The organism is Pedococcus sp. P2_E4 (assembly GCF_056403935.1).
In genome coordinates this window covers 1-55,997 of the sequence record NZ_JBFUEO010000010.1, presented here as the reverse complement: position 1 = coordinate 55,997, position 55,997 = coordinate 1, and the positions used below count along the sequence as shown (strand labels likewise).

At 71.5% G+C, this 55,997-nt stretch carries 53 protein-coding genes (1 of these 53 running past the window's edge); 31 read left to right on the top strand and 22 right to left on the bottom strand.

Features of this window, described 5'->3' with window-relative positions; genetic code table 11:
• Together AC1DV7_RS07265 and AC1DV7_RS07260 are read left to right on the top strand one after the other, a co-directional pair.
• On the top strand, positions 1–320 hold the 3' portion of the coding sequence (locus AC1DV7_RS07265) for an NAD(P)/FAD-dependent oxidoreductase (RefSeq protein WP_477596050.1). Its footprint begins 1,336 nt before the window's first position; the window shows 320 of its 1,656 coding nt (coding positions 1,337–1,656); its start codon lies off the left edge, out of view; it ends in the stop codon at positions 318–320.
• Complete coding sequence (locus AC1DV7_RS07260) at positions 317–1,726, top strand: ATP-binding protein (protein WP_477596048.1); 1,410 nt, start codon at positions 317–319, stop codon at positions 1,724–1,726. The genes AC1DV7_RS07265 and AC1DV7_RS07260 overlap by 4 nt, the downstream gene beginning before the upstream one ends.
• A gap of 119 nt (positions 1,727–1,845) precedes the next feature.
• On the opposite strand, the gene AC1DV7_RS07255 is transcribed toward AC1DV7_RS07260, so the two are convergent.
• Entirely contained in the window at positions 1,846–2,466 is a 621-nt protein-coding gene (locus AC1DV7_RS07255; RefSeq protein ID WP_477596046.1) for a TMEM165/GDT1 family protein, read from the bottom strand.
• A 41-nt stretch (positions 2,467–2,507) separates the two neighbouring features.
• Here AC1DV7_RS07255 and AC1DV7_RS07250 point away from each other — a divergent pair, with 41 nt between their 5' ends.
• Together AC1DV7_RS07250 and pheA are read left to right on the top strand one after the other, a co-directional pair.
• Positions 2,508–2,924 carry a DUF4446 family protein gene (locus AC1DV7_RS07250; RefSeq protein ID WP_477596044.1) on the top strand — a complete coding sequence of 139 codons (417 nt, stop codon included), beginning with the start codon at positions 2,508–2,510 and terminating at the stop codon, positions 2,922–2,924.
• Positions 2,921–3,853 (top strand): prephenate dehydratase, encoded by a 933-nt coding sequence (pheA, locus tag AC1DV7_RS07245; protein ID WP_477596042.1) that lies wholly within the window; start codon positions 2,921–2,923, stop codon positions 3,851–3,853. Before AC1DV7_RS07250 ends, pheA begins: the two co-directional genes overlap by 4 nt.
• A 6-nt stretch (positions 3,854–3,859) precedes the next feature.
• On the opposite strand, the gene zwf is transcribed toward pheA, so the two are convergent.
• Entirely contained in the window at positions 3,860–5,263 is a 1,404-nt protein-coding gene (zwf, locus tag AC1DV7_RS07240) for a glucose-6-phosphate dehydrogenase (RefSeq protein WP_477596142.1), read from the bottom strand.
• Positions 5,264–5,590: 327 nt separating this feature from the next.
• Here zwf and AC1DV7_RS07235 point away from each other — a divergent pair, with 327 nt between their 5' ends.
• The 3 genes from AC1DV7_RS07235 (at position 5,591) to AC1DV7_RS07225 (ending at position 7,472) form a co-directional block, all read left to right on the top strand.
• Positions 5,591–6,208: a TasA family protein gene (locus AC1DV7_RS07235; protein WP_477596040.1), complete on the top strand. Its 618-nt coding sequence runs from the start codon at positions 5,591–5,593 to the stop codon at positions 6,206–6,208.
• Between the two features lie 141 nt (positions 6,209–6,349).
• Positions 6,350–6,985 carry a signal peptidase I gene (locus AC1DV7_RS07230; protein ID WP_477596038.1) on the top strand — a complete coding sequence of 212 codons (636 nt, stop codon included), beginning with the start codon at positions 6,350–6,352 and terminating at the stop codon, positions 6,983–6,985.
• A complete protein-coding gene (locus AC1DV7_RS07225) occupies positions 6,978–7,472 on the top strand; it encodes a hypothetical protein (protein ID WP_477596036.1) in 495 nt (164 codons plus the stop codon). Before AC1DV7_RS07230 ends, AC1DV7_RS07225 begins: the two co-directional genes overlap by 8 nt.
• A 2-nt stretch (positions 7,473–7,474) precedes the next feature.
• Here AC1DV7_RS07225 and AC1DV7_RS07220 read toward each other — a convergent pair whose 3' ends face one another.
• Positions 7,475–8,251 carry a response regulator gene (locus tag AC1DV7_RS07220; RefSeq protein ID WP_477596034.1) on the bottom strand — a complete coding sequence of 259 codons (777 nt, stop codon included), beginning with the start codon at positions 8,249–8,251 and terminating at the stop codon, positions 7,475–7,477.
• 126 nt (positions 8,252–8,377) lie between these two features.
• On the opposite strand from AC1DV7_RS07220, the gene AC1DV7_RS07215 reads away from it, so the two are divergent.
• From AC1DV7_RS07215 to efeB, 3 genes are all read left to right on the top strand, one after another.
• Complete coding sequence (locus AC1DV7_RS07215) at positions 8,378–8,851, top strand: hypothetical protein (RefSeq protein WP_477596032.1); 474 nt, start codon at positions 8,378–8,380, stop codon at positions 8,849–8,851.
• 111 nt (positions 8,852–8,962) lie between these two features.
• The gene (gene efeO / locus AC1DV7_RS07210; protein ID WP_477596030.1) at positions 8,963–10,096 is read left to right on the top strand and encodes an iron uptake system protein EfeO; all 1,134 of its coding nucleotides are present in this window, start codon (positions 8,963–8,965) and stop codon (positions 10,094–10,096) included.
• On the top strand, positions 10,093–11,424 hold the full coding sequence (gene efeB, locus AC1DV7_RS07205; RefSeq protein WP_477596028.1) for an iron uptake transporter deferrochelatase/peroxidase subunit: 1,332 nt from the start codon (positions 10,093–10,095) through the stop codon (positions 11,422–11,424). Before efeO ends, efeB begins: the two co-directional genes overlap by 4 nt.
• Positions 11,425–11,459: 35 nt before the next feature.
• Here the strand turns inward: efeB and AC1DV7_RS07200 are convergent, their stop codons facing one another.
• From AC1DV7_RS07200 to AC1DV7_RS07185, 4 genes are all read right to left on the bottom strand, one after another.
• Complete coding sequence (locus AC1DV7_RS07200; RefSeq protein WP_477596026.1) at positions 11,460–12,080, bottom strand: phosphatase PAP2 family protein; 621 nt, start codon at positions 12,078–12,080, stop codon at positions 11,460–11,462.
• An 11-nt stretch (positions 12,081–12,091) separates the two neighbouring features.
• The gene (locus AC1DV7_RS07195; RefSeq protein ID WP_477596024.1) at positions 12,092–12,811 is read right to left on the bottom strand and encodes a phosphatase PAP2 family protein; all 720 of its coding nucleotides are present in this window, start codon (positions 12,809–12,811) and stop codon (positions 12,092–12,094) included.
• On the bottom strand, positions 12,808–13,923 hold the full coding sequence (locus AC1DV7_RS07190; protein WP_477596022.1) for a diacylglycerol/lipid kinase family protein: 1,116 nt from the start codon (positions 13,921–13,923) through the stop codon (positions 12,808–12,810). Before AC1DV7_RS07190 ends, AC1DV7_RS07195 begins: the two co-directional genes overlap by 4 nt.
• Positions 13,924–13,985: 62 nt before the next feature.
• Positions 13,986–14,480 (bottom strand): GNAT family N-acetyltransferase, encoded by a 495-nt coding sequence (locus tag AC1DV7_RS07185; protein WP_477596020.1) that lies wholly within the window; start codon positions 14,478–14,480, stop codon positions 13,986–13,988.
• 37 nt (positions 14,481–14,517) lie between these two features.
• Here AC1DV7_RS07185 and AC1DV7_RS07180 point away from each other — a divergent pair, with 37 nt between their 5' ends.
• Positions 14,518–15,072, top strand: coding sequence for a DinB family protein (locus tag AC1DV7_RS07180; protein WP_477596018.1), 555 nt, complete (start codon positions 14,518–14,520; stop codon positions 15,070–15,072).
• Positions 15,073–15,173: 101 nt separating this feature from the next.
• On the opposite strand, the gene AC1DV7_RS07175 is transcribed toward AC1DV7_RS07180, so the two are convergent.
• Positions 15,174–15,809, bottom strand: coding sequence for a LysE family translocator (locus AC1DV7_RS07175; protein WP_477596016.1), 636 nt, complete (start codon positions 15,807–15,809; stop codon positions 15,174–15,176).
• A gap of 86 nt (positions 15,810–15,895) precedes the next feature.
• Here AC1DV7_RS07175 and serS point away from each other — a divergent pair, with 86 nt between their 5' ends.
• The 3 genes from serS (at position 15,896) to AC1DV7_RS07160 (ending at position 19,275) form a co-directional block, all read left to right on the top strand.
• Positions 15,896–17,158, top strand: a complete 1,263-nt coding sequence (gene serS / locus AC1DV7_RS07170) for a serine--tRNA ligase (protein WP_477596015.1) — start codon at positions 15,896–15,898, stop codon at positions 17,156–17,158.
• A gap of 85 nt (positions 17,159–17,243) precedes the next feature.
• On the top strand, positions 17,244–18,455 hold the full coding sequence (locus AC1DV7_RS07165; RefSeq protein WP_477596013.1) for an alpha-hydroxy acid oxidase: 1,212 nt from the start codon (positions 17,244–17,246) through the stop codon (positions 18,453–18,455).
• A 10-nt stretch (positions 18,456–18,465) separates the two neighbouring features.
• The gene (locus AC1DV7_RS07160; protein WP_477596011.1) at positions 18,466–19,275 is read left to right on the top strand and encodes an HAD family hydrolase; all 810 of its coding nucleotides are present in this window, start codon (positions 18,466–18,468) and stop codon (positions 19,273–19,275) included.
• Positions 19,276–19,304: 29 nt separating this feature from the next.
• Here AC1DV7_RS07160 and AC1DV7_RS07155 read toward each other — a convergent pair whose 3' ends face one another.
• Positions 19,305–19,913 carry an LURP-one-related family protein gene (locus AC1DV7_RS07155; RefSeq protein WP_477596009.1) on the bottom strand — a complete coding sequence of 203 codons (609 nt, stop codon included), beginning with the start codon at positions 19,911–19,913 and terminating at the stop codon, positions 19,305–19,307.
• 60 nt (positions 19,914–19,973) lie between these two features.
• On the opposite strand from AC1DV7_RS07155, the gene AC1DV7_RS07150 reads away from it, so the two are divergent.
• The 4 genes from AC1DV7_RS07150 (at position 19,974) to AC1DV7_RS07135 (ending at position 24,788) form a co-directional block, all read left to right on the top strand.
• Positions 19,974–20,795 carry a TrmH family RNA methyltransferase gene (locus AC1DV7_RS07150; RefSeq protein ID WP_477596007.1) on the top strand — a complete coding sequence of 274 codons (822 nt, stop codon included), beginning with the start codon at positions 19,974–19,976 and terminating at the stop codon, positions 20,793–20,795.
• A gap of 48 nt (positions 20,796–20,843) precedes the next feature.
• A complete protein-coding gene (locus AC1DV7_RS07145; RefSeq protein ID WP_477596006.1) occupies positions 20,844–21,479 on the top strand; it encodes a VOC family protein in 636 nt (211 codons plus the stop codon).
• 211 nt (positions 21,480–21,690) lie between these two features.
• Entirely contained in the window at positions 21,691–23,412 is a 1,722-nt protein-coding gene (locus AC1DV7_RS07140; protein ID WP_477596004.1) for an NAD(P)/FAD-dependent oxidoreductase, read from the top strand.
• Positions 23,409–24,788, top strand: coding sequence for an adenylate/guanylate cyclase domain-containing protein (locus AC1DV7_RS07135; RefSeq protein ID WP_477596002.1), 1,380 nt, complete (start codon positions 23,409–23,411; stop codon positions 24,786–24,788). The genes AC1DV7_RS07140 and AC1DV7_RS07135 overlap by 4 nt, the downstream gene beginning before the upstream one ends.
• Before the next feature lie 2 nt (positions 24,789–24,790).
• Here AC1DV7_RS07135 and AC1DV7_RS07130 read toward each other — a convergent pair whose 3' ends face one another.
• From AC1DV7_RS07130 to purB, 3 genes are all read right to left on the bottom strand, one after another.
• On the bottom strand, positions 24,791–25,198 hold the full coding sequence (locus tag AC1DV7_RS07130; protein ID WP_477596000.1) for an MmcQ/YjbR family DNA-binding protein: 408 nt from the start codon (positions 25,196–25,198) through the stop codon (positions 24,791–24,793).
• Positions 25,199–25,311: 113 nt separating this feature from the next.
• Positions 25,312–25,671: a DUF2568 domain-containing protein gene (locus AC1DV7_RS07125; RefSeq protein WP_477595998.1), complete on the bottom strand. Its 360-nt coding sequence runs from the start codon at positions 25,669–25,671 to the stop codon at positions 25,312–25,314.
• A gap of 23 nt (positions 25,672–25,694) precedes the next feature.
• Entirely contained in the window at positions 25,695–27,110 is a 1,416-nt protein-coding gene (gene purB / locus AC1DV7_RS07120; protein WP_477595996.1) for an adenylosuccinate lyase, read from the bottom strand.
• Positions 27,111–27,252: 142 nt separating this feature from the next.
• Between purB and AC1DV7_RS07115 the strand changes: the two genes are divergently transcribed.
• Positions 27,253–28,281: an aldo/keto reductase gene (locus tag AC1DV7_RS07115; protein WP_477595994.1), complete on the top strand. Its 1,029-nt coding sequence runs from the start codon at positions 27,253–27,255 to the stop codon at positions 28,279–28,281.
• A 10-nt stretch (positions 28,282–28,291) separates the two neighbouring features.
• Here AC1DV7_RS07115 and AC1DV7_RS07110 read toward each other — a convergent pair whose 3' ends face one another.
• The 6 genes from AC1DV7_RS07110 to AC1DV7_RS07085 form a co-directional block, all read right to left on the bottom strand.
• Entirely contained in the window at positions 28,292–29,743 is a 1,452-nt protein-coding gene (locus AC1DV7_RS07110; RefSeq protein WP_477595992.1) for an LLM class flavin-dependent oxidoreductase, read from the bottom strand.
• Positions 29,740–30,135 carry a tetratricopeptide repeat protein gene (locus AC1DV7_RS07105; protein ID WP_477595991.1) on the bottom strand — a complete coding sequence of 132 codons (396 nt, stop codon included), beginning with the start codon at positions 30,133–30,135 and terminating at the stop codon, positions 29,740–29,742. The genes AC1DV7_RS07110 and AC1DV7_RS07105 overlap by 4 nt, the downstream gene beginning before the upstream one ends.
• Before the next feature lie 23 nt (positions 30,136–30,158).
• Positions 30,159–30,680, bottom strand: coding sequence for a low molecular weight protein-tyrosine-phosphatase (locus tag AC1DV7_RS07100; RefSeq protein WP_477595989.1), 522 nt, complete (start codon positions 30,678–30,680; stop codon positions 30,159–30,161).
• A gap of 90 nt (positions 30,681–30,770) precedes the next feature.
• Positions 30,771–31,787, bottom strand: a complete 1,017-nt coding sequence (galE, locus tag AC1DV7_RS07095; protein ID WP_477595987.1) for a UDP-glucose 4-epimerase GalE — start codon at positions 31,785–31,787, stop codon at positions 30,771–30,773.
• A 120-nt stretch (positions 31,788–31,907) separates the two neighbouring features.
• A complete protein-coding gene (gene paaI / locus AC1DV7_RS07090; RefSeq protein WP_477595985.1) occupies positions 31,908–32,393 on the bottom strand; it encodes a hydroxyphenylacetyl-CoA thioesterase PaaI in 486 nt (161 codons plus the stop codon).
• A complete protein-coding gene (locus AC1DV7_RS07085) occupies positions 32,390–33,598 on the bottom strand; it encodes a 3-hydroxyacyl-CoA dehydrogenase NAD-binding domain-containing protein (protein ID WP_477595983.1) in 1,209 nt (402 codons plus the stop codon). Before AC1DV7_RS07085 ends, paaI begins: the two co-directional genes overlap by 4 nt.
• Positions 33,599–33,702: 104 nt before the next feature.
• On the opposite strand from AC1DV7_RS07085, the gene paaN reads away from it, so the two are divergent.
• The 5 genes from paaN (at position 33,703) to AC1DV7_RS07060 (ending at position 42,077) form a co-directional block, all read left to right on the top strand.
• The gene (gene paaN, locus AC1DV7_RS07080) at positions 33,703–35,439 is read left to right on the top strand and encodes a phenylacetic acid degradation protein PaaN (RefSeq protein WP_477595981.1); all 1,737 of its coding nucleotides are present in this window, start codon (positions 33,703–33,705) and stop codon (positions 35,437–35,439) included.
• A gap of 21 nt (positions 35,440–35,460) precedes the next feature.
• Positions 35,461–35,844, top strand: a complete 384-nt coding sequence (locus tag AC1DV7_RS07075) for a phage holin family protein (RefSeq protein ID WP_477595979.1) — start codon at positions 35,461–35,463, stop codon at positions 35,842–35,844.
• A gap of 93 nt (positions 35,845–35,937) precedes the next feature.
• Positions 35,938–37,035, top strand: coding sequence for a histidinol-phosphate transaminase (hisC, locus tag AC1DV7_RS07070; RefSeq protein ID WP_477595977.1), 1,098 nt, complete (start codon positions 35,938–35,940; stop codon positions 37,033–37,035).
• A gap of 179 nt (positions 37,036–37,214) precedes the next feature.
• Entirely contained in the window at positions 37,215–38,600 is a 1,386-nt protein-coding gene (locus tag AC1DV7_RS07065; protein ID WP_477595975.1) for an FAD-binding oxidoreductase, read from the top strand.
• A gap of 186 nt (positions 38,601–38,786) precedes the next feature.
• Positions 38,787–42,077, top strand: coding sequence for a S8 family serine peptidase (locus AC1DV7_RS07060; protein WP_477595973.1), 3,291 nt, complete (start codon positions 38,787–38,789; stop codon positions 42,075–42,077).
• 103 nt (positions 42,078–42,180) lie between these two features.
• Here the strand turns inward: AC1DV7_RS07060 and AC1DV7_RS07055 are convergent, their stop codons facing one another.
• Complete coding sequence (locus tag AC1DV7_RS07055; protein WP_477595971.1) at positions 42,181–42,537, bottom strand: hypothetical protein; 357 nt, start codon at positions 42,535–42,537, stop codon at positions 42,181–42,183.
• A gap of 23 nt (positions 42,538–42,560) precedes the next feature.
• Between AC1DV7_RS07055 and mgrA the strand changes: the two genes are divergently transcribed.
• From mgrA to AC1DV7_RS07035, 4 genes are all read left to right on the top strand, one after another.
• Positions 42,561–43,607: an L-glyceraldehyde 3-phosphate reductase gene (gene mgrA, locus AC1DV7_RS07050; protein WP_477595969.1), complete on the top strand. Its 1,047-nt coding sequence runs from the start codon at positions 42,561–42,563 to the stop codon at positions 43,605–43,607.
• Positions 43,608–43,786: 179 nt separating this feature from the next.
• A complete protein-coding gene (gene pdhA, locus AC1DV7_RS07045; RefSeq protein ID WP_477595967.1) occupies positions 43,787–44,986 on the top strand; it encodes a pyruvate dehydrogenase (acetyl-transferring) E1 component subunit alpha in 1,200 nt (399 codons plus the stop codon).
• A complete protein-coding gene (locus AC1DV7_RS07040) occupies positions 44,986–45,960 on the top strand; it encodes an alpha-ketoacid dehydrogenase subunit beta (RefSeq protein WP_477595965.1) in 975 nt (324 codons plus the stop codon). Before pdhA ends, AC1DV7_RS07040 begins: the two co-directional genes overlap by 1 nt.
• 16 nt (positions 45,961–45,976) lie before the next feature.
• Positions 45,977–47,536: a dihydrolipoamide acetyltransferase family protein gene (locus AC1DV7_RS07035; protein WP_477595964.1), complete on the top strand. Its 1,560-nt coding sequence runs from the start codon at positions 45,977–45,979 to the stop codon at positions 47,534–47,536.
• 85 nt (positions 47,537–47,621) lie between these two features.
• On the opposite strand, the gene AC1DV7_RS07030 is transcribed toward AC1DV7_RS07035, so the two are convergent.
• The 3 genes from AC1DV7_RS07030 to AC1DV7_RS07020 form a co-directional block, all read right to left on the bottom strand.
• Positions 47,622–49,373 (bottom strand): MDR family MFS transporter, encoded by a 1,752-nt coding sequence (locus AC1DV7_RS07030; protein WP_477595962.1) that lies wholly within the window; start codon positions 49,371–49,373, stop codon positions 47,622–47,624.
• Position 49,374: 1 nt separating this feature from the next.
• Positions 49,375–49,965: a MarR family winged helix-turn-helix transcriptional regulator gene (locus AC1DV7_RS07025; protein ID WP_477595960.1), complete on the bottom strand. Its 591-nt coding sequence runs from the start codon at positions 49,963–49,965 to the stop codon at positions 49,375–49,377.
• Positions 49,966–50,058: 93 nt separating this feature from the next.
• On the bottom strand, positions 50,059–50,913 hold the full coding sequence (locus AC1DV7_RS07020) for a maleylpyruvate isomerase family mycothiol-dependent enzyme (RefSeq protein WP_477595958.1): 855 nt from the start codon (positions 50,911–50,913) through the stop codon (positions 50,059–50,061).
• 27 nt (positions 50,914–50,940) lie between these two features.
• Between AC1DV7_RS07020 and AC1DV7_RS07015 the strand changes: the two genes are divergently transcribed.
• The 3 genes from AC1DV7_RS07015 to AC1DV7_RS07005 are packed head-to-tail and all read left to right on the top strand — an operon-like array spanning position 50,941 to position 55,720.
• Positions 50,941–53,073: a bifunctional copper resistance protein CopD/cytochrome c oxidase assembly protein gene (locus tag AC1DV7_RS07015; protein WP_477595956.1), complete on the top strand. Its 2,133-nt coding sequence runs from the start codon at positions 50,941–50,943 to the stop codon at positions 53,071–53,073.
• A 2-nt stretch (positions 53,074–53,075) separates the two neighbouring features.
• Complete coding sequence (locus AC1DV7_RS07010) at positions 53,076–53,876, top strand: carbon-nitrogen family hydrolase (RefSeq protein WP_477595955.1); 801 nt, start codon at positions 53,076–53,078, stop codon at positions 53,874–53,876.
• Positions 53,873–55,720, top strand: a complete 1,848-nt coding sequence (locus tag AC1DV7_RS07005; protein WP_477595953.1) for an NHL domain-containing thioredoxin family protein — start codon at positions 53,873–53,875, stop codon at positions 55,718–55,720. Before AC1DV7_RS07010 ends, AC1DV7_RS07005 begins: the two co-directional genes overlap by 4 nt.
• Positions 55,721–55,997 lie beyond the last annotated feature (277 nt).

Sequence of the window (55,997 nt, the reverse complement as noted above, 5' to 3'; positions counted from 1 at the left end):
GGGACCGCGCCACCGGCGAGACCGAGGAGGTCGCGACCACCTGGCTGTTCATCTTCATCGGGGCGATGCCGCGCACCGACTGGCTCGGTGACGACATCGTCCGGGACGACCACGGCTTCGTCGTCACCGGTCAGGACCTGCTCGTGGGCCCACGCCCCGCGTGGTCCGGCGACCGGCCGCCATACGCGCTGGAGACGAGCGTCCCCGGGGTGTTCGCCGCCGGCGACGTGCGCCTGGACTCGATGAAGCGGGTCGCGTCCGCCGTGGGCGAGGGTGGGATGGCCGTCTACCTCGTCCACCGCTTCCTGGCGACGACGTGAGCGGGTATGACGTGACCGGGGTCTCGGAGCTGCGGCACCTCCCGCTGTTCGACGGGCTCACCGACCACCAGCTCGACCGGCTCTGGTCGGCCGGCACCCAGTGGCCCTTCCAGCCCGGGGACGTGCCGTTCCACGAGGGCAAGCCGGCGGACTTCTGGTGGGTGCTCCTCGACGGGTCGCTGAGCCTGGTGCGACGCGTCGGCCAGCAGGAGACCGAGCTCGGCGTGATGAAGACCCCCGGGCAGTGGGCCGGTGGTTTCCAGGCCTGGGACGAGCACGGCGTCTACCTGGCCACGGCGCGGGCGGTGACGCCGGGCCGGCTGCTGCGGGTCCCGGCCGAGTCCCTCGGCGAGGTCGCGCGCGAGTGGTTCCCCTTCGGCGTCCACCTCATCGCCGGGCTGGTCAACACCGTGCGCAGCATCGAGGCCAAGGCCAGGCAGCGCGAGGCCCTCGTCGCCCTGGGCACGCTCGCGGCGGGGCTCGCGCACGAGATCAACAACCCCGCGTCGGCCGCGACCCGCGCCGTCGACGCCCTGGGCCAAGCCACCGAGGCAGTCCTCACCACGCTGCGCCAGCTGGCCGAGAGCTCGATGACGGCTGAGCAGTTCGTCATGCTCGACACGCTCCGGCGCAGCGTCGGTGACCAGGCCCAGGAGCTCGACGCGCTGGGCGTCGCCGACCGCGAGGAGGAGCTCGCCGACTGGCTCGTGGGCCACGACGTGGACCGCGACTGGGTGATCGCCCCGCCGTTCGCGGCTGCCGGTGCTGGCGTCGACGTCTTCGACCGGGCGGCCGCGCAGCTGCACCCGGACCAGCTCGCCCCGGCGTTGGAGTGGGTCGCCAGCTCCCTGACCGTGGCAGGACTGCTCGGCGAGATCCGCGAGGCGACCCACCGCGTCTCGGAGCTGATCGGGGCGGTGCGCTCGTACTCCCAGCTGGACCGGGCCCTGGTGCAGCGGACCGACGTCACCGAGGGGTTGGAGAGCACGCTGGTCATGCTGGGCCACAAGCTGCGCGGCGGGGTGACCGTGGTGCGCGACTACGCCGAGGACCTGCCGCAGGTCGAGGCCATCCCGGGTGAGCTCAACCAGGTCTGGACCAACCTCGTCGACAACGCGGTGGACGCCATGGAGGGCACCGGCACGCTCCGGATCACCGTGCGCGGCACCGCAGAAGGAGTCGTGGTCGAGGTCGCCGACGACGGGCCGGGCGTGCCCGACGAGGTGGCCTCGCACGCGTTCGAGCCGTTCTTCACCACCAAGGAGGTCGGCAAGGGCACCGGTCTCGGGCTCGACATCTCCCGCCGGATCGTCGTCGAGCGCCACGGCGGCGACATCTCCCTCGAGTCCCGGGACGGTGGCGCGGTCGTGACGGTGCGGCTCCCCCTGCGAGCCAAAGAGGGCTGAGCGAACACCCTGCTCCCCGCCCCATTCACCTAACCCCTGCTAGCAGGAGCTGGTGAAATCCGGACAGCTTGCAGCCTGTCCACCTTCCGCTAACCCCTGCTAGCAGGGGTTAGCGGAACTCAGATGGTGATGACCTCGAAGATCTGGAGGACCGTCAGCGCGGCGAGCACCAGGCAGACGCCGCCCCCGATGCGCCGGATCGTGGCCAGCTTCACCCGCGTCAGCAGCGCCCGCCCGAGCACCGCGGCGAGTCCGGACACCGTCACCAGGGCCAGGAACGCGCCGATGAACACCGACACGGGCTCCTTGAACTGCAGCACCATCGACGCGGTCAGCAGCTGCGACAGGTCGCCCCACTCGGCGAGGAAGAGCACCCCGAACGAGACCGCGATCGCCTTGAGGCCGACGGCGGTCGCTGCACCCTTGTGGGAGAACTCCTCCTCCGTCTCGGCTTCCTCCTCGTCGGCCTTGTCGGCGCCGCGCAGGAGCAGGACCCCGCCGACGAGGAACATGACCGCCGCGAAGACCTCGACGGGTCGCTTGGGGAGCTGGGCGAGCAACCCGCCGACGGCCACTGTGACGAGGGTCTGCACGAGGAACGCGAGTGACACCCCGATCCACACGTACAGCGGCCGGAACCGGGTGGCCAGCACGAGGGTGGCGATGAAGGTCTTGTCGGGCAGCTCGACGACGAAGATCGAGCCGAAGACGATGGCGATGGTGAGGAGGTCGAAATCCATATCGCGTCGACTGTATCCGCGCCCCCCAATACGCTGACCGGGTGTCCGACCCCCAGACCCTCGCCGTCGTGGCGCTCGCCGTCTCCGGCGTCTCCCTCGTCGTGGCGGCCCTGGCCCTCGTGCGGCTGGGCCGGGCGCGCACCCAGCTGCGGCAGGCCCTGGCCCAGCGACCGGTCGGCGCCGGCGACCTGGCGGCGCTGCGGGCCGACATCGCCCAGGCGCTGCGCCACGTCGCCGTCGTGCGCTACGACGCGTTCGGCGACATGGGTGGGCGGCTGTCGTTCAGCGCAGCGGTCATCGACGACTCCGGCGACGGCCTGGTCTTCTCCTCGATCCACGCGCGCGGCGAGTCCCGCACCTACGCCAAGGGTGTCGTCGGTGGCCGGTCCGACGCGACCCTGACCCCCGAGGAGCAGCAGGCCCTCGCGTGCGCGCGCACCGGACAGGAGAAGGCATGACGACCTACGCCTACCTCGGCCCCGAGGGCACCTTCACCCAGATGGCGCTCGACGCCTGGGGGCCCGCCACGGGGGCCGAGCACCGGCCCTGCGGCTCGGTCGACGCTGCGCTGGCCCTGCTGCGCGCGGGCGAGGTCGACGGTGCGATGGTGCCCATCGAGAACTCCGTCGAGGGCGGCGTCAGCGCCACCCTCGACGCCCTGTCCAGTGGTGAACCCCTCGTCGTGGTCGCCGAGGTGCTCGTCCCGATCACGTTCGTCCTCGCCGCGAGACCGGGTATGCCGTTGCGCGGCGTCCGCGCCATCGGCACCCACAGCCACGCGTGGGCGCAGGTGCGTGGCTGGATGGACGCGAACCTTCCGGACGCCGCCTATGTCCCCACGCTCTCCACGGCCGCAGCGGCGGCCGGCCTTGCAGGACAAGGCGACTCACCGTCATACGACGCCGCGGTCTGTGCCCCGGTGGCAGCGGCCAACCACGGGCTGGAGGTGCTGGCCAGCGACATCGGTGACAACGCCTCGGCGGTGACGAGGTTCGTGCTGGTAGCGCGTCCCGGGGTGCTGCCCGAGCGGACCGGGGCCGACAAGACGACGCTGGTGCTGTTCCAGCGCGACGACCACGCGGGTGGGCTGCTCGAGCTGCTGGAGCAGTTCGCAGTGCGCGGCATCAACATGTCGCGGCTGGAGTCCCGCCCGACCAAGGAGTCGATGGGGGCGTACTGCTTCTCCATCGACATCGAGGGTCACGTCCTCGACGAGCGGGTCGGCGAGGCGCTGCTCGGGCTCAAGCGGGTGTGCGCCGACGTGCGGTTCCTCGGCAGCTACCCGGCGGCGCACGGGACCGCGGTGCGCGTCAGCCCGCAGACGACGGACGCGGCGTTCGGCGACGCCCGCGCCTGGCTGCACTCCCTGCGGGACGCCGACGCCTGACCGGGGCTACTTCTTCTCGCGCCACGCACGTTCGAAGGGCAGCCGCCAGGCGTGCGGCGCGATCAGCTGGTGGATCGCGTTGGGACCCCACGTGCCACCCGGGTACGGCTTGACCTCCGGGGGGTTGTCGAGCAGGCCCTGCGACCGCTCCCACAGGGACTCGATGCCCTCGGCGGTGGTGAACAGCGTGTGGTCGCCGCGCATCGCGTCGAGGATCAGCCGCTCGTAGGCCTCGAGGACGTCGCCGGCCCGCTCGGTCTCGCGCGTGGAGAACTGCATCGAGAGCTTCTCCAGGCGCATGCCGGGCCCGGGGCGCTTGCCGTAGAACGACAAGGACACCTTGGACTCGTCGGCCAGATCGAAGGTCAGGTGGTCCGGCCCGGCCGACCCCACGCCCGAGTTCGCCGGGAACATCGAGCGCGGCGCCTCCTTGAACGCGATCGAGATGATGCGGGCGCCCTCGGCCATCTTCTTGCCGGTGCGCAGGTAGAACGGCACGCCGGCCCAGCGCCAGTTGTCGAGGCCGACCTTGAGCGCGATGAACGTCTCGGTGTCGGAGTCGGGGGCGACGCCGTCGAGCGAGGTGTAGCCGGCGAACTGCCCTCGGACCACGTCGGACGGGTCGATCGGCAGCAGCGACCGGAAGACCTTGTTCTTCTCCTCGCTGATCGCCCGCGGCTCCAGCGCCGTGGGTGGCTCCATCGCGACGAACGCCATGACCTGAAACAGGTGCGTGACGACCATGTCCTTGTAGGCGCCGGTCGCCTCGTAGAAGTTCGCGCGCTGGTCGAGGCCGAGCGTCTCGGGGATGTCGATCTGGACGTGGTCGATGAAGTTGCGGTTCCAGATCGGCTCGAACAGGCCGTTGGCGAACCGGAAGGCGAGGATGTTCTGGGCCGCCTCCTTGCCCAGGAAGTGGTCGATCCGGAAGATCTGCGACTCGTCGAAGGTCTGGTGCACGGTGTCGTTGAGGGCGATCGCGCTCTCGAGGTCGGTGCCGAACGGCTTCTCCATGACGACCCGGGACCGCTCGACCAGCTTGGCCTCGCGCAGCATCTGGATGACGGCGACGGCGGCCTTCGGCGGCACGGACAGGTAGTGCAGCCGCTGCGCGTCGGGGCCCAGCGACGCCTCGGCCCGGGCGACGGCGGCGGCCAGCGGCTCGGGGCCGGCCGACTGTGAGACGTAGTGCAGGTTGTCGTCGAAGCGGTCCCACTGCTCGGGCGTGAGCGGGTGGTTGCCGAACTCCTGTGCGGCCGTGTGCGCGAACTCGCGGAACTCGTCGTCGGTCATCTCCTCCAGGGAGGTGCCGATGACGCGGATGTCGGGCGCCAGCTCGGACGCGGCGAGGTGGGCCAGGCCCGGGATGAGCTTGCGCCGGGACAGGTCGCCGGTGGCGCCGAACAGCACGATGACGTGCGGGTCGGCCTTCTCGGTCGCTCCTCGCGCGGACCGCGCCTCGGCGGCCGGGTAGGAGATCGTCTGGGCGCGTGGCGCAGTCTGGTCGGGCACGCTGCCGATACTTCCACCGCGGCACGGCTGGCGCACCCGGTTGTCCACGACGTATGCCGGGTCGTGCCTGCCGCGCTGCGTCGCCCTTGCGGGTTTCTTGCGGCAAGCCTGCGGACGCACGGACGGCTCCCTTGAGGTGCGGTCGCCAGAGTCTTCCTTGTCAGCAAGCGCTGACCGCAGACCTCCCCGGCCGCCCCCGCGGCCCCCACAGCAAGGAACCCAGTCATGAGCAACGCCACCAAGAAGTCGTCCGGCAAGGTTCTGGCCTCCGTCGCCCTGCTCGCCGCCGCCGCCGGCGTCGCCGGGCTGGGAACCTTCGGCTCCTTCACCTCCACCACGTCGGCCAGCGAGTCGGTCGGCACCGGCACCGTCAAGGTCGACCTCGGCGCCTCCGGCGCGGCGAACCGCCTCAGCGTGGCCGCCACCGGCCTGGTCCCCGGCGACACGGTGCAGCGCGCGGTCAACCTGACCAACAACGGCAACCAGGACCTCTCGACGGTCACCCTCACCACGGCGGCCACCACCAGCAGCAAGCTCGACACCGACGCCACCAACGGCCTGCAGGTCCTCATCGAGTCCTGCCCGAGCGCGTGGACCGAGGCCGGTACGGCTCCCGCGTACACCTACACCTGTGGTGGCGTGGTCAAGACCGTCCTCGCCAGCAAGGGCATCGTCGGCGCCAACCAGGTCCTCAGCAACCTGCAGGCCCTCACCAGCACCAAGACCGACTACCTCCGGGTCACGGTCACCCTTCCCGTTGCGGCGGACAACACCTTCCAGGGCCTGAGCAGTGTCATCGGGTTCGACTTCACCGGTACGCAGCGGACTGCGACCAACAAGTGACCCTCATGCCGGTCGCCGAGCCCCTGCTCGGCGGCCGGCATGAGCCCCTGCGCGATCCAGCCCGGATCCGCCACTGGCCACCCGGCCCGTCTGACCACCACCCGGCCGTCTGACCACCACCCGCGAGATGAGGAGCAGGACATGACCTTCGCCACCGCCATCGCAGGCGCTCGGGCCGTCGTCGGCCACCGCCCAGCTCTCGCGCCCGTCGCTGCCACCACCGCTCGGCGGGAGCCGGCCCGACGTCCCGCGGCCGTGATTCGCCGCGTCGGCTCGGCGGTCTCGACGCTGCTGCTCCTCGTCGCCGCCGTGGCCTTCCTGTTCCTCGCCGTCGGGCCGCACGTCCTCGGCTACCGCACGGCCACGATGCTGACGGGCAGCATGGCTCCGCTGATCAAGCCGGGCGACGTCGTGGTCTCCGTGCCCAAGCCGGCCTCCGAGCTCGTCGTGGGCGACATCATCAGCTACCACATCCCGGTCGAGGACCACCGCGTCGAGACCCACCGCGTCGTCGCCGTCACCCACGACTCCAGCGGCCGGCTGGCCGTCGTCACCAAGGGCGACGCCAACAACGGCAAGGACCCCTGGGTCGCCACGCTCGAGGACGACACCGTCTGGCAGACCAAGGCCGTGGTGCCGTACGTCGGGTCCTGGATCCGGACGCTGCGGACCCCGATCGTGCAGGGTGGCCTCTTCTGGGGAGCTCTGGGAGCCTTCGTCCTGATCGCCCTGTGGCGTATCTGGGCCACCGAGCCGAAGGAGGCGTCCGGTGAGTGACCTGATCGCCACCGACGAGTCGACCGAGTGGCTGCTCGACGCGGTCGTGCGAGGCGGTCTGGACCTCACGCGGTTCGACGCCGAACGCTTCGACTCGGCACGCTTCGACGCCGCACTCCTCGAAGCCGCCGTGTTCGACGGCGCAGTCGCGGAGCAGCTGGCCGAGGAGCTGGGCGAGCGTGAGGTCGTGGGGCGCATCACGCGTCACTACCGCGAGGCCCTGCCGGGGCGGGTTCGTCGCCTGTCGCGGGCCTGTGGCGCGATGGACGCCGAGCAGGCCATGGACGCCGTGCTCTGCCTGAAGGTGACCTCGGCGACCATCGGGGCCAGCGCCATGAGCGCGGTCGCGGGCCTCGTCGAGCAGGCTGTCGTCGAGCGCGACTGGTCCGCCGCCCTCGGCGCACTGTCGGTGGTCGCCGGGCTGGCGACGGGGACCGACGAAGCACTCGCCTCGATCTCGGCTGCCGGACTCGCCGAACCTGCCTGAGGTCAGACGGCGGAGGGTTCCTCCATGCGGTACCCGACGCCGCGGACCGTGCGGATGAACGGGACCGACCCGGGAGCCTTGCCCAGCTTGCGGCGCATGTTGCCGACGTGGACCTCGACCAGGTGCTCGTCCGCAGCCCAGCCGTCTCCCCACACCAGGCGCAGCAGCACGTCGCGACCCCAGACCCGTCGCGGTGCCGCGATCATTGTGGCAAGGAGGTCGAACTCGGTGCGGGTCAGCTCCACCTCGGTGTCGTCGACCGTGACCGACCTGCTCTCCAGGTCGACGCGGAGCCGGCCGAGGGTGACGACCTCGGCCTCCTCGGCGAGCGCGGCGACGCCGGGCTGCTCCTGCTCTGCGGGAGCGGGCAAGGCCGGGCTCAGTGCCGCAGCAGCCGGCGCCCCCAGGCGGGGGCGACGGAACATCGCCGTCACCCGGGCCTGCAGCTCCCGCGGGCTGAACGGCTTCGTGACGTAGTCGTCGGCCCCGATCTCGAGCCCGATGAGCCGGTCGACCTCCTCGCTGCGGGCGCTGATCATGACGATGTAGGCGTCGGACACCTCGCGCACGCGGCGACACACCTCGGTGCCGTCGAGGTCGGGCAGGCCGAGGTCCAGCGTGACCAGGTCTGGCGCGACGCGCCGGACGAGCTCGAGGCCGGCGCGTCCGGTGCTGGCGGTGTGCACCTCGTAGCCCTTCATCCCCAGGCTGTGCTCGATGAGCTCGCGGGTGTCGATGTCGTCCTCGACGACGACGACGACTGGGGCTGGGCCGGTCACCCGGCCAGTTTGTCAGACGGGGGGCCCGCGACCGTGGCGCGCGCGCCCCGCGCGCCCGCGCGGTCCTTGCGGAAATCTTGCGCAGGGGTGCCGGTCCCTTTGCGCCTGGCTCAGCACACTGGTCCCATGCGATCGGATCGGGAGGTGAGGGCGGTGGGCCCTCGCGCCATACGTCGCACCCTCGCGCGGCCGGCGGGCGTGTCGGGCCGTGTCGCCCAGGTCCTCGTCGTCGCGGCGCTGGTCGTGTTCAGCCCCACGATCGCGTGGGCCACGTTCACCGAGACCGGCAGCGGGGCGGTCTCGATCGGCACGACCACGCTCGCCGCGCCGAGCAGCCTGAGCATCGTCACGGCCCCGTGCCCGAACAAGAACAAGGCGGGCAGCATCCAGGTGACCTTCCCCAACGTCGCGCTGGCCGACAGCTACACGGTGGTCCTCCAGCCCGCCACGGGTGCCAGCACCACCCGCACGGTCCTCTCGGGGACCGTCGGCACGATCTTCACGATCGCGAAGGGTGAGACAGGCACGTATGACGTCAGCGTGACCTCGGTCCGCGGCAACTGGAGCAGCGTGGCGCTCACCCGCTCCTTCACCTGCTGACCGGGCCACCTGCTGACCGGGCTGGGTCATGGTCGCGATTTGACGTGCTGAGTTAGGTGAGGCTTACCTTAATCTCGATATCCATCGGCTCGGTCCCCACCTAGGAGCACCATGCGCATCGCCCCCGTCCCCGCCGCCCTCGGCGCCGTCCTCCTGCTCGCGACGGCCGCCTGCGGCAGCACCGACGAGGCCAGCCCGACCGCCGGCACGGGGCCGATCAGCGTCGAGGCGTCTGACACAGCCTGCACGGTCGAGCGCACCGAGGCCGCTGCCGGGACGATCGCGTTCACGGTCCGGAACACCGGCTCCAAGGTCAACGAGTTCTACGTCTACGGCGAGGGCGACCAGGTCGTGGGGGAGGTCGCGAACCTCACCCCGGGACTCACCCGCACGTTCCACGTCGAGGTGGCCACTCCCGGCATGTACCAGACCGCGTGCAAGCCGGGCATGAAGGGCAAGGGCATCCGCGGCGACTTCACCGTCACCGGCGCCACGAGCACCCAGGCTCCCGACGCCGCCATGGCCGCCGCGGTCACGAGCTACCAGGCGTTCGTCTCCGCCCAGTCCGACGAGCTGCTGACCCGCACCGCCGCGTTCGTGGCCGCGGTGAAGGGCGGCAAGGTCGCTGAGGCGAAGAAGGCCTTCCCCGTCGCTCGGGCTCCGTGGGAGCGGATCGAGCCGGTGGCGGAGTCCTTCGGCGACCTCGACCCCATGATCGACGGTCGCGCGGACGTGGTCGACGAGGGCATGAAGTTCACCGGATTCCACCGCCTCGAGAAGGACCTGTGGGTCGACGGCCTGCAGCCGGACTCCCCGGCGATCGCCGACAAGCTCCTCGCCGACGTCGAGCAGATCGTGACCAAGGCCAAGGCCGTCAAGCTCAACCCGCTGCAGCTCGCCAACGGCTCCAAGGAGCTGCTGGACGAGGTCGCCACGGGCAAGATCACCGGCGAGGAGGACCGCTACAGCCACACCGACCTCTACGACTTCGACGAGAACGTCAAGGGCTCCAAGGCTGCGATCGACGCGCTCCGCCCGGTGCTCAAGGCCCGTGACGCCGCGCTCCTGGCCCAGGTCGACGCCGGGTTCGCCGCGCTCGACACCGAGCTCGACACGCACCGCACCGACGCCGGCTTCCGGCTCTACACCGACCTGTCGAAGGACGAGATCCGTTCCCTGGCCGTCGCCCTCGACGCCCTGAGTGAGCCGATCTCCAAGGTCGCCGGCGTGGTCGCGGCGCCGTGACCGACGGCGAGCTCGTCGAGCAGACCCCTCCGACCGGCCCAGGGCCGGTGGTGAGCCCGCTGACGCGCCGCCGCCTGYTCGGCGTGGGTGCGGGGGCAGCAGCCATCGGTGCCGTGGCCGGCGCGGGCGGTGCGTATGCCGCGCAGCGCGGGGACGCGTCGACGGGCACCTCGGCCGCCACCTCGGCCGCGCTCGAGGGCGCGGAGGTGCCCTTCCGTGGGGAGCGCCAGTCGGGCATCGTGACGCCGGCCCAGGACCGCATGCACTTCGTGGCCCTCGACGTCGTCACGAAGGACCCGGTGGCGGTCGCCGAGATGCTGACGGCATGGACCCGCGCAGCCGAACGCCTGACGGTCGGTGTGGAGGCCGCACCCGGCGGCGTGGTGGGGGGCGGCCCGTACCGTGCCCCTGAGGACACGGGCGAGGCCTATGACCTCGACGCCTCGGGCCTGACGATCACCATCGGCTACGGCCCGTCGCTCTTCGACGACCGGTTCGGGCTGGACGACCGGAGGCCGGCGGCCCTGCGCGACCTCCCGGGCTTCAGGGGCGACGACCTCGACCCCGCCCGCAGTGGCGGGGACATCTGCATCCAGGCGTGCGCCAACGACCCGCAGGTCGCCGTGCACGCGGTGCGCAACCTCGTGCGGATGGGCTTCGGCGTGGTGTCGGTGCGCTGGAGCCAGCTCGGGTTCGGGCGCACGTCCTCGACCACCCGCAACCAGGTCACGCCCCGCAACCTGTTCGGGTTCAAGGACGGCACGAACAACCTCAAGGCCGAGGACGCCGATGCCCTGGACGAGCACGTCTGGGTCCAGCCCGAGGACGTGCCCGGCGCGAGCGCGTGGATGGCCGGCGGTTCCTACCTGGTCGCCCGCCGGATCCGGATGCACGTCGAGATCTGGGACCGCACGCCGCTGCAGGAGCAGCAGGACATCATCGGTCGCGACAAGGGCGAGGGTGCGCCCCTCGGCCAGCGGGCCGAGTTCGACACCCTCGACTTCGAGAAGGAGCGCGCCGACGGCCAGCCCGCGATCCCGGTCGACGCCCACGTGGCGCTCGCGCACGCGAGCCGGCTCGACGGCATACGGATCCTGCGCCGTGGTTACAACTTCACGGACGGCTCGGACGGTGTCGGCCACCTCGACGCCGGGCTGTTCTTCATCGCCTTCATGCGCGACGCCCACCGGCAGTTCGTCCCGATGCAGCGCTCGCTGGCCGCCAAGGACGTCCTCAACGAGTACATCGAGCACACCGGGTCGGCGCTGTTCGCGTGCCCACCGGGGCTCGGCCCCGACGAGGACTGGGGCAGCCAGCTCTTCAGCTGAGCCCCACCGCGGACACGCCGCTCCGCCCTGACGGCTCAGGCGGCCACGAGGCCGCGCGACGTGTCCTTTGACTCGGCGCGCGCGCGGTGCTTCCACCACTGGTAGGCCAGCACCGCGCAGACCACCCCGTTGAGCATGCCGGCCAGCACGTCGGAGATGTGGTGGGCCCCGCGGTAGAGCCGGGCGACTCCCACGACGAAGGGGATGACGGCGCAGACGCCCATCAGGAGGCGTCGCAGCCACGTCCGCTCGATCCGCGCGGCGGCCATCAGCAGCAGGGAGAGGTACAGCGCCGTCGAGGCCCCGGTGTGTCCGCTGGGATAGCTCGACGTCGGCGGTGAGGCGTCCATGGGCAGGGCCGGCGGCCGCTGTCGCCCCACCGCCATCGTGGCGAACAGGAAGATGGTCGCCTGCAGCGAGATCGCGATGAGCGGCACGACCGACCAGCGCCAGTCACGGGTGCGCCACCAGATGATCCCGACGGCGATGAGGCAGACGCCGATCACGATCTCGGTGTTGCCGAACCGCGAGCCGACCCAGCTGATGGGGTCCCAGAAGTCGGAGCGGTTGCGGTTGAACGCGTCGGTGATCCCGTCCTCGGCCTCGTCCACCCCCTTGAGCGGCCCGGTGAGGAGGAGTCCGATCCCGACGACCACGCCGAAGAGGACTATGCCGGGTGCGACGGCCCTGACGAGGAGGTCGCGTCCGTCTTGCCAATGAATCCGAGCCATGAGGAGAACGTAATGCCCACCCCGAGGACCCATCCCGCCAACACGTCGGAGGGGAAGTGGACACCGAGGAAAACCCGGTCCAGACCCACCGCCAGCGCCACCACGACGGCGATGCCCGTGGCGACCCGGCGTCCGACGGCCCCCAGCAAGGGCCACAGAAGGAAGGTGAGCACCGTGACCACGACGGCGGCGTTGAACGCGTGCCCCGAGGGGAAGGAATAGCCGGGCGCGTGGGAGATGGGATCGTCGACGACCGGGCGGGCCCTGGCCACGAGGATCTTGACGAGCAGGCCGAGGTTCCAGGACACCATCATCGTGACGAAGGCCCACAGCGCGCGCGGGCGCAGACCCTTGGCGAGCCACGCCCAGAGGACGACGCCAGTGGCCACGATGTAGAGGACGAACGGCTGCGACGCGGCCTGGACCACGAGGAGGCCGTCCGCGAGCCCGTGTCCCCGGGTGAAGTCGGTCAGCGTCCTGATCATCCGGTTGTCGAACCGGATCAGCGGGTCGAACTGCTGCCGCGCGGCAAACCCCAGCAGGGCCACGGGGATCGCGAACACGATCATCGCCAGGCCGGCACGGACCAGTCGGGCCCCGCGCGACATCGCCGGCGACGTGAGGCCGGCCCGGCGGTCCGTCGTGGCCCGGCTCATCGGCCTGCCGAGCCGACGCGGACGACGAGCGAGCCGGGCACGACCTCGGCCTTGATGGCCCGGGCCTTGCCGAGCGTGTCGCCGTCGATCTGGACCTCCTGGGGGCGGTCCGCGCGGATCTTCATCGAGGGGCTGGTGTAGTGGTCGACGATCTGGTGGCCCTTGCGCTTCCTGGTGGCCAGGCGTGCCGCGACCGCGGCCCAGCCGGCGACCCCCTTGGGCGACAGGATCACCATGTCGAGCTGACCGTCGTCGACCTCGGCCTCGGGCATGAGCACCAGCCCGCCGAGCAGCTTGCCGCAGTTGCCGATGACCACCGTGCGGGCACGGCGGGAGAACTCCTCCTGGTCCTCGACCTTGACCCGCACCTTGAACTGSGGGCCGCGCAGGTTGCGGGTGCCGGAGACGACGTAKGCAGCCGGTCCCACCTTGGCCTTGAGCTYCTCAGGGGCRTCGGCCATGATCGCGGCGTCGAAGCCSAGRCCCGCCATGACGAGGAAGACGTGSGTGGCGGGCTTCTSGTCCTCGCCCGAGRYGTCCATGGTSAGCCGGCCGACGTCGACCCGCTTGTTCTGCCCGGTGAGGGCGACCTCGAGGGCGTCGTCGAGGTTGTCGACCGGCAGCTCGAGGTTGCGCGCGAGCAGGTTGCCGGTGCCACCGGGCAGCAGGCCGATCGGGGTCTCGGTGCCGACGAGTGCCTCGGCGACCGCACGCACGGTGCCGTCGCCGCCGAGCGGGCAGACGATGTCGACCCCCGCCTCGAGGGCCTCCTTGGCCTGCCCGGTGCCCGGGTCGCGCTCTGTCGTCTCGATGAACAGCGGCTCGGACCAGCCCAGCCGGCGCGAGGACGCGGTGATACGCGTGCGCACTGCGGCGAGGTCGTCGAACTTGGTCGGGTTGACGATGATCGCGGCGCGACGGGTCGGGGTCTGGTTCACGGTGCCCTCCGGGCGGAAGTCGTTCCGGTGTGGGCGGCGGCCCCACCGGCGGCTCCGATGGGCTCCGCGGGCGCGGGGTCCCCGAGCACTCGCCCAGCCGGCGACGCCGAAGGCGAGCACCAGGACGAGGATGATCGCCCCCAGGGCGACCCAGCCGGCGTTGTCGTGAAGCACGGGGCGACGCTACCTCACGGTAGGGACGCGGCGCCCACGCCACCGACGGGCATCAGCACAGGTCACAGGGCCAGTCGATAGGTCAGCAGCTCGACGCCCGGAACCGGGGACCAGTCGCGATCGGGCGTCCGCTCGAACCCCAGCCGCTGGTAGATCCGGTGGGCCGACAGCATCGTCGGCTGGGTCGACATCGCCAGGCCGGTGAGCCCGAGCTCGCGGGCCCGGCCGATGACGTGCTCGACGAGGGCGGCACCCACACCCAGTCCTCGCGCCTCATGGGCCACAGCGAGCATCCGGAACTCGCCCTCGCGCGGCCCGGCCACCTCGAGGTACGGCGAGCCGGGGGCCGCGAAGGTCACCGACCCCAGGACCGATCCCGTGGCGTCGTCGACGGCCACCCACAGCTCGGCGTCGCGGGCCCGGGAGGCGGCGTCGGCGAGGGTGTCGGCGTACTCCGACCCGGCCGGGATGTGCCCGTCCTCGATGTAGGCCTGCACCGTGAGCGTGCCCACGCGCTCGAAGTCGGCAGGATCCGCGCGACGGATGGCAAAGGTCATGCTCGCCATTCTCGTGGCTGTACCCGATCGTCGTGGCATGACTGACCACCCTTCGGAAGTCGAGGCGGACGCCCGGGAAATCGAGCCGGACACCAAGGACTGGACGTGGACCCTCCAGCGCCCGTGCCCCGAGTGCGGGTTCGAGGCCAGTGCCGTTGCCGCGCAGGACATCTCGCGGCTGACCTTGGAGTCGACGGCGCCGTGGGCAGCGGTCCTCGCCCGACCGGACGTGGCGGACCGCCCGGCCCCCGGCGTGTGGTCACCCCTCGAGTACGCCTGCCACGTGCGCGACGTGTGCCGCGTGTTCGACGGACGGGTCAACCTCATGCTCGACGACGAGGCGCCCCGTTTCGCGAACTGGGACCAGGACGAGACGGCGGTCAGGGAGCGGTATGGCGAGCAGGACCCGGGCGCGGTGGCGGCGGACCTGTCCGCGGCGGCCCAGGTGGTGGCCGGCAGCTTCGGCCGCGTCGCGGGCGAGCAGTGGTCACGCACCGGTCTGCGCAGCGACGGGTCGCAGTTCACGGTGCTCACCCTGGGGCAGTACTTCCTGCACGACCTGGCGCACCACCTCGTCGACGTGCGCGCCTGAAGGCGCCCCCGCGCGCCTGAAGGCGCCCCCGCGCGCCAGGCGTCGGTGGGCGCCGCAGGGCCTTGGCGACGTGCCGCGGGTGGCGCGCACCCGGCATACGGTCAGACCTTGCTGGGGCTCCCCGTGAGGGCGGAGGCGCCGCCCATCGCGAGGAAGATGCCGCCGCTGACGAACTTCTGGCGGTCCAGGGCCCGGGGGTGCCGCTTGAGCCAGCTGCCCACCGAACCGGCCGACAAGGCGTAGGCGCTGTCGAAGATCGCGCCGATCACGACGAAGATCGCCCCCAGCACGAGCACCTGCGACCAGATCGGCCCGGACTCGCGGTGGAGGAACTGCGGGAAGAACGCGACGAAGAACACCGCGGTCTTGGGGTTCGAGATGCCCACGACGAAGGCGTCCGCGAAGGAACGACGCGAGCTGGCGGCCGGCCGCTCGCTGAGCGCGAAGTGGCCCCGGCTGCGGAACTCGCGGATGGCGAGGAGGACGAGGTAGGCCGCACCGGCGTACTTCACGATCGAGAAGGCCAGCACCGACGAGCTGATCACGGCCGACAGCCCGAACGCCGTGGCGAGCACCATCACCGCCGTCGCCGTCTCGATGCCGGCCATCGACGCCACCGCGGCACGGCGGCCCTGTCCGATGCCCCGGGAGACGAGGAAGAGCATCGCCGGACCGGGCAGCAGGATCAGTGCGGTGGCGGCGAGGGCGAAGGTCCCGAGGGTGGCGGTGGACGGCATATGGCAAGGATTGGGCCCGGGCGCCCTGCGAGGCAACGGGATAATCACGTGTCGGACGGCCCCGGCTGCCTCGGTAGGCTGACCCGGTGATCGACATCAAGCTCCTGCGTGACGACCCGGACCGCGTCCGGGCCAGCCAGCGCGCCCGTGGTGAGGACGAGGGGATCGTCGACGCGATCCTGGCCGCCGAGGCGACCCGCCGTTCCTCGCTGACCGAGTTCGAGCAGCTCCGCGCACAGCAGAAGTCGATGGGCAAGCAGGTCGCCCAGGCCCAGGGCGACGCCAAGCAGGCGCTGCTCGCCCAGACCAAGGAGCTGTCGGCCCGCGTCAAGGAGCTGCAGACCGGGGCCGACGCCGCGGGCGCCGAGCTCGACACCCTCATCCGGCAGATCGGCAACATCGTCGAGGACGGAGTCCCGGTCGGCGGCGAGGACGACTACACCGTGCTCGAGGAGGTCGGGACGATCCCGTCCTTCGACTTCGAGCCGCGCGACCACCTGGCCCTCGGCGAGGTGCTCGGCGCGATCGACATGGAGCGTGGCGCCAAGGTCGCCGGGTCCCGGTTCTACTTCCTCACGGGCGTCGGCGCCCAGCTCGAGCTCGCCCTGCTCAACATGGGCATCGCGCAGGCCGTGCAGCACGGCTTCACCCCGATGATCACCCCGACCCTCGTCAAGACCGACGTCATGGCCGGAGCCGGGTTCATCGACAAGCACGCCGACGAGGTCTATCGCCTCGAGGCCGACGACCTGTTCCTCACCGGCACCTCCGAGGTTGCCCTTGCGGGCTACCACGCCGACGAGATCCTCGACCTCTCCGCGGGCCCCAAGCGGTATGCCGGGTGGTCGGCCTGCTACCGCCGCGAGGCCGGGTCGCACGGCAAGGACACCCGCGGCATCATCCGCGTCCACCAGTTCCACAAGGTCGAGATGTTCACCTACTGCCGGGTCGAGGACGCGGCCGCCGAGCACCAGCGGCTGCTGGGCTGGGAGAAGGAGATGCTCGCCAAGATCGAGGTGCCCTACCGCGTCATCGACACGGCGGCCGGCGACCTCGGTGGTCCGGCCGCGCGCAAGTTCGACTGCGAGGCGTGGGTGCCGACCCAGGGGCGCTACCGCGAGCTGACCTCCACCTCCAACTGCACGACCTACCAGGCGCGCCGGCTCAACACCCGCGAGCGCGACCCGAACGGCCAGGGCACCCGTGCGGTGGCGACGCTGAACGGCACGCTCGCGACGACCCGCTGGATGGTCGCGATCCTCGAGAACCACCAGCAGGCCGACGGCTCGGTCGTCGTCCCGCAGGCGTTGCAGCCCTTCCTCGGCCTCGAGGTCCTCAAGCCGGTCTAGCCCTCCCCTCTGCGGCATTGGGGGTGCAGGGGTGACGCATTCGTCACTCCTGCACCCCCAAACCGCGGGCGCTACGTTGAGGGACATGAGCGATCGCCAACTGCCCCAGTGGTCCGAGCTCAAGCCGCTACTGCGACCCAGGCCGGTCGAGCTCAACGCCCGCAAGCGGCGGCTGGCGTCCGCTCTCACGATCGCCGACCTGCGCGAGGTCGCCCGCCGGCGCACGCCGCGCTCGGTCTTCGACTACACCGACGGCGCCGCCGAGGCCGAGCTCAGCCTCCAGCGCGCGAGGGCGACGTTCCGGGACCTGACGTTCCAGCCGTCGGTGCTGCGCGACGTCGGCGACATCGACACCACGACCACGGTCCTGGGCAAGCCGTCGGCCCAGCCGTTCGGGTTCGGGCCGACGGGGTTCACCCGGATGATGCATCACGAGGGCGAGCGAGCCGTCGTCCGAGTGGCCGAGCGCGTCGGCATCCCCTACGGGCTGTCGACCCTCGGCACCACCGACGTCGAGGGCGTGGCGGCGGCGTCGCCCGGCGCCCGCAAGTGGTTCCAGCTGTACGTCTGGCGCGACCACGCCCCGGCCGAGGACCTCATGGCCCGCGCCCGGGCTGCCGGCTTCGAGGCGCTCATCCTCACCGTCGACGTGCCCGTCGCGGGCGTGCGGCTGCGCGACGTCCGCAACGGGTTCAACATCCCGCCCGCCCTGTCCCTCAGGACCTTCCTCGACGGGGCCATGCACCCGAGCTGGTGGGTCAACTTCCTCACCACGGAGCCGCTGCGGTTCGCCAGCCTCGACCGCTGGGACGGCACCGTCGCCGAGATGATGAACGCGCTCTTCGACCCGACGATGACCATCGAGGACCTCGAGTGGGTGCGCTCGACCTGGGACGGCCCGCTCATCGTCAAGGGCATCCAGACGGTCGAGGACGCCCGCCGGATGTTCGACGCCGGGGCCGACGCGATCGTGCTCTCCAACCACGGTGGCCGACAGCTCGACAAGGCACCCGTCCCGGTGCGGCTGCTCCCCGACGTCCGTGACGCCCTCGGAGACGGCCCGGAGGTCCTGGTCGACACCGGGGTCATGTCCGGGTCGGACGTGGTGGCGGCCATGGCGCTCGGCGCGAGCTCGGTCCTCGTCGGCCGCGCCTACCTGTACGGCCTGATGGCCGGCGGCGAGGCGGGGGTCGAGCGCGCAGCCCAGATCCTCACCACGGAGGTACGCCGCACGATGGCGTTGCTGGGCGCGCGCCGGATCGCGGACCTGGGGCCCCAGCACGTCCGCCTTCCGTAGGCTCCCCCGCATGACCGTTTCATTCCTGGTGGCGCTCGACGTCGACGGCACCACCATCAACCACGCGGGCGAGCTGTCACCGGTCGTGCGTGAGGCCGTGCACGACGTGGTGGCCGCCGGCCACCACGTCATCGTCTCCACGGGTCGCTCGATCGTCGCCACCACCGACATCCTCGGTGAGCTCGGGATCACGACGGGGTATGCCGTGTGCTCCAACGGCGCGGTCACCCTCGAGTTGGATCCCTTGGCGGACAACGGTTTCCGCGTCATCGAGGCGGTCACCTTCGACCCTGCCCCGGCGCTCAACCTGTTGCGTCACGAGTGGCCGGATGCCGTGGTCGCCGTGGAGGAGCTGGGGGTCGGCTTCAAGCTGAGCGCCCCGTTCCCCGACGGCGAGCTGCAGGGCGAGCTCCGGGTCGTGCCGTGGGAAGAGCTCGTCGCCGACCCGGTGACGCGTGTGACGTTCCGGGCGCCCGGGGGCACCGCCGAGGACTTCCTCGCCCTCACCGAGCGCATCGGCCTCCACGGGGTCAACTACGCGGTGGGCTTCAGCGCCTGGCTCGACCTCAACCCCGAGGGGGTCTCCAAGGGCTCGGCCCTCGAGCTGCTGCGCCGCCGGCTCGAGGTCGATCCGCGCCACACGGTCGCGATCGGCGACCAGCGCAACGACATCGAGATGCTGCACTGGGCGGCGCGTGGCGTCGCCATGGGCAACGCCCCGGACGAGGTCAAGGCGATCGCCAACGAGGTGACGCTCACGGTCGACGAGGACGGCCTGGTGCCGGTGCTCCGCTCACTGCTCCGACCAGCAGACCTCTGAGCAGGGAACCGTCGACCAGAAGGCCGGGCTCAGCGGGACTGCAGGGCGTCGAGCGCCACCGCCATCGACAGGCCCACGCGCCAGTCCAGCTGCCAGCCGTTCGCGGCGCGCGGCACGCGGATGTCGTAGCGGTCCCGCAGCGAACGCTGGCGCTCCGACGAGAGCACCACGGACCCGTCGGGCGCGGTGAAGTCGAAGTGGAAGAGGAACGGCAGCGGGATCTCGCCCACGACCGGCAGGAACTCCCAGACCCGGCGCACGATCGCGACGGTCTGGTTGCGCTCCGTGCCGAAGGCCTGCAGGCCGTCCGCGGTCCCGAGGTGCCACGACGACCGCAGGAGCGACTTGGCGAAGTCCTTGCGGAACCAACCCACGGGTGCCCCCGTCGCGTCGAACACGTCATACGTGGCGCCGAGGTCCATGCGCGTGCGCGCCTTGAACGAGAACACGGGCTGCGTGCGGGCCTCGTCGGCGTAGAAGGTGACCTGCTCCTTGAACGCCATCCGCTTCTGCTGGGCGACCGCGATGACCGGCCCCTCGGCACCGCCCGCGTCGACAGCCCGGATCTCGTAGCGGTTCACCATCAGGGTGATCTTCTGGCGCAGCGAGTAGCGCTCGGTTCCGGGTGTCTGGGTCATGGCGCACAGTGTGCCCGACGCGGCGGTTCCGGGGTGCGGGGATGACATGCTTGGTCCGCCATGGCTGACCTGACCATCACCTCGCCCGCGAACCCGCGCCTGAAGTCGCTCGTGGCGCTGCGGCGTCGGCGCACCCGCGAGGAGACCGGGCTCACGGTGGTCGAGGGCTTCGAGGAGCTGTCGCTCGCCCTGGCGGCCGGGGTCGTGCCACAGACGTTGTACTACTGCCCCGAGCTGATGCTCGACGCGCGCGAGCAGTCGCGGGTGGTGGACGCCGTCCGGGCCGACGGCAGCGAGACGGTGCAGGTGTCACGGCAGGCCTTCGAGAAGGTGGCGTACCGCGAGGGGCCGGACGGCTTCCTCGCCGTGGTCGGTGCCGTCGCGCGGCAGTGTGCGGACCTGACCGTCTCGCCGACGGCGCTCACGGTCCTGTGCGAGGGCGTCGAGAAGCCGGGCAACCTCGGCGCCATGCTCCGCACCGCCGATGCCGCGGGGGCCGAGGCGGTCATCGCCGCCGACCCGGTGACGGACTGGGGTAACCCCAACCTGGTGCGCGCCTCCAAGGGCACGGTGTTCTCAGTGCAGGTGGCCAGCGACCCCACCGAGGACGCCCTGGCGTGGCTCGACCGGCAGGGAATCGCCCTGGTGGCAACGACTCCCGACACCGACCTCGACTTCACCGACGTGGACTACACCGGGCCCGTGGCCATCGCCGTCGGGGCCGAGAAGTACGGGCTGACCGACCGTGTCCTGGACCACGCGGCATACCGGGTGCGGATCCCGATGGTCGGCAAGGCGAACTCGCTGAACGTCGCGACCTCCGCCGCGATCGTCATCTACGAGGCGGTCCGGCAGCGGCGGCAGCCGCCGCCGTCACACTGACCACACCCGTGTCAGGAGCACTCCCTGACGTATGTCACGATGTCGGGTATGCGAGTTGACCACGTGTCGTATGCGGCAGAGCACGACGGTCTGCAGGCGACCGCGCAACGTCTGGCAAAGCTGATCGGCGTGGAGCCGGTCGATGGGGGCATCCACCCGCGTTTCGGGACGCGCAACGTGATCCTCCCGTTGGCCCATGAGCGCTACGTCGAGGTCGTCGAGGTGCTCGACCACCCCGCCTCCGACAAGGCGCCGTTCGGCCAGGCCGTCCGCGCCCGCTCCGAGGCCGGTGGCGGTTGGCTCGGCTGGGTCGTCGCGGTCGACGACCTCGCGCCGTTCGAGCAGCGCATCGGTCGTGAGGCCGTCGACGGCAACCGCTACCGCCCCGACGGCATCGAGCTGCGCTGGCGCCAGCTGGGCATCAAGGGCCTCATGTCCGACCCGCAGCTGCCCTACTTCGTCCAGTGGGCCGACCTGTCGCTCCACCCCTCGACGTCATCCAACACCGAGGTGACGATCGACAGCCTCCAGATCGCCGGCGACCCCGAGCGGGTGCGCGAGTGGCTCGACCTGCCGGCCGACCAGACCTCCTCGGTCATCGACTTCACGTTCGTCGCGCCGCACGGCACGCCTGGCCTGCTGTCCGTCACCTTCGACACCCCGACCGGCAAGGTCACCGTCTGACCCGTTCACCCAACCCCTGCTAGCAGAGGTTCGGTGAAGGTGGACAGGGTGCAACCTGTCCGGCTTTCGGCAAGCCCTGCTAGCAGAGGTTGCGTCAGGAGTGGCGGCGGTCCTCCGACGACAGCGACCCCTCCTACGTCATCGAGACGAGTCAGGCTCAGAGGCTCGCGCCTAGCGTGGAGTGCCGTAGGGCCCGACCGCTGGAGATGCCATGGCACGTCCGCTGCTGCTCGCCGTCGACGCCGACCCCGAGTCGCTGTCCCGGATCGAGTCGCACCTGCAGCGCCGGTTCGGTGCCGAGTACCGCGTCCGGGGAGAGCTCACCAGCCGCGACGCGCTGGCCCAGCTCGAGGCCGCGCGGGAGCGGGGCGACGCCGTGGTGGCCGTGTTCGCCGACCAGTGGCTGCCCGAGACGTCGGGGGCCGAGCTGCTGGGCAGGGTCCGCACCATGCACCCCGACGCGCGCCGGGCCCTGCTCGTGCGCTGGGGCGCCTGGTCCGACCGCCCCACGGCCGACGCGATCCTGCGGGCGATGTCGGTCGGGGACATCAACTACTACGTGCTCAAGCCATGGTCGGACCACGACGAGCTGTTCAGCCGTACCGTCGGCGAGTTCGTCCACGAGTGGTCGCGCACCGTGATCTCGCCCGAGCGGGAGGTCGTCGTGGTCGCCGAGCGCCGGGCGCCACGCGGGCACTCGATCCGCAGCCTGCTCAGCAGGAACGGCATCCCGCACACGTACCTCGAGCGCGGCTCGCCCGGCGCCGTCGTCGCGTTGGGCCAGATCGGCCTGCGCAACCCCGAGGACCTGACCGGACCCGTGGTCGTGTGGATGCCCGCGATCGGCGGCCCGGTCCTGCTCGACCCGTCCGACGCCGAGCTCTGTGAGGCCTGGGGCATCCGGACCACGCTGGACGACGACGACCGCGAGTTCGACGTCGTCGTCGTCGGGGCGGGACCGGCCGGCCTCGCCGCTGCCGTCTACGCCTCGTCCGAGGGCCTGCGGGTGCTGGTCGTCGAACGGGAGACCTTGGGTGGGCAGGCCGGGTCGAGCTCGCTCATCCGCAACTACCTCGGGTTCTCGCGCGGCCTCAGCGGCTCCGAGCTGGCGCAGCGTGGGTACCAGCAGGCGTGGGTGTTCGGCGCGCACTTCCTGCTCACGCGGGAGGTCGTTGCCGTCCAGCCGCGGCAGGGCGGGTTCGATGTCGACGTGAGCGGGGTCGGCTCGGTGCGGGCAGCCACGCTGGTCCTGGCCACGGGGGTCTCGTACCGGCGCCTCGGGGTCGAGGCACTCGAGTCGCTCTCGGGTGCCGGGGTCTACTACGGCGCCAGCGTCTCGGAGGCCCAAGGGCTGACCGGGTTGGAGGTCGTGGTGCTCGGCGGCGGCAACTCGGCCGGCCAGGCGGTGCTGCACCTGGCCCGGTATGCCGCGCACGTGCGGCTCGTCGTCCGGTCCGGGTCACTCGCCAAGGGGATGTCGCAGTACCTCGTCGGTGAGATCGAGCAGAACCCGGTCGTGACCGTCCACACCGGCAGCGAGGTGTCCGGCGGCGGTGGGGACGGCTGGCTCGACCACGTGCGGCTCCGCAACCTGTCGACCGGCGCCGAGGAGCGCGTCGCCGCCGACGCCCTGTTCGTCATGATCGGGGCCGAGCCCCGGACGGACTGGCTCCCCGACGAGGTATGGCGCGAGAAGGGCTTCGTGGTGTGTGGCACCGATGCCATGGGTCGGGGCCGGTGGCCGCTCGAGCGGATGCCGATGCCCTACGAGACCACCTTGCCGGGCTTCTTCGCGGTCGGTGACGTGCGCGAGGGGTCGGTCAAGCGCGTGGCCTCGGCGGTCGGCGAGGGTTCCGTGGTCGTGTCCCAGCTCCACCAGTACCTCGCCGAGTCGCGGGCGGCGGTCGACGCAGCGAGGGGTGCCGGAGCGTGACCAGCTCGCCTCCGCCCACCGCACGGGCCCGCGCGGTGCCCGTGGTGGCGGCGACGCTGGTGGCGCTGACCCCGCTCGGCGGGCTGGCGCTGCTGCTGCGACGCCCGTCCCTCGACGTCTCGTGGGAGCACCATCCCTCCCACTTCTGGCTCGTCCTGGGTGCGGGGGCGCTCAGTGCCGTCATCGCCTACGGGACGGGGGTCGCCGCGACGAGGCGGGGCGACGCCCGGGTGCTCCTGGTGTCCCTGAGCTTCCTCGCGGCGGCCGGGTTCCTGGGGCTGCACGCCCTCGCCACCCCCGGGGTCCTGCTGGCCCACCCGAATGCCGGGTTCATGGTGGCGACGCCGGTGGGTGTGGGGATCGCGTCGGGCTTCGCCGCCTGGTCGACGGCCCCACTCGACGGGACTGCTGGCGTCCGCGTGATCGTCCGCGCGAAGGCCCTGCGGGTGGTCCTGGTCGTCGTGATGCTCGCGTGGGCCGTGGCGTCCCTCGAGAGCCTGCCGCCGCTCGATGCCCACACGGCACCGGAGCGCGCCTCGGGTCCGCTGGTCGCGCTGGCGGTCGTCTCCATCGCGCTGTACGCGTGGACGGCGGCGGCCTACCTGCGGCTGTGGCGCCGCCGGCGCGGCACCATGCCGCTGGCCGTCGCCGCCGCGGTGGTCCTGCTGGCCGAGGCGATGGTGGCCCTCATCTTCGCGCCGAACTGGCGGCTGAGCTGGTGGGAGTGGCACGTGCTGATGCTCGTCGCCTTCGCGCTGGTCGCCTGGGGGGCGCAGCGGGAGTGGCACGAGGAGCGCTTCGCCGGGCTGTACCTCGACCAGACGACGTCGGGGACGCGCGTGATGAGCATCCTGTTCGCCGACCTGCAGGGCTTCACCACCTTCTCCGAGAGCCACGAGGCGCAGGAGGTGACCGCCATGCTCAACACCTACTTCGAGGTGGCCATCCCGCCGGTCGTGACCGCGCACGGCGGGGACATCGACCGGATCATCGGCGACGCGATCATGGCGACCTTCAACCGCAGGGGCGACCAGCCGGACCACGCCCGCCACGCGGCAGCAGCAGCCCTGGCCATGCAGGAGGCCACCGCGGCCGTGGCCGCGGATCACCCGGGCTGGCCGCGCTTCCGGGTCGGGGTCAACACCGGGGAGGTCTCGGTGAGCCTGCTGGGGGCCGGTGGCGGGCGCACCCACACGGTGATCGGGGATGCCGTCAACACCGCCTCACGGCTCGAGGGGAAGGCGCCGGTGGGGGCCGTCGCGGTGAGCGCGGCGACGCGCGACCTGCTGCCGGGCGCCCGCACGACGCCCCTCGGCCCGCTCGAGCTCAAGGGCAAGACCGAGGCCATCGAGGCCTTCGTCCTGCTGTCCCTCTGAGGTCAGGCGTCACGCTGCGCGAAGTATTCGGCCACCAGGCGCCGGGGCGCTCGCGCCGACCAGGCATCGGTGATGACCTCGGCCAGCTCTGCCCGGCTCACCCGGCCGAGGTCACGCTGGCGCAGCAGCACCGCGTTGTACCCGTCGAAGTGGGGCGTCGTGAACCAGGGCCCGTCTCCCTCGACCAGCGCGTCCTTGTCGAGCTGGTCCGGGACGCTGACGACGATGACGTCGTCCATGCGCTCGCCGGTCTCGGGGTCCACGGCGTCGGGACGAGGCTCGCGGAACTGCAGGAACGACTTGCCGCGGACCGTGTAGGCGGCATTGCCCCACCCCGTGCCCTCCTCCACCTCGGGGAGGCCGAGCGCGATCTCGCCGACGTCGGACAGCCTGGCTTTCCGGGTGGCCATGGGCGCGACGCTACTGCGTTGCGCGGCGGGACGGGACCGGGCGGGACGGGACCGGGCGGGACGGGGCCGGGCGGGACGGGGCCGGGCGGGGCCGGGCGGGACCAGGTCGCAGGTCAGGCGCGGGGACGGGTGGCCACGTCCGGAACCAGGGAGCGCACCGACGGCAACAGGGCGAGGCCGTTCACCACGACGGAGAACGCGAGGAACGCCAGGGCCAGCCCGTGGTGTCCCGCAGCCCACAGCCCGGCGGCGGCCAGCCCGAAGACGAGCACCTTGACCACCGGTCGCACGACGGGGCCACCCCACAGCGCCTTGGGGGACGCGAACGTCCACCACGCGGCGACCACGACGACGGGTGCGACGACCGCGAGGGCTGCGCCGCCGGCATACGCACCCCAGACCCCGGCGGCCACGGCCGCGAGCACCTCGTCGACGAAGACCAGTGAGAGAACCAGCCACCCGAACGCACGCATCGTCGCCCTCCCGGTCGCGACGGTCAGTCGACGTCGAGGTGGTCGACCAGCTGCGGCGCCACCCCGATGTACGTCGCGGGGGTCATGCCGGACAGGCGGGCAGCGACGTCGTCGGGCAACCCGAGCCCCGCCACGAACTCGCGCAGGTCGTCGCCGGTGATGCGACGTCCGCGGGTCAGCTCCTTGAGCCGCTCGTAGGGGTTCTCCATCCCGGCCACGCCCTGGGCGGCGAGGGCGCGCATCACCGACTGCACCGGCTCGCCCAGCACCTCCCAGTTGGCGTCGAGGTCGGCGGCCATCGCGGCCGGCACGGCGTCGAGCCCCGCCAGCCCGCGCGAGGCGTTGTCGATGGCCAGCACCGAGTGCCCGAACGCGGAGCCGATGTTGCGCTGCATGGACGAGTCGGTGAGGTCGCGCTGGAGCCTGCTGTTGACGAGCGTCGAGCCGAGCACGTCGAACAACGCGTTGCTGACCTCGAGGTTGGCCTCGGCGTTCTCGAAGCGGATCGGGTTGACCTTGTGCGGCATGGTCGAGGACCCCACCGTGCCCTGGCCGCGCACCTGGGCGAAGTAGCCGAGCGAGATGTAGGTCCAGACGTCGGTGCACAGGTTGTGCAGTACGCGGTTGAACCGCGCCAGGTCGGCGTACAGCTCGGCCTGCCAGTCGTGGGACTCGATCTGCGTGGTGAGGGGGTTCCACTCGAGCCCGAGGGACTCCACGAACTCACGGCTCAGGGCCGGCCAGTCGGCCGTCGGCACCGCGGCGAGGTGGGCGCCGAACGTGCCCGTCGCGCCGTTGAGCTTGCCGAGGTAGTCCGCCCCGCGGATGCGTCGCAGCTGGCGACCGAGCCGGTGCGCCAGGACCGCCAGCTCCTTTCCCATGGTCGTGGGGGTGGCCGGCTGGCCGTGGGTGTGCGCCAGCAGCGGGACGTCGCGCAGGTCCGACGCCATCGTCGCGACGGCCTCGACGAGGGCGGTCGCCCGCGGCAGCCACACCTGCTCGACCGCGCCCTTGACCATGAGCGCGTAGGACAGGTTGTTGATGTCCTCGCTGGTGCAGCAGAAGTGGATGAGCTCGGCGAGCCCGGCGTCTGCCGGGTCCGGGGCGATGGCCGTGAGGCGGCGCTTGAGGAAGTACTCGACCGCCTTGACGTCGTGCTGGGTCTCGCGCTCGATCGCGGACAGCTCGGCGATCTCGTCGGCACCGAAGTCGTCGACGACCTGGCGCAGCTGTGCCTGCTCGGCCTCGGTCAGGGCGCGGACCCCGGACACCACCTGGTGGGTGGTGAGGAAGATGAGCCACTCCACCTCGACCCGGATGCGCTCGCGGTTGAGCGCCGGCTCGGAGAGGTGGTCGACGAGCGCCGCCACCACGCCGCGATAGCGCCCGTCGAGGGCGCCGAGCGCAATGGGTGGGGTCGCGTCAGCAAGCGAGGCCATGGCAGGAGTCTCCCAGAGCCGAGAGCACAGCCCGGACACCGGTCCGTCCGACGGGCACCCCCGAGCGCTGGACGGGGCGGGCCCCAGCGCAGGGACGGGCGGGCCCGGGCGGAGGGTGGCCACGCGGCATACGGTGGGGAGCATGCGATACACGACGCTCGGCAACAGTGGCACCGTCGTCTCGACCCAGTGCCTCGGCACCATGACCTTCGGCGCCGAGGCGGACGAGGCGACGTCCGGCGCGATCCTCGAGGCGTTCGTCGAGGCAGGCGGCACGTTCGTGGACACGGCCGACGTCTATGCCGAGGGTGGGGCGTCCGAGGAGATCATCGGCCGCTGGCTCAAGGCCCATCCCGAGGACGCGCGCAACCTCGTCGTCGCCACGAAGGGACGGTTCGCGATGGGCAAGGGGCCCAACGACCTCGGGCTGTCACGCCGCCACCTGCGCAACGCCCTCGACGACTCGCTGCGGCGCCTCGACGTCGAGCACATCGACCTGTACCAGATGCATGCCTGGGACGCCCTGACCCCGCTGGAGGAGACGTTGCGGTTCCTCGACGACGCGGTCAGTGCCGGCAAGATCTCCTACTACGGGTTCTCGAACTACCTCGGCTGGCAGGTGACCAAGGCCGTGTTGACGGCTCGGGAGCACGGCTGGAGCGCCCCGGTCACGCTGCAGCCGCAGTACAACCTGCTGGTCCGCGACATCGAGCACGAAGTCGTCCCTGCCTGCCTCGACGCAGGGCTGGGGCTGCTGCCGTGGTCGCCGCTCGCGGGCGGCTGGCTCACCGGCAAGTACCAGCGCGACACCACGCCGACAGGCGACTCCCGGCTCGGCGACGACCCCACCCGGGGCATGGAGGCATGGGAGCCCCGCAATGCGCGCGAGCAGACCTGGGCCGTCATCGACGCGGTCGGCGAGGTCGCCGCCGACAGTGGCGTGACCGCAGCGCAGGTCGCGCTGGCCTGGGTGGGGGCCCAGCCCGGGGTCACCTCGGTCATCCTCGGGGCGAGGACCGTGGAGCAGTTGCGCGACAACCTCGCCGCCGCCGACCTCGAGCTCTCGGCCGAACAGCTCCAGCGCCTGTCGAGCGTCAGCGCGCCACAGGTGGACGACTACCCCTACGGCGCCGCGGGTGTCGACCAGCGGGACCGGGGACTGACCGGCTGACGGAGCCGGGTCAGGCGAACCCGTGGCGGTCGAGGGCGGGGACGAGGTCGTCCTCCTCGGAGGCCAGGTGCTCCAGCAGCGTCCGCGACAGCAGGTCGACGACCCGCTGCAGCTCGGCCGTGCCGGAGGCCCCTGACACGAGCCCGACCAGTGCCTCGTCGAGTTGTTCGAGGACGTCGTGGATGACGACGTGCTCCGCCTCCAGCCGGTCGAGGACGGGGGCCAGTGCCGGCTCGCTGCGCCGCAGGTGCGGGAACACCGAGCGGTCCTCGAGCGTGTGGTGGCCCGTCAGGAAGCGGCAGTACTGCGCGCAGTACGCCCCGAGGGTCCAGTTGTTCTGACGCATGGTCAGCTCGTTGATGGCGTTCCGCGCGCGGTGCGCCTGCTCCTCGCCGGCCACGACCTGCTCGACGATGTCGCGCAGCCGGTCCAGCTCGGCCCGCAGGCCGTCGTGCACCTCGACGAGGTGGGCGCCCGCGCCGGAGGACCGTTGCGCCGCAACGCCATCCGTATGCCGGGTGCCCGCCGCCGCCTCGCCCCGCACCTCGACCGGGTGGTCGGGAGAGGCCAACGTGGCAGGGTCGTCGGTCGCGGCGGACGCTGGTGGCGCCGACGCCCGGCGCTCGCGCTCGGCGTCGACGAGCTCACGCGTGGCCGGGGCGATCTCCTGTGCCCAGCGCTCGACGTCGGCGATGCTCGACACCGACGTGATGAACCCGCTCATGCCCTCGTCGAGGGCCAGCTCGGCGAGCAGCTCGGGCGAGGCCTTCCGGCTGACGTTGTAGAGCCGTCGGATCGCGGCGGGGTCGCGGCCGGCCTTCAGCGCGGCACCGTCGATGGTCTCGTTCATCGCCCGCAGGGCCGAGGGCTCGGCATACCCCTGGCTGGGGAGCCAGCCGTCGGCGAGGCGACCCGTGAGCCGGAGCATGCGCGGCTTGTAGCCGCCGATCCAGATGCCGATCGGGTGCGCCGGCGCGGGTCCGGCGTGCAGCCCCTTGACCCGGTGGTGCTCCCCCTCGACGGTGACCGACCCGGTGCCGGACCACACGCCGCGGATGATGGCGATGGCCTCCTCGAGCGCCTCGATCGACTCGCCTGGCGTGCGCCGCGGTCCGCCAGCGGCGACGATGGCGTCCCAGAACGCACCGGTGCCGATGCCGAGCTCGACCCGACCGCCCGAGAGCAGGTCGAGGGTCGCCGCACTGCGGGCCAGCACCACCGGGGGTCGCAGCGGCAGGTTGAGGACGTTGGGCGCGACCCGGATCGACGTCGTCCGCGCGGCGATGACCGACAGCAGCGTCCACGCGTCGAGGTGCTTGGCCTGGTACGGGTGGTCCTGGATCGTCACGAGGTCGAGCCCCGCCACGTCCGCCGCCTCGCTCATCTCGAGGACGAGCTCGGCGGCGGACGCGTCGGGGGTCGGGAAGATCCCGAACTGGAGGTCGTGCCCGTAGTCGGTCATCGCTGTTCACCGTAGGCGCTGGGACGCTCGTAGTCGCCCAGGACCTCGGCGAGCGCGAGGTGGCGGCGGGCGTCGTCGTGCCGGCCCTGCCGCTGCAACGTCCGGCCGAGCAGCAGGTGCAGGTAGCCGTCGTCGGGCGCGTCCTCGACGAGCCGGCGCAGTGCCGTCTCGGCGCGCCCGAGCTGGGCGGAGCCGAAGTAGGCGCGGGCCAGCATCAGGCGCAGGTCGGTCGTGCCGTGCAGCGCGCCCGAGGTGTCCCCCGTGGCGTCGCTCCCCTCGAGCTCGGCGACCAGCTCGGCCAGCGCGGTCGCGGCGGCGGCGAAGTCGCCGTGGTCGAACAGGCTCCGAGCCCACTCGAGTCGCAGGGTGATCGGCGTCGTGGTCATGCTCATGACCACTCAACCTAGTTCGAAATTCAACTATTCCGTCGGGCGAGCTCGTCTCGCACGTGCTCCACGACGCCGTCGGCCGCGGCCACCACCTCGGCATAGGTCTGGTCGAACGAGCTGTCGTCGCCGTACCAGGGGTCGTCCATGTCGAGGTCGTCGTCACCGGCAGCAACCGGGTCGAAGGAGCGGAACATCCGCACCTTGTCCCGCTGGGCGTCCCCACGTGCCAGCGTCGTGAGCTCGCGGAAGTGGCCGCGGTCGGCCGCCAGCACGAGGTCCACCTCGTCGAACCACGTCCGCTCGAAGCGCCTGGCCACGTGGTCCCGCCCGCCGAAGTCCGCGTGGCCGTTGCGACTGAGCACCGCCAGCGTGCGCGGGTCCGCCGGGTTGCCGACCTCCCACGAGTGGGTCCCCGCGGAGTCCACCACCACGCGGTCCCCCAGCCCGGCTGCCTCGAACCGCTCGCGCAGCACGAACTCCCCCATGGGCGAGCGACAGATGTTGCCCGTGCAGACGACGGTGACGCGATAGGGACGGCTGCTGCTCATGGACCCATTCAAACGCGAGCCCTGCGGCGGGGCTCGCAGGGGTCCGGCGGAGCCGCTCGGTCCGGGCCGCCGCCCGGTCCGCGCCGCCGCTCAGTCCGGGTAGCCGAGGGGGTTGCCGCGCTGCCAGCGCCACTGGTCGGCGCACATGTCCTCGATCGTCCGCGTGGCCTTCCAGCCGAGCTCGCGCTCGGCCCGGGAGGGGTCGGCATACGAGGCGGCGACGTCTCCGGCGCGGCGGCCCACGACCTCGTGCGGCAGGTCGTGCCCGCAGGCCTTCTCGAATGCCCGGAGCACCTCGAGCACCGAGGTGCCGTGACCGGTGCCGAGGTTCCAGGTCGAGATGACGTCGTCGGTCGCGCCCAGCTTGGTGAGGGCCGCGAGGTGACCGGCGGCGAGGTCCTCGACGTGGATGTAGTCGCGCAGGGCCGTGCCGTCCGGGGTGTCGTAGTCGTCACCGAAGACGCTGAGCTTCTCGAGCTTGCCGACCGCCACCTGGGCGATGAAGGGCATGAGGTTGTTGGGGGTCCCCGACGGGTCCTCGCCGATGGTGCCCGAGACGTGGGCGCCGACCGGGTTGAAGTAGCGCAGCAGGGCGATCCGCCAGCGGTCGTCGGTGCGGGCGACGTCGCGCAGCACCTGCTCGATCATCACCTTGGTCCAGCCGTACGGGTTGGTCGCGGACGTCGGGAGGTCCTCGGTGAACGGTGGCTCAGCGTGCTCGCCGTAGACGGTGGCCGATGACGAGAACACCAGCCGGTAGCAGCCGTGCCGCTGCATGGCGCGCACGAGGGCGAACGTCGAGTCGAGGTTGGTCTGGTAGTACTCCAGCGGCACCTCGACGCTCTCGCCCACGGCCTTGAGCCCGGCGAAGTGGATCACCGCGTCGAACTTGCGCTCCGCGAACAGCGACTCGATCTTGTCGCGGTCGGTGAGGTCGAAGGCGTGGACCTCGAGCGGACCGCCCGTGAGCGCCTCGAGCCGCGGGACCACCGTCGGCTTGGCGTTGGAGAAGTTGTCGACGACGACGACGTCGTGACCGGCCGCCGCGAGCTGGACGACGGTGTGGGACCCGATGTAGCCGGCACCGCCGGTGACCAAGACGCGCATGGTGTCACCGTATGCCGCCGGCCCGGCCCCCAGCCATGCGCCCCCACGGGGCGGTCGTCGGAGACTTGTCGGGGCGATGGCCCCGAGAAGTCTCCGAAGACCAGGGGCGGGTTGGGGGCCTCAGCGGCGCAGGTGGCGCGAGCGCCCGCGGAACTCGGCGACGACGACTCCGTCCGACTCGCGCGTCACCGTGACGTCGGTGAGGCCACTGCGCCCGTATGCCGCGCGGGCCCGGCCGCGCGCCACCAGCACGTCCCCGAGGTGCACGGGTGCGATGAAGGTGATGTCGGCGCCCGCGGCGACGGTGAGCTCACCGCGGGAGTTGCACACGAGGGCGAAGGTCGAGTCCGCGAGCGTGAACAAGTAGCCGCCGTGGGCGATGTCGTGGCCGTTGACCATGGCCGCGGTGACCTCCATCCGGACCACGGCGTGGTCGACCTCGATGACGGTCGCCTCCATGCCGAGCGCCCGGGAGGCGGCGTCGTCGGCCCACATCCGGCGCACGTGGCCGAGGTCGACCGCGTTCCCCGGTGCGGCGTCGCCGCCGTCGTCGATGCCGTTCGGGTCGTCGAGGGCGTCCGGCTGGAGCCGGTCACCGCCGGTCACGACGCACCCGCCAGCTCGGCGAGCGCGGGACTCGGCCGGTACCGCCCACCGGGGAACGCGCGGTCCAGGGCCGCGAGCTGGTCGGCCACCACGACATACCCGATCTCGGCACCCCACTCGATCGGACCCCTGGGGTAGTTGGTGCCCAGCCGCATCGCGATGTCGACGTCCTCGGCGCTGGCCTCGCCGCGACGGACCAGGTCGACCGCCTCGTTGACGAGCATCGCCAGGGTGCGGGCGACCGGGTCGGTCTCGACGGGACCGCCGACGAGCCGGTCGAGCAGCGTCTCGTCCGGGACCTGCGGGGCGACCGGCTTGCCGTCGGTGCCGTAGCGGTAGACGCCCTCACCCGTCTTGCGGCCGAGCCGTCCCGCGGCGACGAGGTCGCGCTGGAGCTCCGCCGGCTCGTACCGCGGGTCGCGCCCGGTCTGCTCCCAGACGCTGGTGCCGACGGCGAGGTTGACGTCCTGGCCGATGAAGTCGGTGAGCTCCAGCGGCCCCATCCTGAACCCGGCCCGGCGCAGTGCCTCGTCCAGCGTCGCCGCGTCGGCCACCCCGACGCCGAGCATCCGCTGGGCCTCGCCGTAGAAGGGCCGCGCCACCCGGTTGACGATGAACCCCGGGGTCGAGGTGCACGAGACCGGCGTCTTGCCCCACGAGGTGACGAGGTCGGTGGCGGTGCGGCGGGTCAGTTCGTCGGTGGTGGTGCCGTGGACGACCTCGACCAGCCGCATCACGGGGGGCGGGTTGAAGAAGTGCAGGCCGACCACGCGTTCGGGCCGGGTCGCCTTGGCCCCGATCGCGTCGATGTCCAGGCTGGAGGTGTTGGTCGCGAGCAGCGTGTCAGCGGGCTGGTGCTCGCCGAGGATCCGGAAGAGCTCCTGCTTGGTGTCGAGGTCCTCGCGGACTGCCTCGACCACGACGGTCGACGGGGGAAGGTCCGCGACCTCGGTCACGGTGTGCAGCCGCTCGGCGACCGCCTCCAGGCGTGCCGAGTCGATCCGGCCCTTGGCCTCCAGCCGTTGCAGGCTGCCGATGATCCGGGCCACGCCGTCCTCCGCGGCCCCGGTGGCGGCGTCGACGAGGGTCACCGGGTGGCCGGCCATCGCGGCGACCTGGGCGATGCCGGCGCCCATCGCTCCGGCGCCGATCACCGACACCCGCTGGGACTCTGCAGTGTTCGACCCCGTCGACCCCGTCGTCATGGCGCCATCGTCCCAGACGGCGGTCGGGGAACGGAGGCGGCATGTGACACTGCTGGCGACATCTGGCGGTCTGGCTGTCACATCGCCCCGTCTACGATGGCTGCATGACCACGGCAACGGCGCCCAGCCAGTCCCAGCAGAGCCACCCCCTCGTCGACAAGCACGCCGACCTCCTCGCCCAGGCGACCCAGGCGCTCGCCGACCGTTCCTACTTCAGCCGCTTCCCCGAGTCACCGTCGCCCCGCGTCTACGGCGAGGGTTCGGCGGACGCCGGCCAGGCGGCCTACGAGGCGTTGCGCGACAACGCGTTCGGCGCCCTGGGCGAGACGCAGACCGACGGCGGCTGGGTCGGTGACGAGGTCTCGCCCTACGGTCCCGCGCTCGGCATCACGTACCCGCACCTCGACGTCGACCGCGCCATCACGGCTGCGCTCGATGCCCTCCCCGCGTGGCGCGACGCCGGCGCCCGCACCCGCGCCGCGGTCTGCGTCGAGATGGTCGAGCGGATCAATGCCCGGTCGTTCGAGATCGCCCACTCGGTGATGCACACGACCGGCCAGCCGTTCGTCATGGCATTCCAGGCCGCCGGCCCGCACGCCCAGGACCGTGCCCTAGAGTCCATCGTCGCCGGCCTCGTCGAGCAGGAGCGCGTGCCGGCCTCGGTCGTCTGGGAGAAGCCCGGCCGTGACAAGGAGGGCAACCCGGCGCCGCTGCGGATGCAGAAGGACTACCGCATCGTCCCGCGCGGTCTGGCCCTCGTCATCGGCTGCAACACCTTCCCGACGTGGAACGGCTACCCGGGGCTGTTCGCCTCGCTCGTCACCGGCAACCCGGTCATCGTCAAGCCCCACCCGCGGGCGGTGCTCCCGCTCGCCATCAGCGTGGCGGTATGCCGTGCGGTGCTCGCCGAGGCCGGCTTGAGCCCCGACCTGGTCCAGCTCGCGCCCGAGGCCGACGGCGAGGGCCTCGCCAAGGTGCTGGCCGAGCGGGACGAGGTCCGCATCGTCGACTACACCGGCGGCCCCGCGTTCGGTGGCTGGCTCGAGGAGCAGGGGGCTGCTCGCGGTCAGCTCGTCTACACCGAGAAGGCCGGCGTCAACACGATCGTCGTCGACTCGACCGACAACCTGCGCGGCGTGCTGGGCAACCTCGCGTTCTCGCTGACGCTGTACTCCGGCCAGATGTGCACGACCCCTCAGAACATCTACGTCCCGCGCGACGGCATCGAGACCGACGAGGGCCACCTGTCCTTCGAGGAGTTCGGTGGCCGGCTTGCCGCGGCGGTCGGCAAGCTCACCGGCGACGACGCCCGCGCGGTCGAGCTGCTCGGCGCCACCGTCAACGACGGGGTGCGCGCCAACGCCGCCGGGCTCGCCGACCTGGCGCAGGAGGCCGGTGGCACCGTGGTGCTCGACTCCCGCGAGGTCACCCACCCGGCATACCCCGACGCCATCGTCCGGGCCCCCGGGCTGGTGAGCATGGATGCGAGTCGCGAGGACGTCTACACGCAGGAGTGCTTCGGTCCGGTCACCTTCCTCATCGCGACGAGCGGCACCGAGCAGTCGCTCGCGCAGTTCCGTGACACGGTGCGCGAGCACGGCGCGATGACGGCAGCGGTCTACTCGACGAGCGAGGACGTCCTCGACGCCACTCGCGACGCGGCCGCCGACGCCGGGGTGGCGCTGTCCGAGAACCTCACGGGACCGGTGTTCGTCAACCAGACCGCGGCGTTCTCCGACTACCACGGCACCGGTGGCAACCCGGCGGCGAACTCGGCCTATGTCGACGCCGCGTTCGTGGCCAACCGGTTCCGGGTCGTCACGTCCCGCCGACACGTCTAGTCATCTGGCACGATCACGACCATGGGTTTCCTGATCAAGATCGCGGTCAACGCCGTCGCCCTCTGGGTGGCGGCCTGGCTGGTGCCGGGCCTCGACTTCGGCGACGGCAAGTTCGGCTCGAAGTTCGCGACCGTCGTGCTGGTGGCCCTCGTCTTCGGGTTGGTCAACGCGGTCGTCAAGCCGATCGCCAAGTTCCTGAGCTTCCCGGTGATCATCCTGACGCTGGGCCTGTTCACGTTCATCGTCAACGCGTTCATGCTCCAGCTCACCGAGTGGATCGCCGAGCCGCTGGGGCTGTCGTTTCAGATCCAGCACTTCTTCTGGGACGCGGTCCTGGGTGCCCTGATCATCACCGTGGTCTCGATGGTGCTCGGCTGGGTCCTGCCCGACGGCGACGACGACTGACCGCAGTCCACGGCAAGGGTGCGGGCGCAGGGGCCGGCAGGTAGCCGCACCTCTACCGCCGGGCCCGCAGACGCGCCGCCCTAGAGTGACGTCATGAGCGACAGCGAAGTCCGACTGCGGGCGGCCCTCGACCAGGTGCCCGCCTACGTCCCCGGCAAGCCCGCGGCCGCGCCCGAGGGCGTCACGGCATACAAGGTCTCGTCCAACGAGAACCCCTATCCGCCGCTGCCCTCGGTCCTCGACGTCGTGCGCGACGCGGCGGGGAGCATCAACCGCTACCCGGACATGGCCGTCACAGAGCTCACCCAGGCGCTCGCCACCACCCTCGGCGTCCCGGTCGAGCACGTCGCGACGGGCACGGGCTCGGTCGGGGTCCTCGGTCAGGTCATCGCCGCCACCTGTGACGCGGGCGACGAGGTCGTCTACGCCTGGCGCTCCTTCGAGGCCTACCCCATCGTCACCGCGCTCGCCGGCGCCAAGTCGGTCCAGGTCGGGCTCGACGACCACGCCCGGCACCGGCTCGACGCCATGCGGGCCTCGATCACGGACCGCACCAAGGTCGTCATCGTCTGCACCCCCAACAACCCCACCGGTCCACTGGTCACCCACGACGAGCTGGAGAGGTTCCTCGACGCGGTGCCCACCCGCGTGCTCGTCGTCATCGACGAGGCCTACCTCGAGTTCGTGACCGACCCCGAGGCGCCGCGCAGCCTCGAGCTCTACCGTGACCGCCCGAACGTCATGGTCCTGCGCACCTTCTCCAAGGCCTACGGGCTGGCCGGCCTGCGGGTGGGGTATGCCGTGGCGCACGCCCCCGTGGCCGCGGCCCTCCGCAAGACGGCGACCCCCTTCGGCGTGAACTCGATCGCGCAGGCCGCCGCGGTGGCCTCGCTGCGGGCGTTCGACGAGCTGCAGGAGCGGGTCGACGCCCTCGTGTCGGAGCGCACCCGCGTGGTCGAGGAGCTGCGCGGCCAGGGCTGGTTCATCCCCGAGACCCAGGCGAACTTCGTCTGGTTCGGTTTGGGCGAACGCTCTGGCGCCTTCGCGGCTGCCGCGCAGGAGGCCGGGCTGACGCTGCGCCAGTACGGCAACGACGGCGTGCGGGCCACGATCGGCGAGACCGAGGCCAACGACGTCCTGATCCGGGTGGCGGGCGACTTCCTGGCGGACAACCCGGTCGAGCCGGGCTGACTCGGACGGTCGGCCCGGACGGTCGGCCCGGACGGTCGGCCCGGACGGTCGGCCCGGACGGTCGGTCCGGGCTGACTCGGGCGGTCGGGCGGCCCGACGCGGCCCGTCGTCCCTTTGGGGGAGTTCATCGGTTGCGGGCCGGAGGAAAGTCGCCTCCACACTCCCCCGGAGGGCCTGCCATGACCGATGTGACCGACGTCCGCCCCGCCATCCCGGACTTCTCCGGCCAGCAGCTCACACCAGGCGATGACGGGTACGACGAGGCCCGGCGGGTGTTCAACGCCATGATCGACCGGTCGCCGGCCCTGATCGCCACCTGCCGAAGCGCGCACGACGTGGCTGCGGCGATCGCGCATGCGCGGACCAGTGGCCTGCCGATCTCCGTCTTCGGGGGCGGCCACTCCGTCAACGGCTCGGCCGTGGTGGACGGGGGGCTGTGCGTCGACCTGCGCGGGCTGCGCGACGTGTCGGTCGACCCGCAGACGGCGACCGCCCAGGTGGGGGGCGGGTGCACGTGGGGCGAGCTCGACGCAGCCACCCAGGCGCATGGCCTCGCGGTGACCGGCGGGCGCGTCTCGACGACGGGCGTGGGCGGCCTCGCGCTCGGCAGCGGGAGCGGCTGGCTGGAACGCCGGCTGGGGTTCACCTGCGACAACCTCCTGGAGGCGCAGGTGGTGACGGCGGACGGCAGGATCGTGACGGCGTCGGACACCGAGAACCCCGACCTGTTCTGGGCCCTGCGGGGAGGAGGGGGCAACTTCGGTGTCGTCACCCGCTTCACCCTGCAGCTGCACCCGATCGGGCCGATGGTCTTCGGTGGCATGCTCATGTACCCGCCGACGATGGGAGCCGCCGTGCTCGCCAACTTCCGCGACTTCTTCGTCGACGCTCCCGACGAGGTCGGTGGGGGCGTCGCCTTCATCACCGCTCCGCCGATCGAGATGGTGCCGGAGCCGGCTCGTGGCAAGCCAGCCGTCGGGGTGATCGTGGCCTACACCGGCGCGCTCGAGGACGCCGAGGCGGCGTTGGCCCCKCTGTTGGGCTTCGGGCCGCCGGCCTTCGCCCACGTCGGGCCGATGCCCTACCTGGCCCTGCAACGGCTGCTCGACGAGGCCAACCCGCACGGCCTGCAGAACTACTGGACGGCCGACTTCCTCGACGAGCTGCCGGACGAGGCCGTGGAGACCCTCGCGACCCTGGCGACCTCGCCCGTGTCGCCGCTGAGCCAGGTCATCGTCGTGCCCGGTGGGGGCGCCGTCGCTCGCGTCCCGGAGGAGGCCACTGCCTTCGGGGAGCGCCAGGCGCCGTTCAACATCCACTACCTGTCGATGTGGCCCGACCCGGCCGACACGGAGGCCAACATCTCCCACACCCGCGCCCTCGCGACGGCGATGAAGCCGTGGACGTCGGGACGGGTCTACCTCAACTTCATCGGCGACGAGGGCAAGGAGCGGGTGGAGAGCGCCTTCGGCGAGGGCAAGCTCGCCCGCCTGCGTGCGATCAAGGCGGTGTGGGACCCGGAGAACGTGTTCCGCCACAACCAGAACATCGCCCCAGCCGGCTGAGCCAGTCGAACGTCACGACCCCTGGCCTGCGCAAACGCCGTCGAACTCCTGACCAAGAATTTACCCGTCCTCGCTCCTTCGCCTCTGTTCGGCGGGCGTCCGGCAGGTGAGACTTTGCCGGTTGCCCGGGCACCCCGGGCACGCCCTGCGGCCGGAGGACCACAGGGATAGCGAGAGGACACCACCGTGACTCGACGCATCGCGCGCCGCGGACTCACGACGGTTGCCGGAATCGCTGCTGCAGGTCTGGTCGTCACCGCGACCGCACCCCTGGCAGGCGCCGCAACCGCAGACCCCACGAGCAAGGCAGGCAAGGCCCCCAGCGCCACAGCCGGGACGGGCAAGCCCAAGAAGGTCTCCCCCAAGGACAAGCTCGGCTCCCACGACCGCGAGCTGCTCGCCAAGGCCCGGGCCAAGGGCACCGAGCGCGTCACGCTCCTGCTGGCGACGACGAAGGGCCAGACGGCTTCGGTCGTCAAGGACCTCAAGGCCAACGGCGCCTGGATCAGCAAGGTCAGCGACCGGTTCGGCTACGTCAGCGCGAGCGTCCCGACCGACAAGGTCGACACGGTGTCCAAGGCCGCCGCGATCCTCGCCGTCGACCTCAACGAGTCCATCCAGCTCCCGCGCCCCGAGGCCGAGCCCGCCGGCAGCGCTGCTGCCGCCGCGGTGGCCGGCCCCGGCGCCGGCACCCCGAACGACAACCCGTTCATGCCCACCCGCGACATCGGGTCGATCGCCTTCAAGAACGCCAACCCCACGTGGGACGGCCGCGGCATCACCATCGGCGTCATCGACTCGGGCGTCGACCTCGACCACCCGGCGCTGCAGACCACGAGCACCGGCGAGCGCAAGATCGTCGACTGGGTCACCGCCACCCACCCGCTGCTCGACAGCGACGGCTCGTGGCGCGCCATGATCACCAGCGTCACGGGGCCGACCTTCACCGCCTCCGGTTCCACCTGGACGGCGCCCAGCGCCGGCACCTTCAAGTTCAACCGCGTCGCCGAGAACATCTCGCTCAACGACGAGGCCGGCGGTGACTTCAACCGCGACGGTGACACGACCGACCGCTGGGGCGTCCTCTACGACGAGACCAGCCACGACATCTGGGTCGACGCCAACCAGGACCTCACCTTCTCGGCAGGCGAGAAGATGCGGCCCTACAAGGAGAACTTCGACATCGGCCACTTCGGCGTCGACAACCCGGCGACCGCGATCGCCGAGTCGATGCCCTTCGTCGTCGAGTACCGCGAGGACGTCGACCTGGCGCCCGCGGGTCTGCCCGGCCAGAAGGCCGACTTCGTGAACATCGGCGTCGTCGAGGCAGCCCACGGGACGCACGTCTCGGGTATCGCAGCGGGCCACAGCCTCTTCGGCGGGGCCATGGACGGTCAGGCGCCCGGCGCCAAGATCGTCTCGAGCCGGGCCTGCTCGTGGGGCGGTGGCTGCACCGCGGTCGCGCTGACCGACGGCATGGTCGACCTCGTGGAGAAGCGCGGCGTCAACGTCGTCAACATGTCGATCGGTGGCCTCCCCGCCCTCAACGACGGCAACAACGCCCGGGCCACCCTCTACGACGCCCTCATCGACGGTGGCGTCCAGCTCGTCATCTCGGCGGGCAACAGCGGCCCCGGCATCAACACCATCGGCGACCCGTCCGTGGCGACCAAGGTCATCTCGGTGGCCTCGTCGGTCACCAAGGAGACGTGGCTGTCCAACTACGGGGCCGAGGTCAGCACCCCGCTGACGCTGCACAACTACTCCTCGCGCGGCCCGCGTGAGGACGGCGGCTTCAAGCCGAACGTCTCGGCCCCCGGCTCGGCCATCTCCTCGATCCCGACCTGGCAGCCCGGTGGACCGGTCCCCGAGGCCGGCTACACGCTGCCCCCGGGCTACGCGATGTTCAACGGCACGTCGATGGCCTCGCCGCAGACCGCCGGTGGCGTGGCGCTGCTGCTCTCGGCCGCCAAGGCCACGAACGTCTCGGTGACCCCGCGTCAGATCCGTGACTCGGTCTACACCTCGGCCGACTTCATCAAGGGTGTCGAGGCCATCGGCCAGGGCGCCGGCATGGTCGACGTCCCCGGGGCGTGGAGCCTGCTCAAGACCAAGCCCGTGGCCAACGACATCACCACCACGGCCCCGGTCTGCACGCCGCTGTCCGACTTCCTGGCCACCCCGGGTCAGGGCACGGGCGTCTACAACCGCTGCGACGCCGCCCACGGCGGTCAGGTGTCCGGCGAGAGCAAGACGTACATCGTCAAGGCCACCCGCACCAGCGGTGGCGCCGGACGGATCGCGCACAGCCTGCGACTCGTGGGCAATGACGGCACGTTCTCGCTGCCGACGACGAGCCGTCCGATGCCCAAGGGTGAGACGGTCGACGTCCCGGTCAAGGCACGTACCAGCACGCCCGGAGCCCACTCGGCGATCCTCGAGATCGACGACCCGGCGACCAACGTGGTGGACCAGCGCGTGCTGCTGACCGTGGTCCTCTCGCAGGACCTCGTCGCACCGTCGTTCTCGGTCAGCAAGACCGACTCGGTCGAGCGCAACCTCGTCAAGAAGCTGTTCGTCACCGTCCCGGAGGGCGCCAAGGCGCTGCAGGTGAACCTGTCGGGCGTCGGCGCCAGCAACCAGGTCCGCTGGATCGCCATCAACCCGTACGGCGTCCCGGTGGAGTCGACCTCGTCCCTGGTCTGCTTCACCAACTTCAGCGCCCCCAGCTGCAACAGCACCTCGCGTGCCTACGCGAACCCGCTGCCCGGCATCTGGGAGCTCGAGGTAGAGGCACGGCGCACGACGCCGAACCTGGTCAACCCGTTCACCATCGCGGCCGCGGCCCAGGGTGTCGTCGTCGACCCGGCGAGCCAGACGATCGCCTCGGCGACCACCGGCGTGCCGGCACCGGTCAGCTGGACCGTGACGAACGCCTTCGGCCAGGTCACGGCGACCCCCGCAGGCGGATCGCTCGGCAGCTCCAAGACGGGGCGTCCGACGATCGCGAACCACGAGGTGCAGGAGTACACCGTGACGGTCCCGGCGGGCGCGACGCGCTTCACCGCGACCATCGGCAAGACGTCCGACCCGGGCGCCGACCTCGACCTCTTCGTCCTGCGTGGCGGGGCGGTCGTGGCCCAGCAGGCCGACGGTGACTCCGAGGAGTCCGTGACCATCGCCAACCCGCCGGCCGGTGTCTACACCGTGCGGGTCGACGGGTACGCGGTCCCGGCGGGCACGACGGCGTACGACTACGTCGACCTCTTCGTCAGCCCGGCGCTCGGCTCGTTGACGGTCCCCGCGACCGCCTTCAGCCTCGCCCCGGGTGGGTCGACGGGTGTCACCGGCTCGGTCACCGCCAGCTCGGCGCCGGCTCCCGGTCGCCAGCTGTTCGGTGAGATGCGCGTCGTGTCGGAGCAGGGCGCAGTGCTCGGCACCGGCTTGGTGCTGGTCGGGGCGGTCACCGCCCCCTGATCTGCGAGCGTCCCACGAAAGAGGCGGGTATGCCGGGTGGTCACCACCCGGCATACCCGCCTCCTCGTGTGCGGCGAAGCCATGGGCGACCGGGCAGGGCGTCTCAGAGCACCTCGAGGACGCGGAACGGGGTGCCCTGCTGGCAGGTGGTGAGCACGTCGGGAGCCGGGACACCGCGCAGCGTGACCTGCCGGCCCGCGGTGAGCCCCCGGGTCTGGCCTATGAGCGTGTAGGTGCCGTCGTCCGTGGTGAGCACCACGCAGCCGGCCTCGACCCCGTCGGACACCGTGCCGCTCACCGTGATGGGAGGGGCGCCCGGCATGGGGGTCAGGGTGAGGTCCTCGACCGGCGTCGAGGTGGGGGTCGTGGAGCCGGATCCGCCGGGCACGGTCGAGCTGCTCCCGCACGCCGCCACGGCGAGCAGGAGGCCCACTACCAGCAGCGAACGCGCTGTCCTCATCGCTACATCCTAGGCTGGCTCCCATGGTCGACACCTGGCTCCCGCCCTACCTCGCCCGTCCTGACCGCTACGGCCCGATGCCCTACCGCAAGGTCGGCACCTCGGGCCTGCGGCTACCGGCGATCTCGCTCGGCATGTGGCACAACTTCGGCGACGACAAGCCCTTCGACGTCCAGCGTGCGATCCTGCGCCGCGCGTTCGACATCGGCATCACCCACTTCGACCTGGCCAACAACTACGGGCCCCCGTACGGCAGCGCCGAGGCGAACTTCGGCCGGCACTTCGCGGCGGACTTCGAGCCCTACCGCGACGAGCTGGTCATCAGCTCCAAGGCGGGCTGGGACATGTGGCCCGGGCCGTACGGCGACGGCGGATCGCGCAAGTACCTCGTCGCCAGCCTCGACCAGACCCTGCAGCGCACCGGGCTCGACTACGTCGACATCTTCTACAGCCACCGGCCCGACCCCGACACCCCGCTCGAGGAGACCATGGGGGCGCTCGCCTCGATCGTCCACCAGGGCAAGGCGCTGTATGCCGGCATCTCCAGCTACGGGCCTGAGCTCACCGAGCGGGCGCGCACGATCTTGGCGGACATGGGGGTTCCGCTGCTCATCCACCAGCCGAGCTACTCGATGGTGAACCGGTGGATCGAGGGTGGGTTGCTCGACGTCCTCGGCAGCGAGGGCATCGGCTGCATCGCCTTCAGCCCGCTGGCCCAGGGGATGCTCACCAACAAGTACCTCGCCGGCATCCCCGAGGGCTCGCGCGCCAGCCAGGGCAAGTCGCTGTCACCGGACCTGCTCACCGACGAGACGCTGGCCCACGTCCGCAAACTCAACGACATCGCCCAGGAGCGCGGTCAGTCGCTCGCGCAGATGGCCCTCGCCTGGGCGCTGCGCGACGAGCGGGTGACGTCGGTGCTCATCGGGGCGTCGTCGGTCGAGCAGCTCGAGGACTCCGCCGCCGCCGTGGCCAACCTGCGGTTCAGCGACGACGAGCTGGCCGAGATCGACCGTGACGCCGTCGAGGCCGGGATCGACCTGTGGCGCAGCCAGTCGCGGCTCACCTGACCCGCCGCGCGCCATACGACTTTGCTGGTGGCGAGCCCGGAAGAGTCCGGATTCTGAGATTTTCGGTCGTCCCGATATCTTGGCCCTGCAAGGCCAACCTGTGAGCGCCGCCACAAGCGCGCCCCACACCAGCCGCCACACGCCGGCGGAGACCCCGCCCGGGTGAAGAAGGAGTTCCAGTGAGCGACAACGCAGTCGCCGGCGCCACGAGCGTCGACCATGAGGACGAGGTGCTCGCCGAGCTGACCGCCCCGGTCCCCGAGGTCGGTGACGGCGGACCCGAGATGGTCCAGCTGCTCACGCCCGAGGGTCAGCGCGTCGAGAACACCGAGTACGACGAGTACGTCAAGGACCTGACCGACGAGGACCTGCGCGGCTTCTACCGCGACCTCGTCCTCATCCGCCGCGTCGACGCCGAGGCCACCGCGCTCCAGCGCCAGGGCGAGCTCGGCATCTGGGCCAGCCTGCTCGGCCAGGAGGCGGCGCAGGTCGGCTCCGGTCGCGCGATGCGTCCGCAGGACTACGCCTTCCCGACCTACCGCGAGCACGGCGTCGCCTGGTGCCGCGGGGTCAACCCGCTGAACCTGCTCGGCCTCTTCCGTGGCGTCAACCACGGCGGCTGGGACCCGAACGAGAAGAACTTCCACCTCTACACGATCGTCATCGGCGCGCAGACCCTCCACGCGACCGGCTACGCCATGGGCATCCAGCGCGACGGTGACGTCGGCACGGGTGACGACGAGCGCGACGCCGCCGTGATCGCCTACTTCGGTGACGGCGCCAGCGCCCAGGGCGACGTCAACGAGGCCTTCGTCTACGCCGCGGTCAACAACGCCCCGGTCGTGTTCTTCTGCCAGAACAACCAGTGGGCCATCTCCGAGCCCAACGAGCGCCAGACCCGCATCCCGCTCTACCAACGGGCCCGCGGCTTCGGCTTCCCCGGCGTGCGGGTCGATGGCAACGACGTGCTCGCGGTCTATGCCGTGGCCACCCAGGCGCTCAACGCCGCCCGCTCCGGCAACGGCCCGACCTTCATCGAGGCCTACACCTACCGGATGGGTGCGCACACCACCTCCGACGACCCCACCAAGTACCGCGTCTCCGCCGAGGTCGAGGTGTGGAAGCACCGCGACCCGATCGAGCGCCTGAAGTCCTACCTCGTGCACACCAAGAAGGCCGACCAGGCGTTCTTCGACGCGATCGACGCCGAGGCCGACGAGCTCGCCGGCCAGGTCCGCGAGGGCTGCCTGTCGATGCCCGACCCCACCCCCGACTCGATGTTCGACCACATCTACGTCGAGGAGCACCCGGTCGTCGAGGCCGAGCGCAAGGAGTTCGCGGCCTACCACGCCGGCTTCGCGCAGGAGGGTGGTCACTGATGGGCACCATGACGATCGCCAAGGGCATCAACAACGGCCTGCGCGCCGCCATGGAGCGCGACCCCAAGGTCGTCCTCATGGGTGAGGACATCGGCAAGCTCGGTGGCGTCTTCCGCGTCACCGACGGCCTCCAGAAGGACTTCGGCGAGGACCGCGTCATCGACACCCCGCTCGCCGAGGCAGGCATCGTCGGCACCGCGATCGGTATGGCGCTGCGCGGCTACCGCCCGGTCGTCGAGATCCAGTTCGACGGGTTCATCTACCCCGCGTTCGACCACATCGTCAGCCAGGTCGCCAAGATGCGGGCCCGCTCCCTCGGCAAGATCAAGCTGCCGATGGTCATCCGCATCCCCGTGGGTGGCGGCATCGGCGCGGTCGAGCACCACTCCGAGTCCAACGAGGCCTACTTCGCGCACACCGCGGGGCTCAAGGTCGTCTGCTGCTCCAACGCCGAGGACGCCTACTGGATGATCCAGCAGGCCATCGAGTCCGACGACCCGGTGCTGTTCTACGAGCCCAAGCGCCGCTACTGGGACAAGGGCGACGTCGACGAGTCCGCCGCGCCCCGAGAGCTGCTCAAGGCCCAGGTATGCCGTGAGGGCACCGACGCGACGCTCGTCGCCTACGGCCCCATGGTCAAGACCTGCCTGCAGGCGGCCGAGGCCGCCGCCGCCGAGGGCAAGAACCTCGAGGTCATCGACCTGCGCTCGCTGAGCCCGCTCGACCTCGACACGGTCGCCGCGTCGGTCGAGAAGACCGGCCGCACGGTCGTCGTGCACGAGGCGTCGACCTTCCTCGGCCTCGGCGCCGAGATCGCGGCAGCGCTGCAGCAGCGGTGCTTCTACCACCTCGAGGCCCCGGTGCTGCGGGTCGGCGGCTACAACCTGCCGTACCCGCCCAGCAAGCTCGAGGAAGAGTTCCTCCCCGACCTCGACCGCGTCCTCGACGCCGTCGACCGCTCGCTGGCCTTCTGAGAGGGGCGCGCAACCCATGGCAGTCAAAGAGTTCAAGCTCCCGGACCCCGGTGAGGGCCTGACCGAGGCCGAGATCGTCACCTGGAACGTCAAGGTCGGCGACACGGTCAAGGTCAACGACATCATCGTCGAGATCGAGACCGCGAAGTCGCTCGTCGAGCTGCCGGTGCCGTTCGCCGGCACCGTCACCGCGCTGCACGTCTCCGAGGGCGACACGGTCGAGGTCGGCACGCCGATCATCTCCGTCGACACCGCGGGCGGACCGGCGCAGGCTGGCGCGGCCCCCGTCCAGGACGCACCTGCGGCCGGCGCCGTCGAGCCCGGCATCGAGGGCTCTCCCGCCCCCAAGATGGCGGCCGCTGCGGCAGCCGCCTCCGAGGACGAGGAGATCGAGGAGGGCAAGATCGGCGGCACCACGTCGACCGGTCGCACGGCCGTCCTCGTCGGCTACGGCGTCAAGCAGACCGAGGCCAAGCGCCGTCCTCGCAAGGACGCGGGTGCGGCGGCGGGTGCGGTGGCCCCGGCCGTCCAGCGGCCCACGAGCGCCCGCGCCGAGCAGCCGGTGGGGACCCTGCCCACCGCTCCGGCGGCCCGTGAGGGTGGCGCGGCTGAGGGTGCCGCCGCCGAGGGTGGAGCCCGCGCACTGGCCAAGCCGCCCGTGCGCAAGCTCGCCAAGGACCTCGGCGTCGACCTCGCCCAGGTCGCGGGCTCCGGTGAGGGCGGCATCATCTCGCGCGCCGACGTCGAGGCGCACGCCTCGCGTGGCACCGAGGCCGGGCAGCCGACCACGGCGGCACCGGCGGCTGCGGCGGGCGCGAGCCCGGCGGCATACGTGGCACCGGTGTTCACCCGCGGCGGCGAGCGCGAGACGCGTATCCCGATCAAGGGCGTGCGCAAGATGACCGCGCAGGCGATGGTGGGCTCGGCGTTCACCGCTCCGCACGTCACCGAGTGGGTCACCATCGACGCGACGGCGACCATGGAGCTCGTCGAGCGACTGAAGAAGGATCGCGAGTTCAAGGACGTCAAGGTCACGCCCCTGCTGGTGCTGGCCAAGGCCATGACCGTCGCGATCCGCCGTCACCCCGAGATCAACGCGACGTGGGACGAGGCCGCCCAGGAGATCGTGGTCAAGAACTACGTCAACCTCGGCATCGCCGCAGCCACGCCCCGTGGCCTCATCGTCCCGAACATCAAGGACGCCGACCAGATGTCGATGCGCCAGCTGGCCGATGCCATCGGCGCGCTGACGGCGACCGCCCGCGAGGGACGCACCCAGCCGGCCGAGATGTCGGGCGGCACGATCACCATCACCAACGTGGGTGTGTTCGGCGTCGACACCGGCACCCCGATCATCAACCCCGGTGAGTCGGCGATCCTCGCGTTCGGCGCGATCCGGCGGCAGCCCTGGGTGGTCACGGCCGCCGACGGCACCGAGACGATCGAGCCGCGGTGGGTCACCCAGCTCGCGCTGTCGTTCGACCACCGACTGGTCGACGGCGAGCTCGGCAGCAAGTTCATCGCCGACGTGGGCGCGATCCTGGCCGACCCGGCCCGCGGACTCGTCTGGGGCTGACGCCGCACCACGCTGACACGCGAAAGCCGACAACGCGCCGGGAAGTCCCGGCGCGTTGTCGGCTTTCTGATGGCCTCTGTGGGCGTCAGACCGGTGGGGTGGCCGCTGCTGCCGCGTCGGCCCTGTCCGCGTCGGCCTGGTCGGCGCTGGCCTTGTCGGCGTCGGCCTTGTCCGCGTCGGCCTTGTCGGCAGCAGCCTTGTCGGCGGCCCGCTCGGAGTAGGCCGACCCGCCGCGCAGCTCGACGTGCGGCAGGAGCAGCATCACCAGGAAGCCGACCAGCATGACTCCGGCGCCCACGAGGAAGACCAGGTCCATGGAGTCGGAGAAGCCCTGCAGGAACGGCTTCGCCAGTCGCGGGTCGAGGTCGTTCAGGAACGAGCTGTCCTTGAGGACGCCGCCGGCCGTCCCGCCGGCCTGGCCCGCGGCGGACTGCAGCCCCTTGGCGAACTCGGCGTTCGCCGGGTCGGCCATGGCGGCCTGGAAGTCCTTGGTGCCGGCCGAGGCCTTGAGCGCCGACTGGATCTTGTCGGGCACTGTCGAGAACAGGATCGACAGGAAGACCGCGGTGCCGAGCGTGCCGCCGATCTGCCGGGTGAAGGTCGCCGAGGAGGTGGCGACGCCGATCAACCGGGGCGAGACGGCGTTCTGCACGGCCAGGGTCAGTGGCTGGAAGTTGAAGCCGAGCCCGAGCCCGAAGGCGACCATCACGATGCTGGTCTGCCACAGCGGGGTGTCGGCCTTGATGAAGTGGAAGACGAACAGCGCGATGGCGAGCAGGGCCGACCCGATGATCGGGAACCGGCGGTAGCGCCCGGTCCGGCTGATGATCTGGCCGGAGATGATCGAGCCGGCCATGATGCCGAGGGTCAGGGGCAGCAGGAGCAGCCCCGCCTTGGTCGGCGACGCACCCTTGACGATCTGCAGGTAGAGCGGCAACGACGCCAGGCCACCGAACATCGCCATGCCGATGAGCACCGAGGCGCCGGACGCAACCGCCACCGTCCGCTCCTGGAACAGCGTGAGCGGCAGCAGCGCCTCGTCCTTCATCGCCCGCTCCACGAGCAGGAACGCGATGACCCCGACGATGCCGACGACGAAGCACGCGATCGAGCGACCGGATCCCCAGCCCCAGTCGCGGCCCTGCTCGGCGACGAGCAGCAGCGGCACGAGGCCGAGGGTCAGCGTGGCGGCACCCCACCAGTCGATGCGGTGGTCGAGCCGGGTGTGGTGCAGGTGCAGCGTGCGCGATACCACGAGCAGGGCGGCGATGCCGATCGGCACGTTGACGAGGAACACCCAGCGCCAGCCGTCGACCCCGAGGATCTGGGACTGACCGGCGAAGAAGCCGCCGATGACCGGTCCGAGCACGCTCGAGGTGCCGAAGACCGCGAGGAAGTAGCCCTGGTACTTGGCGCGCTCCCGCGGCGGCACGATGTCACCGATGATGGCCAGCGCGAGCGAGAAGAGCCCGCCGGCGCCGAGGCCCTGGACCGCGCGATAGAACGCGAGCTGGAACATCGTCTGCGACAGGGTGCACAGGACCGAACCGATGACGAAGATCGTGATCGCGGCCGAGAAGAACCTCTTGCGGCCGTAGATGTCGGACAGCTTGCCGTAGAGCGGCGTCACGATGGTCGAGGTGATGAGGTAGGCCGTGGTCGCCCAGGCCTGCTCGTCGAGCCCCTTGAGGTCGTCGGCGATCGTCCGGATCGCGGTGGCCACGATCGTCTGGTCGAGGGCAGCGAGGAACATGCCCATCATCAGCCCGACGAGGATCGTGACGATCTGGCGGTGGGTCAGGGGCCCGTCGGGACGGGCGGGGGCGGCAGCTGCCATGTCAGTTCTCCGTGCTGTGCGAGTGGGGGGACGTGTTGGTGGGTGACGTGCTGGTGGGGGACGTGCTGGTGGTGGGTGCGTCGGGGCGGCTTCGGCCGGTGGCCTGCTCGCGCACCTCGAGGAGGGTGGCGCCGAAGCGCTCGAGGTGGGCGGCGAAGTCCGCGGCGTCGTCGTGGTCCCAGTCGGCGAGCAGGGTGGCGAACCACTCGTTGCGCGTGTGCTGGATCCGCGCGACCAGCGCCTCGCCCTCGGTGCTCAGCCGGACGACCTGCGCGCGCCCGTCCTCGGGGTCGCTGACCTTCTCGAGCAGCCCGTGGGCTGCCAGCGTCGACACCTGGCGGCTGACCGTCGAGACGTCGGAGTGGACCAGCTCGGCGAGGTTCGACACCCGCTGCGGCTCCGCGGCGAGCGTGAACAGCACCGGGTAGGCGGCCGTGTCGACGGCGGGGTGCTGTCGCGGCGCGTGCTGGCGCAGGGCCTGCATGAGCTTCATGACGCGGATCAACCCGAGGCTGACGCGTTCGGCGGTGGCCCGGTCCAACGAGGAACCGGGGCCATCGGCACCGCGCGACCCGGGAGGTGAGGTGGACATGGCTGGACCTTCGGACGAAAGATTGCTTGCGGCATACAAGTATCACGAGATGGTTGTGATGTGCAAGCAATGCGGCTCGTGGCCGCGCCCCGCCTAGGGGACGAACGGCAGGTGCTCGAGGACCCGGCGGGCGACGTCCTCGTCCCCGTGGACCGTGAAGTGGATGTCGTCGACCCCGCCGCGGCCTGCGGCCCGTCGGGTGAGGGCGTCGGTCGACAGCGTGATCGTGGTGAAGACGTCGTGCGGGTCACCGTCGTGCGCGACCCCGGAGAACAGGGGTATGCCGCGTGCCTTGCCCTCGGTGCCCTCGTCGACCCACACACCGGCGCGCCCCAGGATCGGGCCGGTGACGTCGATGATGACGACGTTCCCGGGCGGGATGGCAGCCTCGCGTGCGACGAGCCGGGGCAGAGCCGCGAACAGCAGGTCCATGAACACCGCCGCGCCCCCCGAGTCGAGGTCGCCGGGGCGACCCAGGGCCTGGCGGATGTCCTGCTCGTGGGTCCAGATGTCGAGGATGCGGGTGCGCAGGTTGTCGCCCGCGGGTGCCGGCCCCCACGCGCCCCGCACCACGGTGTCGAGAGTCATGTCGGGTGCGCTGAACTGCTTGACCCGTTGTGCCGCAAGGGTTTCCAGCTCGTCGACGATCGCGCTGGCCCTGAGCGGGCGCCGGATCTCGACCGAACGCTCGATGAACCGGCCGGCCTCGTGGCGCAGGTGGTCGTAGTCCGGGACGTCGACCTGGGGGACGTCCCCGGTGTGCAGCCACGACTCGAGCCCGACGACGTGCGAGATCTGGTCCTTGACGGTCCACCCCGGGCAGGCAGTGGGCTTGGCGAAGTCCTCCTGCGTGCAGGACCGGCCCAGGTCGACCACCGCCTGGGTCGTCTGCTGATAGGCCGCAACGAGCCCAGCGAGGTCGTCGGGTGCTGCCGGGTGCAGGGGCATGACCCCACCCTACTTAGGCTGGTCCGCATGAGCGTCCCTGCAGCGGTCCCGGCCCGGCCCCCGGCAGCTGCCCTCGTGCTGGCTGCCGCGGTCGCGCTGCCCCTCGCGGCAGCCGTGGGGCAGGCTGCGGCGGCACCGGTGGTTGCCGACCCCGGCACGGTCGCCCGGTGGGGCGTCCTCTATGCCCGGGTCGTGCACGACCTCGCGGCGGCAACGACCATCGGGCTGCTCGTCCAGGCGGCCTTCCTCATGCCCGAGACCACCCGTACCCACCGGCGGGTCGACGCCACTCGCCTGGCGGCCGTCGCGGCGGCGGTCTGGGCGCTCGCCGGGGTCGTCACCGCGGTGTTCTCCCTGGCCGTCCTGTCGGGAGTGCCGCTGAGCGACCCGTCGTTCACCCAGCAGTTCATGACCTTCGCGTTCGAGCTCGAGTCGATCCGGGTCGTCCTGCTGACCGCGATCGCCGCCGCCCTGGTGAGTGCAGGCGCGGCCGTCGCCCGCACGCGCACCGGCATGGCCTGGCTTGCCGCCATCGCCGTCGTCGGCTTGCTCCCGCTCGCCCTCGCCGGTCACGCCGCCGGCGCCGAGGACCACGGCACGGCGGTCAACGCCCTGGCCGTCCACCTGGTCGGCGTCACCGTCTGGGTCGGGGGCCTGGTTGCTCTCGCCGTCATGCGTCCCACGCTGGGTCGCGACCTCGCGCCCACGGTCGAGCGCTTCTCGGTGCTCGCCGGCTGGTGCTTCGCGGCCGTGGCGCTGTCGGGGGTGCAGAGCGCCTTCATCCGCGTGAACGGGTGGTCCGACCTCGGATCCCGCTATGGCCTGCTCCTGGTGGTCAAGACCGTGGCCCTCCTGCTCCTGGGGTATGCCGGGTGGCGCCACCGCCGCTCCCTCCTGCCCGCGTTGCGTGCCCCGAGAAGTGCGACCGGCGCGGCCTCGGCTGGTTCCACGGGTTCCGTCGGCTCCGCGGGTTCCGCGGGTTCCGCGGGCTCCGTGGGCTCCGCGACGGCGGCGTTCGTGCGGCTGGTCGTCGCCGAGCTCGTCGTCATGGGCATCGCCGTGGGCGTGGCAGTCGCGCTGTCGCGCAGCGCGCCACCCGTGCCCGACGAAGCCCTCCAGGACGCCTCGCCCGCGTTCTCGCTCACCGGCTACCCGGCCCCGCCACGCCTCGAGGCCTCGTCCTGGCTGACGACCTGGCGCACCGACTGGCTCTGGCTGGGGCTCGCGCTCCTGGCCGTGGGGCTGTACCTCGCCGCCTGGCTCCGGCTGCGCCGCCGGGGCGACGCCTGGCCCGCCCACCGCCTCGTCCTCTGGGTCCTCGGCTGGGCCGTGTTCGTCTACGCGACGTGCGGGGCGCCCGGCGTCTACGGGGCGGTGCTCTTCTCGACCCACATGCTCATGCACATGGCCGTGGCCATGCTCGTGCCGCTGCTGCTCGTGCCGGCCGCGCCGATCCTGCTGGCGCTGCGCGCCCTCCAGCCCCGACCTGACAAGACGTGGGGCCCTCGTGAGCTGGTGCTGCAGGTCGTCCACTCGCGAGCGCTTCGCGTGCTGTCCAACCCGGTCGTGGCCGCGGCGCTGTTCTTCTTCAGCCTGGCGATCTTCTACTACTCGCCGCTGTTCGAGCTGGCGCTGCGAACCCACACCGGGCACGTCCTGATGATGCTGCACTTCCTCACGACGGGGTACCTGTTCGTGTGGGTGCTCATCGGCATCGACCCGGGACCGAAGAAGTGGCCGCCGCTCATGTTGCTCGTGGTGCTGTTCGCGACCATGTCGTTCCACGCCTTCTTCGGGGTGGTCATGACCGGGTCGACGACGTTGCTGGCCCCCGAGTTCTTCGAGGCCGTCAAGCTGCCCTGGATGACCGACCCGCTCGGCGACCAGCACGAGGCGGGCGCGATCGCCTGGGGAATCGGTGAGGCGCCGACGGTGGCCCTGACGCTGCTCGTCGCCATCGCCTGGGTGCGCTCGGACCGCGCCGAAACCAGGCGCAAGGACCGGCAGGCCGACCGCGACGGGGATGCGGAGCTGGCCGCCTACAACGCACACTTGCAGGACCTCAAGAAGCGCCACGAGCAGCGAACCGGACCGCACGCCGGCCCCCGAGCAGATCGCGCCACCGCCGACGATCCCACCGACGACCCAGGCAGGAGCTGAGCATGCGAGTTGCAGTCGTGCAGGTCGCCTACGGCGACGAGGAGCCGCTGGACGAGCGGGTCGAGCGCGTCGCCGCGCTGGTCCGCGCCCAGGCCGGGCACGACCTCGTCGTGCTGCCCGAGCTGTGGGGGCCCGGCGGTTTCTCGTACCGCGAGTGGGGGGAGCGCGCCCAGCCCGTCGACGGGCCCATCGGCACCGCGATGTCGGCCGCTGCCCGCGACGCCGGGGTCATGCTCCACGCGGGCTCGATCGTCGAGCGCCCCACCACGGGTGAGGTCGGCACCGACGGTCGCGGCCTCTGGAACACCTCGCTCGTCTACGGTCCGGACGGGAGCCTGCTCACGACATACCGCAAGATCCACCGGTTCGGCTTCGGGGCGGGCGAACCCACGCTCATGGATCCCGGCGAGGACGTCGTCCTCGTCGACCTGCCGGGCGGGGGCGGGTCGGCCGGCCTGTCGACCTGCTACGACCTGCGCTTCCCCGAGCTCTACCGTCGACAGCTCGATGCCGGAGCGGTGGCCTTCGTGGTGCCGGCGGCCTGGCCGGCGGCGCGCGTGCGTCACTGGACCCTGCTCGCGCACGCCCGCGCCATCGAGAACCAGTGCGTCGTGATCGCCTGCAACACGGCCGGCACCCACGCCGGCACCGAGATGGGCGGCCACTCCCAAGTCATCGACGCCAAGGGTGAGGCGCTCGCCATGGCCGGGACCGCCGAGGCCGTGCTCAGCGTCGAGGTCGACCTCGACGCGGTGACGGCCTGGCGCGAGCAGTTCCCCGTGCTGCGGGACCGTCGGCTGTGACGGCTTCGCTGCGGGCGGCCGCCCGGTTGCGCGCGCCAGAGCTCGTGGGGCGCGGCTGGCTGAACACCGGAGGGACGCCGTTGTCCCTCGTCGACCTGCGCGGCCGGATCGTGGTCCTCGACTTCTGGACCTTCTGCTGCGTCAACTGCCTGCACGTCCTCGACGAGCTGCGCCCCCTCGAGCAGGAGTACGCGGACTCCCTCGTGCTCATCGGGGTGCACTCGCCCAAGTTCGAGCACGAGGCCGACCCCGACGCCCTCGCCGCGGCCGTCGAACGGTACGCCGTGCACCACCCCGTCCTCGACGACCCCGAGCTCGCGACGTGGCAGGCCTACACCGCGCGCGCCTGGCCGACCCTCGTCGTGATCGACCCCGAGGGCTACATCGCGGCCTCGATGTCGGGGGAGGGCCACGCCCACGGGCTGTCGGTGCTCGTCGAGGAACTGGTCGAGGAGCACCGCGCCAAGGGAACCCTGCGCCAGGGCGACTCGCCGTACGTCGTGCCGACACCCGAGCAGACCGCCCTGCGGTTCCCGGGCAAGGCCGCGACCCTGCCCGACGGCTCGTTCCTCGTGTCGGACACCACCCACCACGAGGTCGTGTGGCTGGAGCCCGACCTGGCGACCGAGCGGCGCCGGTTCGGTGGTGCGGGTGCCCTCAACGAACCGCAGGGCGTGCTGGTGCTGCCCCCTGAGACCGCGCAGCGGGTGGGCTATGACGTGGTCGTGGCCGACTCCGTCCACCACCAGGTGAAGGGCCTGCGCCTGGCCGACGGGTCCTGGACGGTCCTGGCCGGCACCGGGCGTCAGCTGCGCGAACGCTCGGGCAGCGGTCCGGCCCTCAAGCAGGACCTGTCGACCCCGTGGGACGTCGCGTGGTTCATCGACCGGGTGGTCGTGGCGATGGCGGGCGTCCACCAGCTCTGGGCCCTGCACCTGGCGACCGACCCTGCCGACAACACGGTGGCCGTCCTGGCCGGGACCTCCGCCGAGGGTGTGCGCGACGGCGCAGCCGACGAGGCGTGGTTTGCGCAGCCCTCCGGGTTGGCGGTGTCGCCCGACGGGTCGCGGCTGTGGGTTGCCGACTCCGAGACGTCCGCGCTGCGTTCGCTCGACCTCACCGACGACGGCTTCGTGGTGCGCACGCACGTGGGGCAGGGACTGTTCGACTTCGGCCACCGTGACGGCGCAGCCGACCAGGCGCTGCTCCAGCACCCGCTGGGCGTCACGGTCCTGCCCGACGGCTCCGTGGCCATCAGCGACACCTACAACGGCGCCATCCGCCGGTTCGACCCGGTCGCGCTCGAGGTGACCACCTTGGCCAGCGGACTGCGCGAGCCGTCGGACGCCGTCGTCGAGCCGGACGACGATGGCCGCGCTCGGCTGGTCGTCGTCGAGTCCGCGGCGCACGAGCTCGTGCGGATCCCCTTGCCGGACAAGGCCCAGCGCGTCGACGGACTGGCCCACCGGACGCAGCGGCCCCGCACCGAGATCGCCCCGGGTGCGGTGACCCTGACCGTGAGCTTCACGCCCCCGACCGGCCAGAAGCTCGACCACCGCTGGGGGGACCCGACCAGGCTCATGGTCTCGGCGACGCCCGAGGGCTTGCTGCGCAGCGGCAGCGGCAGCGCGACCGGCCTCACCCGGCAGCTCGACCTCGACCCGAGCGTGGTCGACGGCGTCCTGCACGTGTCGGTGCAGGCGGCCTCGTGTGACGGTGACCCGGAGACCGGCGAGGTGCCCGAGCACGCTGCCTGCCACCTGTACCAACAGGACTGGGGCATTCCGGTCGTCCTCACCCAGGGCGCCACGAGTCGCCTCACCCTCGACCTGCGCGGCGTGTAGGAACCCCCTCCGGTGCCGAGGGGCGCCGCGAAGCACCTCACCCCCTCGACCCGGGCGCAGTTCAGCGCCGAGCCGCGCCCTGCCTTTGACCTGCGCGCTGTCCAGCCGCGGCATGTCTAGGTCCGCCGGGTGTAGGTGACGGTCTTGCGTCCGCCGGGGTCGGTTTCGATGTGGTGGGTGTACGCGGGGTCGTGGATGCGGCGGTGGTGGTGTCCGCACAGGGGGATGGCGTGGGCGAGGTCGGTGGTTCCTCCGCGACTCCAGGGGTCCTGGTGGT

What these genes read in the sequence shown, in the direction of transcription:
- AC1DV7_RS07255 (WP_477596046.1), bottom strand. Translation starts at nt 2,466, where the DNA reads ATGGATTTCGACCTCCTCACCATCGCCATCGTCTTCGGCTCGATCTTC.
- pheA (WP_477596042.1), top strand. Translation starts at nt 2,921, where the DNA reads ATGACGACCTACGCCTACCTCGGCCCCGAGGGCACCTTCACCCAGATG.
- AC1DV7_RS07235 (WP_477596040.1), top strand. Translation starts at nt 5,591, where the DNA reads ATGAGCAACGCCACCAAGAAGTCGTCCGGCAAGGTTCTGGCCTCCGTC.
- AC1DV7_RS07230 (WP_477596038.1), top strand. Translation starts at nt 6,350, where the DNA reads ATGACCTTCGCCACCGCCATCGCAGGCGCTCGGGCCGTCGTCGGCCAC.
- AC1DV7_RS07215 (WP_477596032.1), top strand. Translation starts at nt 8,378, where the DNA reads ATGCGATCGGATCGGGAGGTGAGGGCGGTGGGCCCTCGCGCCATACGT.
- efeO (WP_477596030.1), top strand. Translation starts at nt 8,963, where the DNA reads ATGCGCATCGCCCCCGTCCCCGCCGCCCTCGGCGCCGTCCTCCTGCTC.
- AC1DV7_RS07195 (WP_477596024.1), bottom strand. Translation starts at nt 12,811, where the DNA reads ATGAGCCGGGCCACGACGGACCGCCGGGCCGGCCTCACGTCGCCGGCG.
- AC1DV7_RS07185 (WP_477596020.1), bottom strand. Translation starts at nt 14,480, where the DNA reads ATGACCTTTGCCATCCGTCGCGCGGATCCTGCCGACTTCGAGCGCGTG.
- AC1DV7_RS07180 (WP_477596018.1), top strand. Translation starts at nt 14,518, where the DNA reads ATGACTGACCACCCTTCGGAAGTCGAGGCGGACGCCCGGGAAATCGAG.
- AC1DV7_RS07175 (WP_477596016.1), bottom strand. Translation starts at nt 15,809, where the DNA reads ATGCCGTCCACCGCCACCCTCGGGACCTTCGCCCTCGCCGCCACCGCA.
- AC1DV7_RS07165 (WP_477596013.1), top strand. Translation starts at nt 17,244, where the DNA reads ATGAGCGATCGCCAACTGCCCCAGTGGTCCGAGCTCAAGCCGCTACTG.
- AC1DV7_RS07160 (WP_477596011.1), top strand. Translation starts at nt 18,466, where the DNA reads ATGACCGTTTCATTCCTGGTGGCGCTCGACGTCGACGGCACCACCATC.
- AC1DV7_RS07155 (WP_477596009.1), bottom strand. Translation starts at nt 19,913, where the DNA reads ATGACCCAGACACCCGGAACCGAGCGCTACTCGCTGCGCCAGAAGATC.
- AC1DV7_RS07150 (WP_477596007.1), top strand. Translation starts at nt 19,974, where the DNA reads ATGGCTGACCTGACCATCACCTCGCCCGCGAACCCGCGCCTGAAGTCG.
- AC1DV7_RS07145 (WP_477596006.1), top strand. Translation starts at nt 20,844, where the DNA reads ATGCGAGTTGACCACGTGTCGTATGCGGCAGAGCACGACGGTCTGCAG.
- AC1DV7_RS07140 (WP_477596004.1), top strand. Translation starts at nt 21,691, where the DNA reads ATGGCACGTCCGCTGCTGCTCGCCGTCGACGCCGACCCCGAGTCGCTG.
- AC1DV7_RS07130 (WP_477596000.1), bottom strand. Translation starts at nt 25,198, where the DNA reads ATGGCCACCCGGAAAGCCAGGCTGTCCGACGTCGGCGAGATCGCGCTC.
- AC1DV7_RS07125 (WP_477595998.1), bottom strand. Translation starts at nt 25,671, where the DNA reads ATGCGTGCGTTCGGGTGGCTGGTTCTCTCACTGGTCTTCGTCGACGAG.
- purB (WP_477595996.1), bottom strand. Translation starts at nt 27,110, where the DNA reads ATGGCCTCGCTTGCTGACGCGACCCCACCCATTGCGCTCGGCGCCCTC.
- AC1DV7_RS07115 (WP_477595994.1), top strand. Translation starts at nt 27,253, where the DNA reads ATGCGATACACGACGCTCGGCAACAGTGGCACCGTCGTCTCGACCCAG.
- AC1DV7_RS07110 (WP_477595992.1), bottom strand. Translation starts at nt 29,743, where the DNA reads ATGACCGACTACGGGCACGACCTCCAGTTCGGGATCTTCCCGACCCCC.
- AC1DV7_RS07105 (WP_477595991.1), bottom strand. Translation starts at nt 30,135, where the DNA reads ATGAGCATGACCACGACGCCGATCACCCTGCGACTCGAGTGGGCTCGG.
- AC1DV7_RS07100 (WP_477595989.1), bottom strand. Translation starts at nt 30,680, where the DNA reads ATGAGCAGCAGCCGTCCCTATCGCGTCACCGTCGTCTGCACGGGCAAC.
- galE (WP_477595987.1), bottom strand. Translation starts at nt 31,787, where the DNA reads ATGCGCGTCTTGGTCACCGGCGGTGCCGGCTACATCGGGTCCCACACC.
- AC1DV7_RS07085 (WP_477595983.1), bottom strand. Translation starts at nt 33,598, where the DNA reads ATGACGACGGGGTCGACGGGGTCGAACACTGCAGAGTCCCAGCGGGTG.
- paaN (WP_477595981.1), top strand. Translation starts at nt 33,703, where the DNA reads ATGACCACGGCAACGGCGCCCAGCCAGTCCCAGCAGAGCCACCCCCTC.
- AC1DV7_RS07075 (WP_477595979.1), top strand. Translation starts at nt 35,461, where the DNA reads ATGGGTTTCCTGATCAAGATCGCGGTCAACGCCGTCGCCCTCTGGGTG.
- hisC (WP_477595977.1), top strand. Translation starts at nt 35,938, where the DNA reads ATGAGCGACAGCGAAGTCCGACTGCGGGCGGCCCTCGACCAGGTGCCC.
- AC1DV7_RS07055 (WP_477595971.1), bottom strand. Translation starts at nt 42,537, where the DNA reads ATGAGGACAGCGCGTTCGCTGCTGGTAGTGGGCCTCCTGCTCGCCGTG.
- mgrA (WP_477595969.1), top strand. Translation starts at nt 42,561, where the DNA reads ATGGTCGACACCTGGCTCCCGCCCTACCTCGCCCGTCCTGACCGCTAC.
- AC1DV7_RS07040 (WP_477595965.1), top strand. Translation starts at nt 44,986, where the DNA reads ATGGGCACCATGACGATCGCCAAGGGCATCAACAACGGCCTGCGCGCC.
- AC1DV7_RS07035 (WP_477595964.1), top strand. Translation starts at nt 45,977, where the DNA reads ATGGCAGTCAAAGAGTTCAAGCTCCCGGACCCCGGTGAGGGCCTGACC.
- AC1DV7_RS07030 (WP_477595962.1), bottom strand. Translation starts at nt 49,373, where the DNA reads ATGGCAGCTGCCGCCCCCGCCCGTCCCGACGGGCCCCTGACCCACCGC.
- AC1DV7_RS07025 (WP_477595960.1), bottom strand. Translation starts at nt 49,965, where the DNA reads ATGTCCACCTCACCTCCCGGGTCGCGCGGTGCCGATGGCCCCGGTTCC.
- AC1DV7_RS07020 (WP_477595958.1), bottom strand. Translation starts at nt 50,913, where the DNA reads ATGCCCCTGCACCCGGCAGCACCCGACGACCTCGCTGGGCTCGTTGCG.
- AC1DV7_RS07015 (WP_477595956.1), top strand. Translation starts at nt 50,941, where the DNA reads ATGAGCGTCCCTGCAGCGGTCCCGGCCCGGCCCCCGGCAGCTGCCCTC.
- AC1DV7_RS07010 (WP_477595955.1), top strand. Translation starts at nt 53,076, where the DNA reads ATGCGAGTTGCAGTCGTGCAGGTCGCCTACGGCGACGAGGAGCCGCTG.